This is a genomic window from Nocardia speluncae NBRC 108251, assembly GCF_001613245.1.
GTDB classification, from domain to species: domain Bacteria; phylum Actinomycetota; class Actinomycetes; order Mycobacteriales; family Mycobacteriaceae; genus Nocardia; species Nocardia speluncae.
In genome coordinates, this window is sequence record NZ_BDBZ01000037.1 from 57,672 (window position 1) to 114,112 (window position 56,441).

General features: G+C 66.4%; 59 protein-coding genes and 1 pseudogene (2 of these 60 cut by a window edge). 30 read left to right on the plus strand and 30 right to left on the minus strand.

The window, feature by feature from the left end:
* Both NS6_RS27985 and NS6_RS27990 read right to left on the minus strand, forming a co-directional pair.
* Positions 1-227 carry the 5' end (the start) of a hypothetical protein gene (locus tag NS6_RS27985; RefSeq protein ID WP_157112989.1) on the minus strand. The gene continues 1,828 nt to the left of window position 1, outside the view, so only the first 227 of its 2,055 coding nucleotides appear in the window; the start codon lies at positions 225-227; its stop codon lies beyond the left edge, outside the window.
* Positions 224-1,093 (minus strand): 5'-methylthioadenosine/S-adenosylhomocysteine nucleosidase family protein, encoded by an 870-nt coding sequence (locus NS6_RS27990; protein ID WP_068047942.1) that lies wholly within the window; start codon positions 1,091-1,093, stop codon positions 224-226. The genes NS6_RS27985 and NS6_RS27990 overlap by 4 nt, the downstream gene beginning before the upstream one ends.
* A 119-nt stretch (positions 1,094-1,212) precedes the next feature.
* Here NS6_RS27990 and NS6_RS27995 point away from each other — a divergent pair, with 119 nt between their 5' ends.
* The 3 genes from NS6_RS27995 to NS6_RS28000 all read left to right on the plus strand — a co-directional run bounded on the left by NS6_RS27995 (position 1,213) and on the right by NS6_RS28000 (position 3,839).
* Positions 1,213-1,947: an NUDIX hydrolase gene (locus NS6_RS27995; protein WP_068047945.1), complete on the plus strand. Its 735-nt coding sequence runs from the start codon at positions 1,213-1,215 to the stop codon at positions 1,945-1,947.
* Between the two features lie 273 nt (positions 1,948-2,220).
* Positions 2,221-2,382, plus strand: coding sequence for a hypothetical protein (locus NS6_RS34980; RefSeq protein ID WP_157112990.1), 162 nt, complete (start codon positions 2,221-2,223; stop codon positions 2,380-2,382).
* A 716-nt stretch (positions 2,383-3,098) separates the two neighbouring features.
* Complete coding sequence (locus NS6_RS28000) at positions 3,099-3,839, plus strand: AAC(3) family N-acetyltransferase (protein WP_210747138.1); 741 nt, start codon at positions 3,099-3,101, stop codon at positions 3,837-3,839.
* Positions 3,840-3,913: 74 nt separating this feature from the next.
* Here NS6_RS28000 and NS6_RS28005 read toward each other — a convergent pair whose 3' ends face one another.
* Positions 3,914-4,513 (minus strand): helix-turn-helix domain-containing protein, encoded by a 600-nt coding sequence (locus tag NS6_RS28005; protein ID WP_068047952.1) that lies wholly within the window; start codon positions 4,511-4,513, stop codon positions 3,914-3,916.
* A gap of 116 nt (positions 4,514-4,629) precedes the next feature.
* Between NS6_RS28005 and NS6_RS28010 the strand changes: the two genes are divergently transcribed.
* On the plus strand, positions 4,630-5,649 hold the full coding sequence (locus tag NS6_RS28010; RefSeq protein WP_068047954.1) for an alpha/beta fold hydrolase: 1,020 nt from the start codon (positions 4,630-4,632) through the stop codon (positions 5,647-5,649).
* A gap of 227 nt (positions 5,650-5,876) precedes the next feature.
* On the opposite strand, the gene NS6_RS28015 is transcribed toward NS6_RS28010, so the two are convergent.
* From NS6_RS28015 to NS6_RS28040, 6 genes are all read right to left on the minus strand, one after another.
* Positions 5,877-6,482 carry a dihydrofolate reductase family protein gene (locus tag NS6_RS28015; RefSeq protein ID WP_068048228.1) on the minus strand — a complete coding sequence of 202 codons (606 nt, stop codon included), beginning with the start codon at positions 6,480-6,482 and terminating at the stop codon, positions 5,877-5,879.
* A 147-nt stretch (positions 6,483-6,629) separates the two neighbouring features.
* Entirely contained in the window at positions 6,630-7,196 is a 567-nt protein-coding gene (locus tag NS6_RS28020) for a dihydrofolate reductase family protein (protein ID WP_068047956.1), read from the minus strand.
* Positions 7,189-8,217, minus strand: coding sequence for a linear amide C-N hydrolase (locus NS6_RS28025; RefSeq protein ID WP_068047959.1), 1,029 nt, complete (start codon positions 8,215-8,217; stop codon positions 7,189-7,191). The genes NS6_RS28020 and NS6_RS28025 overlap by 8 nt, the downstream gene beginning before the upstream one ends.
* 115 nt (positions 8,218-8,332) lie before the next feature.
* Entirely contained in the window at positions 8,333-9,493 is a 1,161-nt protein-coding gene (locus tag NS6_RS28030; RefSeq protein ID WP_245669534.1) for a protein kinase family protein, read from the minus strand.
* 355 nt (positions 9,494-9,848) lie between these two features.
* Positions 9,849-10,745, minus strand: a complete 897-nt coding sequence (locus NS6_RS28035) for an aminoglycoside phosphotransferase family protein (RefSeq protein ID WP_068047962.1) — start codon at positions 10,743-10,745, stop codon at positions 9,849-9,851.
* Between the two features lie 130 nt (positions 10,746-10,875).
* Positions 10,876-11,304, minus strand: coding sequence for a hypothetical protein (locus NS6_RS28040; RefSeq protein ID WP_068047965.1), 429 nt, complete (start codon positions 11,302-11,304; stop codon positions 10,876-10,878).
* A 161-nt stretch (positions 11,305-11,465) separates the two neighbouring features.
* On the opposite strand from NS6_RS28040, the gene NS6_RS28045 reads away from it, so the two are divergent.
* Genes NS6_RS28045 through NS6_RS28055 form a run of 3 tightly spaced genes read left to right on the plus strand, consistent with a single transcriptional unit; the run spans position 11,466 to position 13,815 of the window.
* Positions 11,466-12,128, plus strand: coding sequence for a DUF998 domain-containing protein (locus NS6_RS28045; RefSeq protein WP_068047968.1), 663 nt, complete (start codon positions 11,466-11,468; stop codon positions 12,126-12,128).
* Between the two features lie 59 nt (positions 12,129-12,187).
* The gene (locus NS6_RS28050; RefSeq protein WP_068047971.1) at positions 12,188-12,559 is read left to right on the plus strand and encodes a YciI family protein; all 372 of its coding nucleotides are present in this window, start codon (positions 12,188-12,190) and stop codon (positions 12,557-12,559) included.
* Positions 12,556-13,815: an RNA polymerase sigma factor gene (locus NS6_RS28055; RefSeq protein WP_068047974.1), complete on the plus strand. Its 1,260-nt coding sequence runs from the start codon at positions 12,556-12,558 to the stop codon at positions 13,813-13,815. The genes NS6_RS28050 and NS6_RS28055 overlap by 4 nt, the downstream gene beginning before the upstream one ends.
* 68 nt (positions 13,816-13,883) lie before the next feature.
* On the opposite strand, the gene NS6_RS28060 is transcribed toward NS6_RS28055, so the two are convergent.
* A complete protein-coding gene (locus tag NS6_RS28060) occupies positions 13,884-14,312 on the minus strand; it encodes a nitroreductase family deazaflavin-dependent oxidoreductase (RefSeq protein ID WP_068047976.1) in 429 nt (142 codons plus the stop codon).
* 86 nt (positions 14,313-14,398) lie between these two features.
* Here NS6_RS28060 and NS6_RS28065 point away from each other — a divergent pair, with 86 nt between their 5' ends.
* Together NS6_RS28065 and NS6_RS28070 are read left to right on the plus strand one after the other, a co-directional pair.
* The gene (locus NS6_RS28065) at positions 14,399-15,337 is read left to right on the plus strand and encodes an AraC family transcriptional regulator (protein WP_068047979.1); all 939 of its coding nucleotides are present in this window, start codon (positions 14,399-14,401) and stop codon (positions 15,335-15,337) included.
* 128 nt (positions 15,338-15,465) lie between these two features.
* On the plus strand, positions 15,466-15,954 hold the full coding sequence (locus tag NS6_RS28070; RefSeq protein WP_068047982.1) for an FBP domain-containing protein: 489 nt from the start codon (positions 15,466-15,468) through the stop codon (positions 15,952-15,954).
* 243 nt (positions 15,955-16,197) lie between these two features.
* On the opposite strand, the gene NS6_RS28075 is transcribed toward NS6_RS28070, so the two are convergent.
* Positions 16,198-16,770 (minus strand): TetR/AcrR family transcriptional regulator, encoded by a 573-nt coding sequence (locus NS6_RS28075; RefSeq protein ID WP_068048234.1) that lies wholly within the window; start codon positions 16,768-16,770, stop codon positions 16,198-16,200.
* Between the two features lie 82 nt (positions 16,771-16,852).
* Between NS6_RS28075 and NS6_RS28080 the strand changes: the two genes are divergently transcribed.
* From NS6_RS28080 to NS6_RS28090, 3 genes are all read left to right on the plus strand, one after another.
* On the plus strand, positions 16,853-17,626 hold the full coding sequence (locus tag NS6_RS28080) for an oxidoreductase (protein ID WP_068047984.1): 774 nt from the start codon (positions 16,853-16,855) through the stop codon (positions 17,624-17,626).
* Between the two features lie 30 nt (positions 17,627-17,656).
* Entirely contained in the window at positions 17,657-18,025 is a 369-nt protein-coding gene (locus NS6_RS28085; protein ID WP_068047987.1) for a VOC family protein, read from the plus strand.
* A gap of 231 nt (positions 18,026-18,256) precedes the next feature.
* Positions 18,257-19,270: a serine/threonine-protein kinase gene (locus tag NS6_RS28090; RefSeq protein WP_157112991.1), complete on the plus strand. Its 1,014-nt coding sequence runs from the start codon at positions 18,257-18,259 to the stop codon at positions 19,268-19,270.
* A 60-nt stretch (positions 19,271-19,330) separates the two neighbouring features.
* Here the strand turns inward: NS6_RS28090 and NS6_RS28095 are convergent, their stop codons facing one another.
* Positions 19,331-19,966 (minus strand): AAA family ATPase, encoded by a 636-nt coding sequence (locus NS6_RS28095; RefSeq protein WP_068047993.1) that lies wholly within the window; start codon positions 19,964-19,966, stop codon positions 19,331-19,333.
* 252 nt (positions 19,967-20,218) lie between these two features.
* Between NS6_RS28095 and NS6_RS28100 the strand changes: the two genes are divergently transcribed.
* The gene (locus NS6_RS28100; protein ID WP_068047996.1) at positions 20,219-20,755 is read left to right on the plus strand and encodes a pyridoxamine 5'-phosphate oxidase family protein; all 537 of its coding nucleotides are present in this window, start codon (positions 20,219-20,221) and stop codon (positions 20,753-20,755) included.
* 136 nt (positions 20,756-20,891) lie between these two features.
* On the opposite strand, the gene NS6_RS28105 is transcribed toward NS6_RS28100, so the two are convergent.
* From NS6_RS28105 to NS6_RS28130, 6 genes are all read right to left on the minus strand, one after another.
* Positions 20,892-21,656 (minus strand): MerR family transcriptional regulator, encoded by a 765-nt coding sequence (locus tag NS6_RS28105; RefSeq protein WP_084471486.1) that lies wholly within the window; start codon positions 21,654-21,656, stop codon positions 20,892-20,894.
* A 145-nt stretch (positions 21,657-21,801) separates the two neighbouring features.
* Positions 21,802-22,335 (minus strand): hypothetical protein, encoded by a 534-nt coding sequence (locus NS6_RS36065; RefSeq protein WP_245669535.1) that lies wholly within the window; start codon positions 22,333-22,335, stop codon positions 21,802-21,804.
* Between the two features lie 55 nt (positions 22,336-22,390).
* Entirely contained in the window at positions 22,391-22,960 is a 570-nt protein-coding gene (locus NS6_RS28115; protein WP_157112992.1) for a hypothetical protein, read from the minus strand.
* A 278-nt stretch (positions 22,961-23,238) separates the two neighbouring features.
* Positions 23,239-23,679 (minus strand): DUF6069 family protein, encoded by a 441-nt coding sequence (locus NS6_RS28120; protein ID WP_068048243.1) that lies wholly within the window; start codon positions 23,677-23,679, stop codon positions 23,239-23,241.
* A gap of 62 nt (positions 23,680-23,741) precedes the next feature.
* Positions 23,742-24,335, minus strand: coding sequence for a TetR/AcrR family transcriptional regulator (locus NS6_RS28125; protein WP_068048002.1), 594 nt, complete (start codon positions 24,333-24,335; stop codon positions 23,742-23,744).
* Positions 24,332-25,852 (minus strand): FAD-dependent monooxygenase, encoded by a 1,521-nt coding sequence (locus tag NS6_RS28130; protein WP_168443484.1) that lies wholly within the window; start codon positions 25,850-25,852, stop codon positions 24,332-24,334. Before NS6_RS28130 ends, NS6_RS28125 begins: the two co-directional genes overlap by 4 nt.
* Positions 25,853-26,163: 311 nt before the next feature.
* Here NS6_RS28130 and NS6_RS28135 point away from each other — a divergent pair, with 311 nt between their 5' ends.
* The gene (locus NS6_RS28135; protein ID WP_068048008.1) at positions 26,164-27,294 is read left to right on the plus strand and encodes an NADH:flavin oxidoreductase; all 1,131 of its coding nucleotides are present in this window, start codon (positions 26,164-26,166) and stop codon (positions 27,292-27,294) included.
* A gap of 115 nt (positions 27,295-27,409) precedes the next feature.
* Here the strand turns inward: NS6_RS28135 and NS6_RS34305 are convergent, their stop codons facing one another.
* Complete coding sequence (locus NS6_RS34305; protein ID WP_245669536.1) at positions 27,410-27,622, minus strand: hypothetical protein; 213 nt, start codon at positions 27,620-27,622, stop codon at positions 27,410-27,412.
* Between the two features lie 7 nt (positions 27,623-27,629).
* Here NS6_RS34305 and NS6_RS35280 point away from each other — a divergent pair, with 7 nt between their 5' ends.
* Together NS6_RS35280 and NS6_RS28145 are read left to right on the plus strand one after the other, a co-directional pair.
* A complete protein-coding gene (locus tag NS6_RS35280; RefSeq protein ID WP_084471489.1) occupies positions 27,630-27,836 on the plus strand; it encodes a hypothetical protein in 207 nt (68 codons plus the stop codon).
* A 198-nt stretch (positions 27,837-28,034) separates the two neighbouring features.
* Positions 28,035-28,493, plus strand: coding sequence for a DUF1707 and DUF4190 domain-containing protein (locus tag NS6_RS28145; RefSeq protein WP_068048014.1), 459 nt, complete (start codon positions 28,035-28,037; stop codon positions 28,491-28,493).
* Positions 28,494-28,549: 56 nt separating this feature from the next.
* On the opposite strand, the pseudogene NS6_RS28150 reads toward NS6_RS28145, so the two are convergent.
* From NS6_RS28150 to NS6_RS28160, 4 genes and pseudogenes are all read right to left on the minus strand, one after another.
* A pseudogene (locus NS6_RS28150) lies at positions 28,550-29,341 on the minus strand (alpha/beta hydrolase); the annotation flags it as partial.
* 248 nt (positions 29,342-29,589) lie between these two features.
* Complete coding sequence (locus NS6_RS28155) at positions 29,590-30,366, minus strand: hypothetical protein (RefSeq protein WP_068048017.1); 777 nt, start codon at positions 30,364-30,366, stop codon at positions 29,590-29,592.
* A gap of 308 nt (positions 30,367-30,674) precedes the next feature.
* Positions 30,675-30,797 (minus strand): hypothetical protein, encoded by a 123-nt coding sequence (locus NS6_RS36285; RefSeq protein ID WP_281211474.1) that lies wholly within the window; start codon positions 30,795-30,797, stop codon positions 30,675-30,677.
* A gap of 178 nt (positions 30,798-30,975) precedes the next feature.
* On the minus strand, positions 30,976-31,884 hold the full coding sequence (locus NS6_RS28160; protein ID WP_068048246.1) for a LysR family transcriptional regulator: 909 nt from the start codon (positions 31,882-31,884) through the stop codon (positions 30,976-30,978).
* 115 nt (positions 31,885-31,999) lie between these two features.
* Between NS6_RS28160 and kdgD the strand changes: the two genes are divergently transcribed.
* The 7 genes from kdgD (at position 32,000) to NS6_RS28195 (ending at position 39,770) form a co-directional block, all read left to right on the plus strand.
* Positions 32,000-32,926, plus strand: a complete 927-nt coding sequence (gene kdgD, locus NS6_RS28165) for a 5-dehydro-4-deoxyglucarate dehydratase (RefSeq protein ID WP_068048249.1) — start codon at positions 32,000-32,002, stop codon at positions 32,924-32,926.
* Positions 32,927-32,957: 31 nt separating this feature from the next.
* Positions 32,958-34,586 (plus strand): aldehyde dehydrogenase (NADP(+)), encoded by a 1,629-nt coding sequence (locus NS6_RS28170; RefSeq protein ID WP_068048020.1) that lies wholly within the window; start codon positions 32,958-32,960, stop codon positions 34,584-34,586.
* A 222-nt stretch (positions 34,587-34,808) separates the two neighbouring features.
* Complete coding sequence (locus NS6_RS28175) at positions 34,809-35,666, plus strand: ABC transporter permease (protein ID WP_068048023.1); 858 nt, start codon at positions 34,809-34,811, stop codon at positions 35,664-35,666.
* A gap of 20 nt (positions 35,667-35,686) precedes the next feature.
* A complete protein-coding gene (locus tag NS6_RS28180; RefSeq protein WP_068048026.1) occupies positions 35,687-36,712 on the plus strand; it encodes an ABC transporter substrate-binding protein in 1,026 nt (341 codons plus the stop codon).
* Between the two features lie 19 nt (positions 36,713-36,731).
* The gene (locus NS6_RS28185) at positions 36,732-37,511 is read left to right on the plus strand and encodes an ABC transporter ATP-binding protein (protein ID WP_068048029.1); all 780 of its coding nucleotides are present in this window, start codon (positions 36,732-36,734) and stop codon (positions 37,509-37,511) included.
* Between the two features lie 56 nt (positions 37,512-37,567).
* Positions 37,568-39,217 carry a M24 family metallopeptidase gene (locus NS6_RS28190; protein ID WP_068048032.1) on the plus strand — a complete coding sequence of 550 codons (1,650 nt, stop codon included), beginning with the start codon at positions 37,568-37,570 and terminating at the stop codon, positions 39,215-39,217.
* A gap of 88 nt (positions 39,218-39,305) precedes the next feature.
* A complete protein-coding gene (locus NS6_RS28195; protein ID WP_068048035.1) occupies positions 39,306-39,770 on the plus strand; it encodes a RidA family protein in 465 nt (154 codons plus the stop codon).
* 166 nt (positions 39,771-39,936) lie between these two features.
* Here the strand turns inward: NS6_RS28195 and NS6_RS28200 are convergent, their stop codons facing one another.
* Together NS6_RS28200 and NS6_RS28205 are read right to left on the minus strand one after the other, a co-directional pair.
* Positions 39,937-40,662 (minus strand): helix-turn-helix domain-containing protein, encoded by a 726-nt coding sequence (locus tag NS6_RS28200; protein ID WP_068048038.1) that lies wholly within the window; start codon positions 40,660-40,662, stop codon positions 39,937-39,939.
* Positions 40,663-40,724: 62 nt separating this feature from the next.
* Entirely contained in the window at positions 40,725-42,218 is a 1,494-nt protein-coding gene (locus tag NS6_RS28205; protein WP_210747140.1) for an alpha/beta hydrolase, read from the minus strand.
* 279 nt (positions 42,219-42,497) lie between these two features.
* Here NS6_RS28205 and NS6_RS28210 point away from each other — a divergent pair, with 279 nt between their 5' ends.
* Positions 42,498-44,042, plus strand: coding sequence for an acyl-CoA carboxylase subunit beta (locus tag NS6_RS28210; RefSeq protein ID WP_068048256.1), 1,545 nt, complete (start codon positions 42,498-42,500; stop codon positions 44,040-44,042).
* A 316-nt stretch (positions 44,043-44,358) separates the two neighbouring features.
* Here NS6_RS28210 and NS6_RS28215 read toward each other — a convergent pair whose 3' ends face one another.
* Complete coding sequence (locus NS6_RS28215) at positions 44,359-45,423, minus strand: fatty acid desaturase family protein (protein ID WP_068048041.1); 1,065 nt, start codon at positions 45,421-45,423, stop codon at positions 44,359-44,361.
* A 442-nt stretch (positions 45,424-45,865) separates the two neighbouring features.
* Here NS6_RS28215 and NS6_RS28220 point away from each other — a divergent pair, with 442 nt between their 5' ends.
* Positions 45,866-46,705 (plus strand): DUF8832 domain-containing protein, encoded by an 840-nt coding sequence (locus NS6_RS28220; protein WP_068048044.1) that lies wholly within the window; start codon positions 45,866-45,868, stop codon positions 46,703-46,705.
* Positions 46,706-46,747: 42 nt separating this feature from the next.
* Positions 46,748-48,112 carry an MFS transporter gene (locus NS6_RS28225; RefSeq protein WP_068048047.1) on the plus strand — a complete coding sequence of 455 codons (1,365 nt, stop codon included), beginning with the start codon at positions 46,748-46,750 and terminating at the stop codon, positions 48,110-48,112.
* 13 nt (positions 48,113-48,125) lie between these two features.
* Here NS6_RS28225 and NS6_RS28230 read toward each other — a convergent pair whose 3' ends face one another.
* Together NS6_RS28230 and NS6_RS28235 are read right to left on the minus strand one after the other, a co-directional pair.
* Positions 48,126-49,100, minus strand: a complete 975-nt coding sequence (locus tag NS6_RS28230) for a DUF2804 domain-containing protein (protein WP_068048050.1) — start codon at positions 49,098-49,100, stop codon at positions 48,126-48,128.
* A 113-nt stretch (positions 49,101-49,213) separates the two neighbouring features.
* Positions 49,214-50,659: a hypothetical protein gene (locus NS6_RS28235; RefSeq protein ID WP_068048053.1), complete on the minus strand. Its 1,446-nt coding sequence runs from the start codon at positions 50,657-50,659 to the stop codon at positions 49,214-49,216.
* Positions 50,660-50,804: 145 nt separating this feature from the next.
* Here NS6_RS28235 and NS6_RS28240 point away from each other — a divergent pair, with 145 nt between their 5' ends.
* On the plus strand, positions 50,805-52,031 hold the full coding sequence (locus tag NS6_RS28240) for a hypothetical protein (protein WP_157112994.1): 1,227 nt from the start codon (positions 50,805-50,807) through the stop codon (positions 52,029-52,031).
* Positions 52,032-52,092: 61 nt separating this feature from the next.
* Here the strand turns inward: NS6_RS28240 and NS6_RS28245 are convergent, their stop codons facing one another.
* Positions 52,093-52,848 (minus strand): class I SAM-dependent methyltransferase, encoded by a 756-nt coding sequence (locus NS6_RS28245; protein ID WP_068048058.1) that lies wholly within the window; start codon positions 52,846-52,848, stop codon positions 52,093-52,095.
* 162 nt (positions 52,849-53,010) lie between these two features.
* On the opposite strand from NS6_RS28245, the gene NS6_RS28250 reads away from it, so the two are divergent.
* The 3 genes from NS6_RS28250 to NS6_RS28260 all read left to right on the plus strand — a co-directional run bounded on the left by NS6_RS28250 (position 53,011) and on the right by NS6_RS28260 (position 55,433).
* Complete coding sequence (locus NS6_RS28250) at positions 53,011-53,757, plus strand: hypothetical protein (protein ID WP_068048259.1); 747 nt, start codon at positions 53,011-53,013, stop codon at positions 53,755-53,757.
* A 208-nt stretch (positions 53,758-53,965) separates the two neighbouring features.
* A complete protein-coding gene (locus tag NS6_RS28255) occupies positions 53,966-54,406 on the plus strand; it encodes a DUF2267 domain-containing protein (protein ID WP_068048061.1) in 441 nt (146 codons plus the stop codon).
* Between the two features lie 100 nt (positions 54,407-54,506).
* On the plus strand, positions 54,507-55,433 hold the full coding sequence (locus NS6_RS28260; protein WP_068048064.1) for a DUF5996 family protein: 927 nt from the start codon (positions 54,507-54,509) through the stop codon (positions 55,431-55,433).
* Positions 55,434-55,961: 528 nt separating this feature from the next.
* Here NS6_RS28260 and NS6_RS28270 read toward each other — a convergent pair.
* Positions 55,962-56,441 carry the 3' end of a serine/threonine-protein kinase gene (locus NS6_RS28270; protein ID WP_168443485.1) on the minus strand. 1,854 nt of this gene lie beyond the right edge of the window, so the window shows 480 of its 2,334 coding nt (coding positions 1,855-2,334); its start codon lies off the right edge, out of view — the gene reads right to left on this strand; the stop codon is at positions 55,962-55,964.

Consider the following 56,441-nt stretch of genomic DNA (forward strand, 5'->3'; position numbering starts at 1 on the left):
AGTATTTCCTCGGCTCGGCGCGGGTTACCACCGTCCAGGTGGGCCCTGGCAACCTCATGCAGACGAGCAGGGGGATCACCGAGCTGCGTGGTGTAGATCTTCGCATCGTGCAGGACAGAGTCGATGAACTGCACACCGACCTGCTGCTCAACCTGCGCTTCGCCGGACGCCGTAACCTGGCTGTCCACCGACATCCCGGTCGGTGCGCCACCGAAGCCCGCACTCATGCCTGCCCCCAGTTGAACTGCATCCCGATCTGCCTGTCAACCTTCGCGTGATCGCGTGCGACAACCTTGTTGTTGATCGGCGGCAAAGCCGGAGTCGGCGGTACCGGTTTCGCCGGCGACCGGTCGGAACCCGGCTCGAGGGAAACGGCCAGCGCAATGGCAAATGCAGCAGCGTTCCGCGCCGCGATAGCCTGGCCACCCGCACGGTCCGCGCGTGCCTTCATCCCGTCCGCGTGGTCACTGATGCCGCGAATAACCACGGCAGGCATTTGATCGCCGAGGGCCGCGGCATGAGCGAAGCCGGATCCCTCCATCTCCACGGCAACGGCGTCGTTGTACGAAGTGTGTATCCGTCGAGCGAGTTCCGACCTGGTGGAATTAAGCACTACATCCCCCACTGCGATCGGATCGAAATGCACCGCCGGCACGGATGTACCGTCGGTAAGAAATCGAGCCCAGCGGTTTTCCCTGCACTGTCGCCGGGCCAATTGATCCAACCGGTGCGAAATCTCCCACGACCGTGGCCGCACCAAGAACTCTTCATCCTCGCTTCGCCCACCCTGGTACGAATGGATTTTAGTGGCCACGACTACATCACCGATCGCAAGACTGTCTCGGCGTCCACCCGCTACTCCCACGAACATCATTACTTCGGGCGAGAACTCGGCGCGGGCACGTTCGGTGAGCGTAGCTGCGGTCGTGGTACCCGCGCCGGTTACACCGACAGCAACCCGGTGGCCGGGATGCCCGGCGATAGTGCCCACATCGAACAATGTGCCCTTGTCGTGCTCATGCAATCGGATATCGACCAGGTGTTCCAGTACAGCATCCTGCTCTACACCGAGAGCAGTGAGAATCACGAACATTGTTTCTCCCCAACGTGTTCGGAATGGAGCGCCAGTCAACGCATCCGTGCAGTGACCGTAACCCGCTTCGCATTTTACGTCAAGATGACGTAAACTCCTCCGGGAGAGGAGAGGACACTATGACCGAGCCCACCCGGCGGATCATCGAGGTCGCCATCGCTGTAGACCTCGCGGTACTGACCGTGCGGGACGACACCCTGCAGATCTTGTTAGTAGAGCGCGGGACCCCGCCGTGGCAGGGCTCCCTGGCCCTACCCGGCGGGTTTCTCGACGACAGCAGTGAGGACTTGGATGCCGCAGCAAAACGCGAATTGATCGAAGAGACCGGCCTGGACCTAGGCCGCGCACACCTCGAGCAGCTACGCACCTACGGTTCTCCGGACAGGGACCCTCGTAGGCGCGTAGTGAGCGTTTGCTACGTAGCGTTCGTGCCTGACCTGCCAGCACCGGAAGCGGGTGGTGATGCACAAGCAGCAGCATGGGCTCCCGTCGAACCTCTACTGGAAACTCGCACCGAGCTGGCTTTCGACCACGGACAGATCGTCGATGACGCGGTCGAGCGAGCCAGAAGCAAACTGGAATATACGACTCTCGCCACCCGCTTCTGCCCTACCGAATTCACCGTAGCGGAGTTACGCAGGGTATATGAGATCGTCTGGGACGAGACCCTTGACCAGAGAAATTTCCACCGCAAGATCACCGGAACGAAAGGAGCGCTGATCCCCACCGGAGAGCAGACAACCCGCCACGGTGGCCGTCCTGCTGCGCTTTTCCGAAGTGGCCCGGCAACCTTCCTGCATCCTCCGATCATGCGCAGCATGAACCCATCCGGCCCGAACAGGGACCGTTCGTGATCACACCCCCAGTCGAGCTCGCGCGACCTCTTCGGGCCACACCACATCCACCCCACGCTCTCGCGAAAGCTTCACCACGCTGCCGGCAGCGCCGACCGGGCTTCGACCACGAATCGGCTCGATTCGCACGACCCCACAGAGCGTGGACCGCAAGGAGGATATTCTGGTCGGCCTCGCCGATAGAATCTGGACACCAAAGGCGCGTTCCCGAACTCGACAACTGATTGTGCAGCACCTCGCCGTGCCGGCGGTCGGCAACCGTGGCAGGAGTTCGTGGCATTCGACGATGAGCTCGATCGGATCGCCGTGGACGCCGACCGGAGACTCGCCTTCCAGTCGTACTATCCGGTCGTCGCCTGCCCCTGGTCGATTCACGCCGCACGAATCGGCATCGCTGTCGCGCGCAATACCACTGCCGACCACGTTTCCACGTAGGACACGATCGCGTGAAACGAATTGCGCCCTTGGATACCTCGGCGACAACGGGGGGTGGCAGCCGACCCGTCGGCGCTTGGTCCCGCATACCTGGCGAGAAGGCAACGGTTTCCTATCACTGCCGCCCCTGGGACGACCTGCGTCGGTCGATAACGCTTGCTCCGGCCTACATTCCTCCGGCCTACCGGCAGCCACTCCACTCTGCCTACACGGCGCTCACCTTCGGTGTAATCGTCGCCGGGATCGTCTATCTGGCGAGTTTCAACAGCCCCTGGTGGGTCTCCGATACCTCGAGTTCGGACAGTACGACCGGAAACGGTGGTCAGCTCAGCTTCCTCGGGTTGTTCATCATGGTCGCCATGGGCATCGGACTCGCCACGTTGCTCAGTCGCAGGATGTACCTCGCACACACACGGCCTACCCCGGTTTCATCGGTACGATCGGGCCGTCGGACGCTTTGCGGGATGGTTCGGCCGAAACCACCGGATGGGTTTACCTGACCTGGTATTCGGGATGGATCATCGTTCTGCTCGCGCTACTCAGTATCGTGGTGCGACGCAGAACCCGGCCGTCTCGACGCTGCAGTGCGGAAGTCCGGGATCCCGGGTAATTTCCCGGCCATGGTCCACAGCGATTTCACCGTGTCCGCATCGCGGCCACCACAAGCACCGGCCGACCAGAACCACCCCCACACCCGGGACTCCCTCGCGAAGGACATGAGGACACTGGGGCTGCGCAGCGGCGACCTGGTGTTGGTACACGCAAGCCTGAAGTCACTGGGGTGGACGTCCGGTGGAGCCGTCGCCGTCATCCAGGCACTACAAGACGTACTCACGCCCTGGGGCACACTCGTCGTTCCGACTCATACATCAGGCTTGACCGATCCCACGAGATGGCAGAACCCTCCCGTCCCCCCGGAATGGGTACCGCAGGTGCAGGCCAGTTTGCCGGCCTTCGATCCCGAACGGACCCCCAGCGAGTGGATGGGAGCGGTTGCCGAGACTCTGCGCACCTGGCCCGATGTGCAGCGCAGCCACCACCCCCACGTCTCGTTCGCCGCGTGGGGCGCCGACGCGGCGGCCATCGTCGACGACCACGAGCTCAGCATGTCACTCGGGGAGGGCTCACCACTGGCACGCTTGTACGACCACCACGCACGAGTGCTGCTGATCGGCACCAACAACTGCACCAGCCTGCACCTCGCGGAGGTTCGCGCCGGCACGGCGACCGCGATAACCCAAGGCGCCCCGGTCCTCCGCGACGGACAACGGCAATGGGTGCAATTCTCGGACCTGGACTACGACGACACCCACTTCGCCGACATCCTCGACGAATTCGCCGCAGCACAACCGGCCCACACCAGCACCGGGCGGCTCGGATCGGCGGTCGCCCGGCTGCTGGAACAGCGGCCCTTGGTCGATTTCGCCACCGGTGCGCTGGGCAGAAAGGTCGAATAGTTCCCGCGGACACAGCCGGTCAGCTCGGTAATGACGCTCAACCATCATCACGGACATGTCGTCGATGGACGGTCCTATTGCGCATCGACCGGGGGCCGCTGCGTGCCGGGGCGCACATGTGCGCGTGTTCCGTGCGGGCCGAACAGGATCAGCAACTCGACCGCAGCCCCGTCTGCGCTGCCCAGCCAATGCGGCAGGGATGTATCGAATTCGGCGGCCTCACCGGCCGGTAACGTCAGGTCACGGTTGCCCAGGATCAGCCGCAGCCGGCCGTTGAGGACGTACAGCCATTCGAAGCCGTCGTGTGTCTGCGGTGTGGGTTCCGGCGGTTGCGACCGGGCCGGAATCATCATCTTGAACGCCTGCACCCCACCTGGACGCCGGGTGAGCGGGATGTACACCATTCCGGCTCGCTGGATCGGCTTCAGGTGGATCCGGGGATCACCGGTCCGCGGGGCGCCCACGAGATCGTCGAGTGGAACATCGTAGGTACGCGCCAGCGGTAGCAGCAATTCCAGACTGGCCCGGCGTTGCCCGCTCTCCAGCCGGGACAACGTGCTCTCGGAGACTCCGGTCTTTTCCGCCAGGTCGGCGAGGGTGATTCCGCGGTCACGGCGCAGCGCGCGTAACCGCGGGCCCACCACATCGAGCACTTCTTCCGTTTCTCGGTCCATCCGGGCATCTTGCCGGAACCGCAAGACTTCGTGCCAGGTGGCGGCACGGTCGGTGAGACTGAACCGGCCCTGTTACCAGGGACTTCGATGGCTTCACCTCCACAGAACGGATCGCGATGACCACCGCAACCAGGCCACCGGCGCGTCGAGCTCTGCGCACGGCGGCGGCCGCCACGCTCGCCTGCCTGCTCACGCTCTGTGCCGCGGCATGCGGCCCGCCGAACGCCGCCGAGATTCCCCCGTACGCCGCGGCCACCCACGAAGACCCCGACTTCGAAGGCGCCTTCCGCCACGAATTCGCCGATATCGACGGCGTCCGCATGCACTACGTGACCGGCGGCACCGGTACACCGGTGGTACTGATCCACGGTTGGCCGCAGACCTGGTACGGCTGGTGGCCGATCATGCCCGAACTCGCCGAACACCACACCGTCTACGCTGTCGACCTTCCCGGGCTGGGTGACAGCACCGGATCGCCGAGCGGCTATGACAAAGCCACTCTCGCCCGCTACATCCACACCTTGATCGCCGAGCGGCTCGGGGTGCGCAACGCGCGCGTCGTGGGACACGATTTCGGTGCCGCGGTGGCGTTCCAGTACGCCGCCCAGTTCCCGGACGACACTGCACGACTCGGCTACTTCGATCTCCCGCTACCCGGCCCCGCGATCGATGCCGGCACCTACCGGACAATGAGCTGGCATATCGCCTTCCATTCCCAGCGGTGGGTTCCCGAGGCAGTGGTGGGCGACGACGTCCGGGAATACCTTGCCCTGTTCTACCCCCAGGTCGCCTTCGGCGGAACAGCTTTCGGCGGTAGATCGGCCCGATCACCGTTCACCGATGCCGAGATCGACGAGTATGCCCGGACATACGCCCGCCCCGAAGCACTGACCGGCGGCTTCGAGCTGTACCGCAGCCTCGACGTGGATGTCCGCGCTACCGTCGAGGCGGCACCTGTCCGGGTCCCGACTCTGCTGCTGACCGCCCACGGGCAGCTCGAACCGGTTCGCGCCACCGTGGCCCCGCGGATAGCCGAAATCGTCCGGGCAGTGGACGTACCGAACGCCGGGCACTGGCTCATCGAGGAGAACCCCCGGTTCGTCACGACGGAACTACTGCGTTTCCTCGACGGCTGAACGCCCGGCGGTGCGGTCCGACGGACGCGCTCGGCCCCGGCAACCCGAACCGTTGCGGGGGCCGATAGTGCACCCAGAACAGTGGAAGTCCGAGCGGCCGCGAACTCGTGCCTGTTCCGCCTCACCGGCACGCACCCACCGGGCGATCTCTCAGCACAGCTGTTTCTATAGCTTGCTCCGTGCTCACAACCTCGGTGGCAGGGTCCGGACCGGCGGATGGGGCGATGTCACGCAGGGACGCCGAGCGGCGGGTGCTCGAGCACGCGAGGCTTGTACTCGACCAGCTGGATACGGCCGTCGAAGGTTCGGTGATCGACCATCTCGAGGGCGACGTCCGGATAGCCGTCGTAGATACGTTCTGCGCCCGTGGCCCCGGTGATCACCGGGAACATCACGACCCGGAAGCGGTCGACGAGTCCGGCTCGCAGCAGGGACCGGCACAGGCTGAGGCTGCCGATCGTGCTGAGGAGCCCCACCCCACTCGACTTCATGGCGCGAACCGCCTCGACGGCGTCTTCGCGGACCAGCGTGCAGTTGGCCCACGTCAGTGGCGCCTCGAGTGAGGAGGAGAACACCACCTTGGACGCCCGCGTGAGCTCATCGACGGACGCCTCTTCTTCGGGCCTGAACTCGTCCTGGCCGTCCGGGACCTCACCGGCGGCGAAGCCCGACATCAGGCGGTAGGTGTTCGCACCCATCAGCTGGGTGGACTCGGGCTGCTCGCCGAGCCACGCGAGGTACTCCGGGCCCTCGAGGCCCCAGAAACCGGACCACCCCTCTCCTGATGCGTAGCCGTCCAGAGAGGTGATGAAGTCGACGAGAAGCTCCGACATAACGGGTGTCCTTTCCAACGGTGTCTCGAGCTTTGACCGGCCGGGAGCCACAAAATCATCGGCCGCGCCGTCGGGTAACGAGATACTCATCGCCTCCCCGAGTACCACCACGAACTGCCATCGGTGCGCAATGCGCGGCCGGCCGTGTCAGTCGCGTTTCGCCTCGTAGCGCAGCAGGACCGTGCCACACGGGAAGGTGCGGTTCTCCAGCAGTCGCAGCGATATCCATGACGGCAGTGCCGGGAAGAACGGGGTGCCGCCACCCACAGCGGTGGGCGCGACCACGAGCCGGTACTCGTCCACCAGACCGGCCGCCACGATCGGCGCGGCCAGTGTCGCCCCGGCCACCTCCAGCCTGCCGTCGGTTTCGGCTTTCAGCTTCCGCACCACCTCGACCGGGTCGCCACGTTCCAGGCGGGAGTTCCAGTCGACCGACTCCAGGGTGCGCGAGAACACGACCTTGGGCATATCGCGCCAGACACGGGCGTAGTCGATGATCATCGGGGTGGCGTCCGGGGCCTTGTCAGCGGTCGGCCAGTACGCGGACATCAGTTCGTAGAGCCGACGCCCGTAGAACGACAGGGCGGTCTCCCGCTCGAAGTCGTTCCAGTACTGGTGCAGTTCTTCGCTCGGATCCGACCAGTCGATGTTGCCTTGCGCATCAGCGATATACCCGTCCACCGACACGTTGAAGCCATAAATGAGTCTACCCATGGAGATCAGACTGCCCCACTCCGAGCTGTTCCAGTGCCTGAAACGACAAGAACACCAGAGGACCGGCGTCCGCGAACTGGCTGCCGACATTTCCGGTGATACCGTCCTCGAGTGAAAGCTTCCCGATCAGGTCCAATTTGAGTTGCGGGGAGCCCTCGCCGAAATCGAGATCCGCCAGATCGGCCCACACGATATTGGGCCGCGTAGTGGATTCGAATACGTAACGTTTGTTCGTCAGGTCCAGAACCACCTGCCAAATCGTCTGTGACGCATCCGGTTTTCCGGGGTCCGGGATGCGGAACGGCTGCGCCACATTGCGGATGATGCTGAACATGCTCGCGATGGCTTCCAGTTGGCTGTCCGGCCTGGGCAATCGCGTCGCGTAATAGGCCGCCCGGGCGAAGCGGTGCTCGGCCATCGTATCGCCGGGTAGCGGATCTCCTCCCCCGAGACCTTCCCAGCGCGTGAGCAGTTCGATTTGCCGGTCATAGGTGGGAGAGTTCGTCATCACTCGATGGTCTCGACTGTGGTAAACGTTCGGATGACCATCGATGTACTCGATTATCGCCGAGTCACCGTTCGCGTCGTCGAGAGCGAGATGGATTGCGGGCGGTGTCCCGCCTGTCGGGTCCGGCATCTGGATTACCTGGACGTTTGTCTTCTCGATCCAGTCCACGGCCGCTGCGACGGTAGCGAAATTGTCCAGGAAATATTGCAACCAGATGGCCTGACTCAACGCAGGGCGTGATTTGTCGAGTTCACCATAGGTCGATTCGGCGAGCCACAGCACATGTCCGCCCAGCCCTGCCTCGTTGAGGCCGTCCACCGAGATCATATCGAATGCGGTGGCGATAATACTTCCGTAACGAGAAGTCCACGTCAGCTCACCTTCGACTCCGTCGTCACGGGTGATCCCACGGGGTTGCTTCCACAGGTTGGTCATCAGGTCCTTGTGGAAGTCCATATTCCGCCCTACCAGAACGGAACCGTTTGCGTCGGGCCAAATTACGCGAGTGCACATAAGCCGCCTGGACCTTTCACAATCGCAGATGATCAAGCCTACGAACCGGGAAATTCGGTCACCTTCTCAGCTACTCCGCAATGATCACTCTACCGCGAATAGAACCGTCGGATGATTATCTACCAGGCCCGCCACAGGGGTGAACGAATTCACCGTCCGGGCCGGGCAGCAGACGGCGGATCTCCTGGTCCGGATACGGGGTGCTCCGGCTCGTTTGCTGGAACGCACGTATGAACGCCGACATCGCCGCGGCGGTAGGCGCGTGCCGGGTGAGGACCGCGGCGACCTCCTCGGTAATGCCCTGCGGCGACCTGCCCTCGGCCAAGACCCGCACCATCGTGGCACGGTCCTCCTGTCGAAGCCCGAACAGGCCAGTGACCAGCCAGTTCACCAGGTAGGCAGCGATGTAGCCGCGGTCGTAGCTCTGGTTCCGGTCGAAGAACACCGCCTCCTCCGGCGAGAGGTCGAAACCGGAACAGAGCGCGAGACCGTAATCGCCGAAGTAGAGGCGGTTGCCGTCGGTCAGGATGTTCCCGAAGTGCGCGTCCAGGTGTAGCAGCCCACGGCTGTTCATGAACGCGACGCCGGCGGCCAATTCCTGCTCCACCATGCGGCAGGCCCGGTCGGTGGCCACGCCGCCCGCCTCGATCCGGTCGTTCAGCCACTCGTGCAGGTTCTGCGGGATGTACTCCAGGAACAGCGCGACGCTCGCCGACGAGTCCCGGAGGGCCTCGATCCGGTGGCGCACCTGCGGTCGGCCGTCCCAGTAGGCGACAGCGCTGTCGATATCGGCGAGCTCCTGCGGCAGCGGCGTCGTATCCGGCAACACTCGCCAGTGGTACATCAGTGGGAAACCGTCGTATTCGGCGGCGAGCACCCAGTTCGTGGTCATGGTGTGTACGGCGAGCTCGCGCCAGGCCCCGAAACCCGGCGCGCCGATGAGACCGACGCCGTACTGGCAGAAGAGCGGCAGGTCGAACAGGTTCGCCGTGGACCGGATGTGCTGCGGCTGCCGTTCCAGGTCGGTGAGAGGTGCCCGCTTCACGAAAACCGGGATTCCGGCGACTTCCAGCAGCGCCGACTTCCCGCCGATACCGGCGCCGATCGGCGTGGCCGAATCAACGAGCTCACGCAGCGCGTGATCGCTGTGCAGGGTCAGGGCTGTGGAGACGGCGCTGTGGGAGTGCAGGCGCGCCGGGCGCGACATGTCGCGGGTCGTCTTCGCTTCAGGTGAGCGGGACGCCATTGCGTCGGGGAAGTTCGCTGCGGCCTCCATGTGGGCGCCGACCTCGATTCAGACGTGGCCACGCGGTCGCACCGGCGACCTCCGGAGCAGGCGGAAGATCGGTCCGGAGGTCGCACCTGACGGCTTGTCCCCTGGAACCGCACTCCAGGTTACGACCGCACGGACTCGATCCGGACGTGCGCATGGCCGCCACCGGCCACAGCCCCCCGACGACACCGTCATCGGGGTCTACTCGGTGACCAACCCCGCCAAGCCGACCCGGGTGAACGATCCGAATCCGACACGCTGACCGCGGAACCGAGCAGCCCGGCCCGGCGCCGACCACAGGTACCGTTGCCGGGCCGGCTGTGCGAATCCATGCGCACGAGCTGATTCTCCCCGTGTGTCACGTGCCCTTCAGAACGCTCTCGAGTGCCGCCCGGCCTATCGGCCCCCAGTGCGGCTTACCGCCCGGGAGACCCCGATCTCCGTTCTGCCCCATCAGCATCAGAAACAGGCACTTCATAGCCGCCAGCCCCCGAGCCCGCCGGATAGCCGCCTCGTCCGCCTGCGCATACACCTCGAAGAACCGTGCGGCCATACCCGCAGGCAGCAGCACCCAGGCCGCAGCCAGGTCCCACGCCGGGTCGCCGGCGAACAGGTCACCGAAATCGACGATGCCCGAAAGGGTCCCGTCCGAGACCACGACGTTCGCGGGATGGAGATCGCCGTGCACCCACACCGGCGAGCCCTCCCACGCACCGGCCGCGACAGCGTCGTCCCAGACCGCCCGGACGTCGGCAGCGAGGTCGGCAGGAGCAACGGCTTGTAAGAAGGCCTCGAAACCGTCCGTGCAGTCCCTGGGATGGGCGCCACGGTCGGCAGCGATCGGTGCCTCGGCGGGTGCCACGACATGGAGCGCCCGGAGGAAGCCCGCAAGCGTATCGGCCGCATGCACGCCGCGGCTGATCGTGGCGTGATCGAGCGGCTCACCGGGAACCCACGTCATCACGGTCCAGTGCTTCGGAAAACGTTCGGACGGTTCACCGAATCGCACCGGGGTCGGCACCGGCAGCGGCAGTCGCGGGGCCAGCACCGGTAGCCACCGCCGCTCCTTCAACTGCAGATCCGGAGTGGGATCCATCCGCTGCACACGGACAGACAACTCGTCACCGAGACGCCACATCTGATTGCCCCAGCCACCCGCCACCTCGCGGACCGCCAGGCCCGCGAGGTCGGGATGTTGCTCCCGCAGCAGCTCGCAGACCAGGTCTGCGGTGATCTCCAGCTCGGTACCGGTCATGCGAACTCACTGTACCGATACAGCATCCGGAGCGGAGGGCCTACGACCTGGCCCCAGGATTCAGCGAAAGCGATCGGGGACCGGCCGGCCGGATCATCGCGTGCAGCACCTGATCAGGTCCGCAGCTGGGTCAGATCCGGGTCATGGTCGAGGCGTATCCGCCCCCACCGGGGTAGACCCATTCGCCGGTGACGGTGGTTCCGGCGGCGTCGAAGGTGCCGCGGTAGTAGGCAGGGCTGCCTTTGGCGCCGGCCCATATGGTGAGTGTGTCACCGGCCAGTTCGTACACGTAGTCGAAGGTGTTGCCGACCGAGTCGTAATACCGCGAGGCAACGTCTGGGCCGGTCGGCTCGCCGAACGGGCGGAGGTTGCCGATCACTTCCATGCCGGTGACGGGTTCACCGAACTGGGTGAGCTCGACGTGCTGGAGCAGGAAGAACCGGCCCGGCATCCATTCATAGCGCACCGTTCCTTCCGCGCCCCCGCCGACCTTCCAGGTGCCGACGAGGCGATTCAATGCCTGGAGTTCGGGGGTGGGCTGCTGCTGGGTCTCGGTCATTTTCGTCCTCCTTGTGTGGGGTGTTCGCTGCTACCTCGGCGCCGGCACGCGGTCTTCGACACCAATCGATTGTGATCTGCGCCACCTATTTGTGGTGTCGAGATCCGTCCAGCGGTTCCGAGGTATCAGCGACAACCCCATTCCTGAGGAAGGGAAATCCGATGACCTTCACCGCCACTACCTCGCCCGCCTCCGCGACTGTCCGTGCCCGGAGCCGGGCATCCGAGGGCTTGTTGCTCGCGGGTGCTGCCGCCGGCCCGCTGTTCTTCGTCTCGGCGATCACCCAGATGATCACCCGCGACGGTTTCGATATCACCCGGCATCCGATCAGTCAGCTCGCGACCGGCGACCTCGGCTGGATCCAGATCGTCACCTTCATCACCGCGGGGGCGGGCGCGCTGGCCCTGGCCGCCGGAGTGGGCCGCACGCTCACCGAAGGAACCGGGCGGCGGGCATTACCGATCCTGGTGGGCATTTTCGGAATCGGGATGGTCGCGGCCGGTGTGTTCACCATGGACCCGGAAAACGGCTTCCCCGGCGGCACCCCCGACGAACCGATCACGCAGATGTCCTGGCACAGCATCGCGCATTCGGCCGCGGCCGCGGGGGCCTTCACCGCACTCGCGATCGCGGCCCTGGTGCTGTGCGTGCGGTGCGCTCGCAAGCGCAGGGCGCTGCCCGCCGTGGCGAGCGCCGTGGCCGGACTGATCCTGCTGGTGCCGATGTCACCGGAATACATGAGCATCCAGATCGCGATCAACGGCGCGGTCGCCTTCACCTGGACGACCGTGCTGGCTCTGTCCCGGCGACACCACGTCGCCTGAGCGGAGAACACCAGCACACCGGCTACCGTGACGACAACCCCACCATCTCGGAGGATCCCGTGAAATACCTGCTTCTCGGCTACACCCCGACCACGGCATGGGACGCCGCGACCGCCGATTCCCCCTCGGAGGAGGCGCTGGCCGCGTTCGCCACCTACCAGCAGCTGGAAAAAGAACTGATCGACTCCGGTGAGCTGGTCAGCACCGAGGGGCTGGGCCACCCGGCCGTCAGCACCACCGTCCGTAAAACCGGCGACGGCGTCGTCGCCACCGACGGGCCGTTCGCCGAACTGAAAGAGGTCCTGGCCAGCTTCGCGGTGATCGACGTCGCCGGACACGAACGAGCCGTGCAGATCAGCGCCCGCATCGTCGAAGCGCTCGGCGAACCGATCGAGATCCGCCCGATCATGGGCGAGGACTTCACGGCGTGACCCGCGAGCTCGAGGACCTGCTGCGCGCCGAAACACCGCAGGTCCTCGGCGCGCTGGTCCGCCGGTTCGGCCGCTTCGACACCGCCGAGGACGCGGTGCAGGAGGCACTGCTGGCCGCCGCGCGCACGTGGCCCGCCGAGGGCATCCCGGACAACCCGCGCAGCTGGCTCATCCGCATCGCCTACCGGCGAATGGTCGACCTGCTGCGTTCCGAACAGGCCCGCCGCCGCCGCGAGCTGGAAACCGGTGCCGCCGAGCTGGCCATGACCGGACCCGCACGGGCAGCCCGGGCCGCCGGAACCGACGACAGTCTCACCGTGCTCCTGCTGTGCTGCCATCCCGCACTCGGCCACACCTCCCGGGTAGCGCTCACCCTGCGTGCGGTCGGTGGTCTCACCACCGCCGAGATCGCCCACGCCTACGGCACGACCGAGGCCACCACGGGCACCCGGATCAGCCGCGCCAAACAACAACTCGCCAAGGTGGGTGCCCGTTTCACTCTCCCCACGGGCGTCGACCGCGACAGCCGGATGACCGCGGTCCGCCAGGTGCTGTACCTCATTTTCAACGAGGGCTACACCGCCACCGCCGGAGCCGACCTCACTCGCGTCGACCTCACCGCCGAGGCCATTCGGCTGACCAGAATGCTGCACGCCACCGCCCCCGGCGACGCGGAGACAACAGGACTGCTCGCACTGATGCTGCTCACCGAATCCCGCCGCGGGGCACGCACCGACGCCGGCGAACTGATCCCGCTGGCCCAGCAGGACACCGCGCAGTGGAATCACGAGATGATCGACGAGGGAACCACACTCATCGACAGCGTCTGGAATCGCGCCCCGGCCGGCCCCTACCAGCTCCAGGCCGCGATCGCCGCCGTGCACGCCGCCGCCGAGCCGGACCGGACGGACTGGCCCCAGATCGCCGTGCTCTACCTGTGGCTCGAACGCCTCACTCCCACACCACCTGTCCAGCTCGCCCGCGTAGTGGCCGTCGCCCACGCCTACGGCCCTGCCCGCGGCCTGGCCCTGCTCGACGACCTCAACCGCAACCAGCACCTCGACCGCAACCCCCTCACCCGGCAACGCGAACATGCTGTCCGCGCCCACCTCCTCCAGCAAACCGGCGACGACACCGCCGCGGCCGAACTCTTCCGCCGAGCCGCCGAACTGACCGACAACCAGGTCGAACAGCGCTACCTCCGCAACAAGGCCGACAGTCCGGACGACTTGCCGACCGGGTCATCCCGGTCGTAGGTCCGGGCGACAAGAGCCGATCGGCCCCGCCCGGATCCGCCCGCCCGGTGAATCGACGCAGCTTCGCGTCAGTGTCCGGTCCGCTGCAACTCGACGACAGGGATGACCCGGTCGGTCTTGCGCTGGTACTCACCGAACTGAGGCTGCACGGCGACCTGCTTGGCGTAGATCTCGTCGCGCTCGGCCCGGGGCAGCACACGGGCGACGACCGAGAACGTCTCCGCGCCGTACTCGACGGTGGTATTCGGGCCGGCCACCAGATTGTGGTACCAAGCCGGGTGCTTCGGGCTACCCCCCAGGCTCGCGAAGACGAAGATCCGGTCTCCCTCGACGTAGGGGACCAGCGGCGCGATGCGTTCGATGCCGGATCGGGCACCCTTGTGATGCACAAGGATCAGCGGGAAGCCTTCGAAGGTGCCGCCGACAGTGCCGCCCTTCTCCCGGAACTCGGTGATGACCTGGCTGTTCATCTCGATGATATCGTTCGCGTCTGCCATATCTCGACCATATGCGGTACCCATTGAATTGATCGATAGCCGAATCAGCCAGAAACATATCCATTTGTCGCACTACCATCGATCGTATGGACATTCTTGCGGACATACTCACGGTCGGCGGTGTCCGTGGCAGCGCCGGCGCACGCATCGAGGCGGGCGGCACATGGGGAATCTCCTGGAGCGCGCGCTGCACCGCGGCGTTCTATGCCGTCACCTCGGGCACAGCGTGGCTGTGCCTGCCCGGCCGGGAGGCGCAGCAGCTCATGCCCGGCGATGTGGTGCTGCTACCGAGCGGGGTCGAGCACGGGTTGAGCAGTGCTCCCGGCGTGCCGCTGGCCCCGTGCGGCGAGTGCGGCGGCGATGCGGCCATGGCGGACGGCAGCGTGTTGCGGTTGGGCGCCGGCGAGGTGCAGACACATATCCTCGGGGCGGGTTACGAATACGACCCCACGGTATCGACTCAGGTGATGACCACGTTGCCGCATGTCCTGCACATCAGGGCCGACCACGGGGGCAACTGTCTCGACGACACCGTCCGGCTGCTGTCGCGGGAATTGGCCTACCCGCAGATTGCGACCGCATTCATACTCAACCGTTTGGTCGACATCCTGTTGGTGCAGTTGCTGCGGTTCTGGTTGGCGAAACATCCGGACGAAGCGCGCGGATCCTGGCTCGGCGTGCTGGCCGACCCGGTGGTCAGCGACGCGCTCACCAGGCTCCACGAGGAGCCGGCTCGGGGGTGGACCATCGAGTCACTCGCCGCGGAGCTGACGATCTCCCGCAGCACGCTGACGCGACGGTTCCGCGCCGTCACCGGTGCCGCGCCGGCCGACTACCTGACGCGCTGGCGGATGGATCTGGCCGCAATCCGGTTGCGGGACACCGATGACACTCTCGATACCATCGCCCGCTCGGTCGGCTACACCTCGGTCTACGCATTCAGTCGAGCGTTCCGCCGGGCACGCTCGCAGGCTCCGGGACAGTTCCGTAACGCGGCGCGGGTGACCGATAGCGTCCTGACCTGAGCGCGGCGCCGCGGTCGACGACCATACGCGCAGGGCATACCACATGCGGAAATGTCGTTGCCGGTGTCCCGGAATGGCCGATAGGGTGTCGCGGTTTGCCCATCCGATACGAAGGAGCCGGACTACCGATGGAACCTGTCACCGAACGAGAGATCAGAGCGTCGTTCATCAATTGTTCGAAAGGAGATGCCAAACGCCTGACGCTACCGCCCGACCTCGAGACCCGCCCCTGGGACGACCTGGACTTCCTGGGCTGGACCGATCCAGGACTACCGGGTCGCGGGTATCTGGTGCTGCCCGAGGCAGACGGTCTCGCCGGTATCGCGCTGCGTTATGAGACGGGCGGCCCGCGGCGTTCCCAGATGTGCACCGTCTGTTCGACCACCCATGACAACGGCGGAGTCGTCTTGATGACCGCCCGCAAGGCCGGTGAGTCCGGTCGGCGCGGCAACTCCACCGGCACCTATATGTGCGGCGACCTCTGCTGTTCGCTGTACGCCCGGCGGCTGATGACGCCGGCCCTGGGTCGCGCTTACCGCGACGACTACGACCCCGCCGACCGCATCCACCAGATCCGGCAGAACGTGACCGCGTTCCTCGGCCGGGTTCGCGCCTGATCGTCACCTGACGATCCGCTACGAGAGAAAGAGGTTGTGGCCCATGCGCCGACACTCGAGACCCAACTCGCGGGCGACTCCGGATTCCCACCCTGGCACGAGAATCCGGAGCTGCCCCCTCCTCCCCGGCCGGGGCATACCGGAACGGTTCCGGTGTGTGCCGGCCGGGGAGGAGGAGCGCGGCGGTCGCGTCGCGATCTCGGCACCCGGCGGCCGGTCACGCCCGCATGTGGGCGTGTAGCACTATCCGTGCCCCTCGGCCCCGTAACGCAATCCGTCATACAGGAGAGTGGCGATGCGCACCGCGTCGTCTTGCCAACCGGGGGTGCGTATTCCGCAGATGCCGCCCAGAGCACGCAGCACGATCCGACCGCTGACCCCGGTGCGCAACTGACCGGCGGCGACACCTGCGGCGAGCAACTCGTCGAGTGCGCGGGCCATCTCGTTGCGGGTGTCGGCGTAGATCGGCGAGTCGGTGGCCGCGATGCTCTCCAGCACTTCGCCCATCCCCCTGCCCACTGCCGCATGTTCCACAAGCAGCAACAGAAATCTGTGTAGGGCTTCGCCGGGGGCATATTGCGCGAGCAGGCGACCAGGAGCTGCGCAGAGTTCGGCCACCTCGTGCCGGTACACCTCCGCGACGAGTGCCTCACGCGTGTCGAAATGGCGGTACAGCGTGCCGACCGATACGCCGGCCCGGCGTGCGATCTCCTCCACATGGGCGTCGCCGGCGGTGAGCAGCACTTCGCGGGCCGCGGCCAGCAGCGCGGCACGGTTGCGGCGGGCATCGGCACGCAGTGGGCGTGATGACGGCAACAATTCCTCCATAAGGTGAGTCAGGCTCCGTTTGCGTGTACAGTTTCCGGAGTCGGGTTCACCTTACTGAAGGAGTACGCCCGTGACATTCGAAAACGAAGAACTCGCCGGTCTGCGAGTGCTGATAACCGGGGGTAGCCGAGGACTGGGCGAGGCGACAGCCCGGCGCTTCGCCGCGGCCGGTGCCACCGTGGTGACCGCCTCGCGAACACCACCACCGCACGACTTGCCCGCTACCTACATTCCCGCCGACCTGCGTTCGGCGGAGGAGGTCGCCGAACTGGGGCGGCGCGTCCTGGACAGCGTCGGAGGCATCGATGTACTGGTCGACAACGCCGGAGCCGCAACCGGGCCGACGCCGACTCTGGAACGGTCCGACGCTTCCTGGCTCGCCGATCTCGAGATGAACCTGCTCAGCGCGGTCCGTCTCGACCGCGCCCTGGTCCCCGGAATGGTCGAGCGAGGTTCCGGCGTCGTGGTGCACGTCTCCTCTATCGCCAGTCACCTCCCCCAACCCGCGGAAGCGTCGTACGCCGCGGCAAAAGCGGCCCTCAACGCCTACAGCCGCGAACTGGCAACGGCGGTGGGTGAACACGGGGTGCGCGTGGTGTGCGTGCTGCCGGGCTTCGTAGTCACCGAGGGCGCTGCCGAACATCTCCGGCAGCTGGCCGACCGTCAGGGAATCGGCATCGACGAGGTCGAGCAGCAGGTCGTGGACCACCTGAACGTGCCCATGGGGCGTTCCGGCAGACCCGAGGACGTCGCGGAGATGATCGCGTTCCTCGCCTCACGCCGCGCCGAATGGGTCACCGGCGCACAGTTCCGCGTCGATGGCGGAATCATTCCCACTGTCTGACATATCGAGCACGAACCGAGGAGACAGTCCTTGAAAATCAGCCTGACATCACTGATCGTCGACGCCGCGGATCTGGAGCAGGAAAGCGTGTTCTGGCACCGGCTACTCGGCGGCGCCCTCACCAAGACACCGACGCACCATTTCCTCCAGAACGACGAATTCCCCACACTGGTGATCCAGCACGCTCCCGGTCATCGGCCACCGGAGTGGCCTGACGGAAACTCCCAGCAGATGCACTTCGACCTCGCCACAGACGACCCGCGGGCCGCCGACGAACGGGTGCTCGACGCCGGAGGCCGGCGGCTGCGACCGACGGTCGATATCGCCGCCGCACCGTCGCAGGGCTCCAGGATTTATGCCAGCCCCGCCGGCCACCCCTTCTGCCTCCGCGCGGCCTGATCTCCTGATCGAGCGCTCGGGTTGTGCCCCGCGGGCGGCAGTGACGATCGTCGACCCCGGTCGGCGCCGGCGATAACACGGTCAGGATGTGCCGCGAAGTGGAGTGTCGTGGATGAATGCCGCCGCGCGGCAGACCCGCTAGGGTGTTGAGAAGCACTGCGGGTCAATGATGTACATGCAATACATACTCGGAGAGTCGGCAGCGAGCGGCCGGAACGAGAAGGAGCGGTATTGCTGGGGGCAGGCGCCACCTTCGCCGGATACCGGATCGAAGGAGTCCTGGGTCAGGGCGGCATGGGTACGGTGTACCGGGCTCGGCACCCCCGCCTCCCCCGCACCGTCGCGTTGAAGTTGCTGAATCGCGAAGTGTCCACCGACCTCGAAGTCGTGCGCCGGTTCGAACGAGAGGCCGACGTGGTGGCTCGGCTCGACCATGCAGGGATCGTCGGCGTCCTGGACCGTGGCGCGAACGACGGCCACCTGTGGATCGCGATGCAGTACCTTCGCGGCACCGACGCCGCACACTGGGACGCTGCCGCGCACTCGCCGACGACCGTGACCCGTCTCCTCGGCGGGACAGCATCGGCACTGGACTACGCGCACAGCCGCGGCATCCTGCATCGTGATGTGAAGCCGGCCAATATCGTGATCGTCCCCGGAGACGATTTTCGCGACACATATGCGGTGCTCACCGATTTCGGTATCGCCGGCCTCACCGACTCCATCAATACCAAGATCACGGCCACCGGAACGTTCACCGCGACATTGGCCTACGCATCCCCCGAGCAGTTGTCCGGCGAGGTGGTGGATCACCGCTCCGACCAGTATTCCCTGGCCTGCACCCTGTTTACGCTGCTGGCCGGGGAACAACCGTATCCTGGGACGAATCCGGGGCACGTGGTGATGGGCCATATCGCGCAGCCCGTCCCCCGGATCACCGCGGCACGAGCAGACCTGCCCGCGGCCCTCGACGAGGTCTTCGAGCAGGCCATGGCCAAACAACGCGACGGCCGATTCGCTACGTGCGCCGAGTTCATCACCGCGGCTCTCGACGTACTCGGTGGCCGGCACACCGGGAGCGCAGGCACACCCGCGACGGTACCCGCGCCGGAGTGCGGCACCCCGGTCGCGCGCGGCGTCTCGACCGTGGACCGTGATTTCGGGATCGGTTGGTACGCGGCACTGATCGTCTTCGTTCTACTGTTTCTGATCAGCGGCGCGGCGGCGCTGCTCCTGCCCTACTAGAACGATCAGATCGGCTCCGTGACACAGAGCCGGGGCGATCCTCGATACCTGGTCAACAGTTCACAACCGGACACTGCGGACGGTGACGGCCATCCGGCGCAGCCTGCCTCGCATCGGGCTGTCGGTGTCGGGCGTCGGTCTCAGGCCGGCGGTGTCGGCGATTCGATCGACGACCGCCGCCACCGGGGTCGCGTCGGTCCAGATATGTTCGGCGAACTCGGGTTTGCTCAAGTTGTCGAGGCAGAGATCCAGCCTGTCCACCGCGAACTTTTCGCGGCGCAGCAGCAGATCACCCTGTCCGACCGCGCGCAGGAGCGGAGCGAAGCCGAGCCCACGATCACCTAGCCGGTCCAGAACTGTCTCCCGGCGCGCCAGCAACGCGAAATGCCGCACATCGTGGCCGGATTCGCGTAGCCGGCCGACCGTTTCGCCGAAGTACCGCGGGTCGGCGACGGTCATCGGGGCGATCACCACGCCCTCGTGCTCGCGCAGCACATGGTCGAGTACCTCGAACACGCCTTGCCGCCAACTCGGAAAATGCTGGAAATCGGTCCGGAGCTTCGGCGGCATCATGCGATGCAGCCCGTATCCCACCATCTCCGGGTCGCACACCACACTGCCGGGAAGCCTGCGGTGCAGCTCGAATGCGGTCTGCGTCTTTCCCCCACCGAACGGACCGTTGATCCAGAGCAACATGACCACAACACTATCCGTGCGGTGCCGGCATTCTCGAAATTGATCGGGCCAGGAGGCAGACCTCGATCGCCGCGCGAAGATCTGATCGAGCACCTGGCTCGCCGGGCACCGACCGATGATTTTCCCGGCGCGCTCACGTCTTCGACAAGGAAGCCACGTAAAAGCCGATTGGAGGGCGTGCAGCTCGGTAGGCCGTACTGTTCGAACCTGTACGACCAGCCGAGCACGCCCCCTCGACCTTCAGGATGTGACATGACGGACAGTGAACCGAATGTTGTGCTGGGACCTTTCTCGTCGCCGGACGCGCAGGCGACGCCGTGGGCGTCGGCCTTCGCCGTCCTCGAAGCGGCGGAGGTGTTCTGGCTGTCCACGGTGCGCCCGAGCGGGCAGCCGCATGTGACGCCGTTGCTGGCGGCGTGGAGTCTGGGGGGCATGTGCTTCACCACAGGTGGTCAAGAGCGTAAAGCGCTCAATCTCGAGCACAACCCGTACTGCGTGCTGACGACCGGCACGAACACCTTGACCGGTATGGACGTCGTCATCGAGGGCACGGCATCCCTCATGGGTGAGCGCTCCGCGCGAACACAGGCCGCCACAGACCTCGAGCGCAAGTACGGCAGGCATCTGACCGATCCCGAGGGCACCTGGTATCGGCTGGGTGAGGCGGTCGTCTCCGGCGACGTCAGGCTGTACCGGGTCGCGCCGGCTGTCGGCTTCGCATTCGGCAAGCTACCGGTCTCCAGCCAGACTCGCTACACGTGGCCAGCCGGTGACGACGTACCCGTATGACAGCGCCGGATCCGCAGCGCCATAGACGGGTTCGCCGACACCGGCTTGCAGATTGCACAGCCCGCGGCCTCAAAGGCTGCCGCGGGCCCGTTTCCGTGGCGGTGCGGAGTCCTGCTCCTGAAGGATGCCCGAGCCGCTATCGGCGTGCGTCGTTCGCGGCCGTGATGAACTCGATCTGAGCGGGTGACGGTCCGCAGAACTCGCTTTCGATCCGGTCGGCTTCGCCGGCCTGCATCTGATACAGGCTGTCGCGCAGGCCCGCGTCACCACCGTGGAACCCTTCCACAAGCTCCATCCACTGCGCGGCCAACTGCTGCGCCCGGGTTGAGGCCGGGTCCATACCCGCGGCGATCGCCGCGTCGACCTGCGGGATGAGTTCGCCCCATTGCGCTTCGGTCTGCCGGATGCGCTGATCGCCGAGGTCCTCCCGGCGCTGCGCGAGCTGGGTCAGCTGTGCCTCGGTGAAATATTGTTTGAAGGTGTCGTCGACCATCACGGTCCTCCTGATCAATTCCAGGAAGCGTTCCGCGGATGCGTCCGGCCTACTCTCCGCCGTGGCGGCCAGGGCCTCGACCAGGGCATGCAGGTCCCGGGTCGCGGCCAGCTGCGCGGCCAGAAAGTCGCGATGAGCAGACAGTACCCGGCTCATCGCGACGGTGCCCTCGAGCAGATCGCCGATCTGGTCCAGTCCCAGGCCCAGTTGACGCAGGGCCAGCACCTGGTAGAGGCGTTCTACGTCGCCGGCGGTGTAGAGCCGGTGGCCGGTGCCGGTGCGCTCCGCCGGGCATACCAACCCGATGCGGTCGTAGTGGTGCAGCGTGCGCACCGTCAGCCCGGCCTCGGCTGCGAGTTCACCGACTTTCCACACACGCTCGGTTTCGTGCAGGCCCATCCGTTTCATCTCACTTCCACCAGCGCACCGTGCGCCGGTGTCGTCGACGGTAAAACCTGACCTTACGTCGGGTTCAAGCCGGAACACACGGATCCCTCGGGACCGGGTCCGACGTCCTCTGTCCCCACCGGAACGTGACGCCGCCCCGGCGCGATCAGGGAACGAATACCTCGGTCGTTGCCGGAACACTCGGACGGTCGGTGCGCAGGGTGAGCGCGACCCGTCCCGGGCCCGAGTCCACGTGCATGAAGAACGGGCGCGAACTCGTATTGCCCGCCGGGATGAAATGGCTCACCGAACCGCTGCGGCCGGTGTCGAGATTGCGCCAGTCGAGAATCGCCGTGACATCACAAGCCAGGAGGGTCGGGGCGAAATTACCCAGTGGGGAGAAACCCTGGGTGACCCGCAGTTCTATGGAATGCGCGGTCCCCGGGAAGACATGGTACTCAGACAACGGACCGTCGTAGGCGACTCCGGCGGCGCTCAGCATGCCGACGCAGACACCGTTGCCCAGTGTCCACGCCGGAGCCGTCCGGAACTCCGTCGTCGCGCAGGTCCTGGGTCCCACGTTCGACGCCCCGAGCTGGCAGGGATCGGCGGCAGCGGCGACACCCGGCGCGGCAACGGCCATCGCCGCACCGAAGAGTCCGGCGGCTGCTGTCGTGGCCAATTTCCGTGCGATGGTCATGCCCGGATGATCGTGAGCCACAGCGGAGTCATTACACCGGGGCAGGCGAGGACTGTCAGCCCACGGACGTGACGGTCCAGCCGGCCAGCTCGGCTTCACGAGACGGCGTCCCGTCCCACGGATGGTTCCGGAAATTCTGATCGCGGAGGTATTCCAGGTACGGCACGGGATATGAATTGACGACCCGCAACTCGTCCGTAAGCTGCCCGAGCTCGCTGTGCTTCCACAATTGTGCGATGCGGGTGGCGACAGGTCGCAGATCGTCCGGATGTGCCGCTGCGGGGGCGTCGACGCCGATGTAGAAGGCCCGCCAGCCCTCCGGCTGTCCGTGGCTCGTCACCGGACTCACCACCGTCACGCAGGCGCCGTCGGGAAGGACCGCGGTTGTCACGGCGGTCTTCAACTCCTCGAAACCCGGGGCACCGACATCCCAGACATCCGGCGCGGGACAGCCTTCGGGGACGGCCGTCGTCGAGGTCGCTGTTCCACTCGGTTCAACGGCTGCCGAGGTCGATGGTCCGGCGACGGCATCCACCTGGCCTTCCGAGCCACAGCCCGCGAGCACAACGATCCCCACGGCAGCGATCATCGAATGCGATGCGGCACGAACTATCGAAACGGTCATATCTCCCCCGATTCCGGCCGGTTCGTTTGCGGCAACAGGCCATTGCCCCGAACGAGCCGGCACCCCGGCACCGAACCTGTTCCGGCTCAGTGGCTCCGACCTTACCGACCGGAGCATTCGCGGACAGCCCCCAATCTCGGGGGAGAGAGATCGGGATTTGCCGATGTGGCCTCGGTCCCTTGGGCAGCCGGCAGGACCATCGCAGGCCCGCGAAGTGCAGGTTCGACGGCGAGCAGGGCCCGCATCTCGTGGATGCGGGCCCTGCTCATTCATTCATTTCACCCTTCGAGCAGCTTGCGGCGCACACCTTCGGTAGCGATGACGAGGGCGGGGACCAGTGTCAGGTGCGTGATCGAAAGCGCGATCGTGGATGCGGTGTCGAAGCCGGCGCTCACGGTCATGGCGATGGTGGCAACGGCGATCACCGAGCCGATCACCGCGGCGAGGCGCAACACGCCGACCCACTTGTAGGACAGCAGCACGGCCGCGCCGAGACCGATCAACATCGGAACCACGGTCATCATGACGATCCCGCCGGGGGCAACACTCTGCACCTGGCCCGCGTCGACCATTTCGAAGGTGCCACCGGCTGCCGCGCCGATCAGCCAGACGACGAGGTTGGCCAAGAGAGCAGCACCGATCGCACCGGCGAGAGCGACGGGCCGGTTCAGTGCGGGGATGCGGGCAGCGGTGCGGGCGGTGTTGGTCGCGGTGCTCATGATGACCTCCTGAAGCATGAAGTTCGAGTGAGACCATCGTGAAACCTCAATAATTGTTCAGGTCAATGCGATCGAATCGCAGTGTGGCGTAGATCACTCGACGAGGCAGAGACTTTGGTCGACTCGAGGAAGGCCCGGATAGCGGTATCGGCCGCCGCGCGGCCCTTCTCGCCGGTGATCGCGAGCTCGAACAACAATCCGCGGGCCATCGCCAGTGCCATCTGCGCCCGAAGGGCCGCTACATCCGGTTCGTGACCTGCCCGGATGAACAAGGTGGTCAACACCTCCCGCCACTGCCCGATCCACTGCCGCAGTGGCACCGCCCACGATTTTCCCTGCATGGCGGCCGCCGCCACCTCAAAGAACAACGGCGCCACCAATGTCGCCTCACCGGCGATCCGGTCCCAGAACGCGTACGCGGCACGGTAGGGATCGGCGCTGGATTCGAGCAGTTCGGCCAGCACAAGATTCTGCCGGCCCCACGTGGCGGTGACAACGGCTTCCAGCAGCCCGTCACGAGACCCGAAGTGGTAGTGCAACATTCGATGACTCGTACCCACCCCCTCGGCTACCGTGCGCATACTCGTATCCCCGACACCGTTGGCCGCGAACCAGACGACCACCCGTTCCAGCAGTGCCTCTCGCGCGGTTGTCATACCGGCTGTCCGGCACCGGTGAACGCAGCGGCCACACGGCGAGCCTCGGCGCCGTCACTGCCCCGATACGCCACGTATCCGTCGGGCCGGATCAGCACATATCCCCCGCGGCGCAGACCGTACCTCTCGCCGGCCGCGCCTGTCGGGTCCGTCTCGTCGTCGATCCGCACCTCGACCGCTCCGCTCACCGAATACGGCGCGCCCCCGCCTTCGTTCCCCGTTTCGGTCACGTCGGCCGCACCGAAGACGAGCAGGGTGAAATGGTCGACACCGAGCCGGTCGTACACCGTTCCACCGGCGAGGGGGGCATCGGGCGCTCGATCACCGATCCGCGGGCCCTGCGCGCGTGGCCACCCCCGGCCGCGGCCATAGCCGATGTCCAGCTGCGAATTCTGGCGGCTTGCTTGCCGAGCGGCGCCCGGCACGCGGGAGCCGTACCGGAGCAGCGCATCACGAAGAGCTCGGGCGACCGGATTGCGCAGCGCATACAACCGCCGGCGGCTCTCGACATCGCGGATGATTGCCGCCGCGACCGGACGCCGTTCGGTTTCGTAGGCGGCGAGCAGATCCACCGGCGCACCGTGTTCGACACGCGCCAGCCGCCACGCCAGGCCGACGGCGTCCTGGATACCGAGATTCATCCCTTGGCCTCCGAAGGGTGGGAATACATGGGCGGCATCGCCTGCCAGAAAGACCCTGCCCCGGCGGTATCGGGCAGCGAGACCCACCCGGGTGCGATAGATCGAGGTCCACTGCACCTCGGTGATCCGCGTCCGGCTCGGACCGCGTTCGCCGAGAAGTGCTTGCAGCTCGGCGGTGCCCGGTCCGGGCCGTTCGGCCAGGGGCCGGGTATCGGTCATATCGGCGAATATCCGCCAGAGCTCGTCAGCGCCTGGAAGACGCATGAGCATGAAGGGGCCGGCCGGTCCCAGCCACATGGCACTGTCCTGGAACGGCGGCCGCTGGTCGAGGACGATATCGGCCAGGTAATAGGTTTCGCCGGTTTCGCGGCCGGCCAGTTCGATGCCGAGTTCCTCGCGCACCCGGCTGCGCGACCCGTCCGCGCCGATCAGCCACTCGGCCGATATTTCGCGACCGTCGGCGAGCGTGACCTCCACGGTGTTTTCCCCCTGGGTCACCGTCTGCACCTGCGCCCCGGTCTCGATCTCGACACCCGCCGCACGCAGCCGGTCGCGCAGAATATCCTCCAGGCCCGACTGGGGAAGCACGTAGGTGTAGGGGTACGGGCTCTGCGGGGGAACCCAGGTGAACCGTGAGAGTTCGGTATCGCCGCGCATCATCGAGGCACCCGAGAGGCGGTAGGCGACGCGTTCGATATCCTCGGCCACCCCCATTCCCGCCAGCAACTCCATCGAACGCGCCTGCAATCCGAGCGCCCGTGAACTGCCGCTGGGCTGCGCGCGGCGCTCCAGTACGCGGCACTCGACCCCGTTCGCGGCGAGGACGAGCGCGGCGACCATCCCTGTCGGGCCGGCTCCGGCAATGAGAACACTCATTTGTGGCACTTCCTGTCTCGTAGCTCCTGCGATGACCACAGGCATGAGCCGGCGGCGCGGTTCGCCCCGGCGGCCCGGATCGGCGCCGGATTCGGGTCATGACCGCTCCGGGTGGGGGCTGCCGATCGCCCCTCGCACTCATGTACCAAATGGTACATCGCGAGCGCGTGGGTGGGTAGTGATCGAGGTAGCCCACACCGCTCCGATCGAAGGCGCGGCTACCAGCCTGACGACGCCCACTCCTGCCGCCGCCGAGGAGAATGCGTCACACCACGGAATAGCCGCCCGATCGGAGGGCGTTGAACCCACCCGTGACCGATACATCGCCAGCTGTGGACGCCCTGTTCGAACCCTTCGAGGTGAAATCGCTGCACCTGCGCAATCGCTTCGCGATGGCGCCGATGACCCGGATGTTCTCGCCGGACGGGATCCCCACCGCGGAGGTCGCCGAGTACTACCGGCGGCGCGCCGCGGGCGGTGTGGGGCTGATCATCACCGAGGGCACCTACATCCCCGATCCCGCCGCCGGGCCCGATACCGCGGTGCCGCGCCATTACGGGGACCAGAGCCTCGCCGGCTGGAAATCGGTGGTCGACGCGGTGCACAGCGAGGGCGGGCAGATCATCCCGCAGCTGTGGCATCTCGGTATCGGTCGCGGTGACGCACCCGAGCTGAATCCCGAGGTCGAGTCCGTCAGCCCGTCCGGGCTCGGACTCGACGGCACCCCGGCCGGTCGCGCATTGACCGCGGCCGACCTCGAGGCGTTGCGCGACGCCTGGGTCACCGCCGCCCTCAACGCGAAGGCCACCGGATTCGACGGTATCGAACTGCATGGCGCACACGGCTATCTGCTCGACCAATTCTTCTGGGAGCGCACGAATCTCCGGTCCGACACCTACGGTGGCTCGCTCGAGGCCCGGGTTCGTTTTCCCGCCGAGGTCGTCGCGGCGATCCGCGAGGCCGTCGGACCGGATCTGGCGATCGTGTACCGGTATTCGCAGTGGAAATCCAGCGACTACAACGCGCGGATCGCGGCGGATCCCGGCGAACTCGCCCGCGTACTGACCCCGCTCGTCGACGCAGGTGTCGATGTTCTGCACTCGTCCACACGCAGGTACTGGGAGCCGGCGTTCCCCGAATTGCCCGGCGCCGATGGCGAACTGGGCCTGGCCGGCTGGACCAAGAAGGTCACCGGACTGCCCACGATCACCGTCGGTTCCGTCGGTCTCGACAAGGTGTTCACCACAACCTTCTCCGGTAAGGGCGATTCGAACGTTGCCGGCATCGATCGGCTACTGGAACAGCACGCAAGCGGGGAATTCGATCTCGTCGCCGTCGGCCGTGCCCTGCTCGCCGACCCTGAATGGGTCCGGAAACTGCGCGAAGGGCGAAGCGACGAACATATCGCCTACCGGCAGGAACACCAGCAGACGCTGGTTTAGTACATCGCGTTCCGCCCCGGCCATGGGCCCTTCTACGCCCGGCATCCGGGCTGGCCGTTCCGACGGCCCGGAGTCCTCGAGTACCCGGTCGTTGCGACCGGGCGCACCGGCGCGGTCAGCCCCAATAGGCGAAGCTGCAGGTCGCATTGACGTCGGTCCCGAGATCCACCAATCTGTTGCCGTCCATGATGATCGCGCATACCGGTGTGCCCTCGACGATGACATAGGACGTCAGCCGGTCGTAGACCGGATAGTCCTTCGTCCACGGCAGCGTCTCCGCCGTTTCGACCTGCTCGGCCCCGCCGTTGATCGAATAGCGGATCGTCACCGGACCGGTGCCACCTCTCACCTCCATCGTCGCGGTACCGACGGGTGCGCCGGTCGGCTTCGGGGTTTCGGTAGATCTCGACGTCTCCACCGATTCGGTCGTGGTTGCCGGTGTGGACGGTTCCGCCGAGGTGCGGGCGGTACCGGAGTCCGCACATCCGGTCAGCACGGCCGCGGTGACGGCCGCGCCGGCGAAAAGGGCGGTGCATCTGTGAACTGAAGAGGTGAACATCTTTCCAGGCTGGCGCACGGGTCCGCTGACCACATGGGTAGCAATACCCGACTGCGTGAGTATGTTCGCCCGGTCCTGTTAACGCCGTCCGGGAAACAGCCGAAACCCGAGGTGCGCTTGCACAGGTGCGTAATCCACAGCGAACATCGACGGGACTTCGGTTCCACGGGGAGGCACGGGGATGGAACCACAGTGGGCCGGCGGTCATTTCCTGGTGGGTGATGCCGAGCGGGAACATGCGGTCGAGGCGCTGAAACAGAGTTTTCAGGCCGGGCGGATCACCGCCGACGAGCTGTCGGATCGCATCGGGCATGCGTTGAGTGCGCGGACCGCAGCCGATCTCGATCGCACGATGACCGGACTGCCGTGGGCCCGGACCGGGACACCGGTACATCCGAATATCCCCGGCTACGGGAGTTACCCCGCGCCGCCCGTCCGGCAACAACGCGAACTGGGGATCATCGCCTTGGTACTCGGTGTCTGCGGAGTCCTCTGCGGCTTGACGGCGATACCGGCGGTGGTCCTCGGCGTCGTCGCCTTGACCATGAACACCGAGCGAGAGGACAAGGGATTCGCCATCGCCGGTGCCGCACTGGGAATCATCTGGACGGTGGGCTTCGGCTGGTGGCTCCTCAGTTGACCCGCCGAACCCCGGTGTGCGGTGCGGCAAGAAGCCGCACCGCACACCGAGCCCGATCAGTCTGCCCGGGTCAGCAACCGCGCGACCTCCGCGCTGTGATGGATGAACCCGGCATGGCTGGTGTCCAGCGTATGCACCGAGAACTTGTTACCGGGGGTCAGGGCGTCAGCGTCGGCGATGATCCGGTCCTGCATCGCGATCGGCAGGGAGCGATCCTCGGTGAGCCGCACGAACATCCGCGGGATCCGGCCCCAGCTATCGGGGTTCGCGGTGGCGTGCGCAACCATTACTTGGATCGACTCGTCGGGTTGCAGGATATTCAGGAAGGCCATGAATTCCGCGTCCGACCGGTCGGCCATGGTGGCTTCCTTCAACGCCCGCAGCATTTCCGGGTCCGCGGTCCGGTAGTTCGCGCGACCGGCGCCGAGAACGGCGGGGTCGCCGATATTCAGCGGAGCCAGTCCGGGCAGCAGGCTGTCCGCGAACTCGGGTTCGGACATGTAGGCCACCGGGCTCGGCCGGGTGGTACATGCCCACGCCGAGATGTACACCAGCCCGTCCACGAGTTCCGGCAGGCGGTCGGCCGTGCCGGTGATCGTGACCCCGCCCAGGCTGGCGCCCACCAGGATCACCGGCCCGTGCTCACGCAACCGGGTCACCACCTCGGCAACACGGTCCACGTTGTCGTCGAGGGTCACCCCGGCCAGGGTCGATGCCGTATCGGCGAGTGCCACCAGGTCCTGCGGCGATTGATACGACACCGGGTATTGGGCTTCGAGACCGTGGCCCGGGAGGTCCACGGCGTAGGAGCGGTGCCCGAGCAACGCCAATTCGCGTTGCAGGGGCGCCCCATGAACGAACTACTGCCGGATCCGTGTACGAGCACGAAGGTCGGGCTCATAGCGGAGTTCACAGAGGGATACGCAGACATGGTGACGTCCTTCGCAGAGAAGTTCACTACCCGTCGGCGACACGTCTACCCGCAACTCTCGGCGGTTGGGAATAGAGTCCGGCCGCTCAGGCCGACGGAGCGCGCCGACTACTCGGGGCGCAGGCGCACGAAGAACAAAAGCATGTGCGGCAGTCTACATACCGCTCATCCGCTCGACGGTGGCGCATCGGCCGGTATCGACCTCGCCGACGGGGCGATACCGGCGCCGATCTCCCTGCCACCGCCTTCCTGGGCGCATCGCACCTCTCCGCTCCGATACCAATCGACGACCGACCGCGCGACGGCGCCGGCCTCGACATCGGCGGCCAGCACGAGGTAGGAGGTGCCGAGGTTGGGCAGACCGTTGATCGCACATTCATAGCCGATACGGTGTGCCAGTTCGCGAATCCAGCGAATCGCGCGCGCCCGCTCGGGCACGGAGGCATGCTCGGCGTCGCACACGATGAGGAGGCGGCGGGCCTCGGCAGCGGTCGCGGTCTCGGTCACCCGGTCACACAACCGGTTCTCGCACGCCCGCGCTCGCGCCGGACCGAGGAACCACCTGTTCGGCCGGCCATCCCCGGGCCGGCCGAACAGGAACTCCACAAGCGATCGGTCGATCACCACGACGATCGCTTCGGCGCCGGACCGCCGCCCGACAGTGATCGGATACGGCGCGACCGGCACCCCCAGCCAGGAACGCGAAATATGCGGGGGCACTGCATAACTTGCCGGGATGCCGAAACGGTTTATCTCGGTGACGATCGCCTCGGCCAGACCGGTGGACCGGCCGCAGACGACCGGCGAGCGGCCGGTTTCCGGCGCCACCGATGCATGGAACGTGCGGCGCCACGGCCGCGGGGCAGTCCGTACCTCAGGGTTCTTTTTCGTCGCGATCACGACTGTCGCGCCTGCCTGCCGGTAGGGGGTAGACCCGGTCATCGAACATCGCCTCGATTCGAGACTTGATCTCGGCCGTAGTGAATCCGGATTCCCGGACGTTTCTTCTGTCTGCAATTCCTGATGCGTTCATGCACTACTCCTGAAAAAAATTGCACGGGCCATCCCTGCCGACTGTGAACCGTCACGTATCAGCAGACGTGACCTGCAAAGAAATTCCGCTACCTGGAATAAGCGGCAAAGAATATTCGGTCCGGCCGTTCACCGCACGAGGGACGCTTCACCGTTCCGTCCCGAAACCGCCCGGTACCGGCGTCGCACTCGGGCATTCCGACCACCCGGGATACCGATCAGCTCTTCCTCTTTCGCGCGATGACCGTCGAGTTGTCCTGCCGCTCGCGCTTCTCGGCCCGCCGTTCCTTCATGGTCGACGAAGGTTTCTTCAGCGATTTTCCACGCGATTTGTCAGCCACTGTCGCTCCTGTTTCCGAAGTTCCATCCGACTGACTCCGACCATACGTCAGAAAAAATAAAAAGCCAGTCCGGCGATAACCGCCCCGGACCGATGGGCGGGGCGGTCCTGGGCCACACCCGATCTCCGAACAGTTCACCGAGACCACATTCGCCACCACATCAACGATCGCGGCGGATTCAACTGCGCGAGAATCCGTGCTCGGCCACCTCCAGCAGCAGTTCCCGGATCGCACGCAACGCCGGGTTGTGGTCGTCGGCTCGCCAGGCGGTGACGAGTTCGACCGGTTCGCCGTCGATCCCTTCCACCGGTCGCAGGACGACACCGTCCAGCCCGAATGCTTCGGCGGCGCGGGGAACGAGCGCCAGCCCCAGCCCGGCGCGCACCAGGGCCAGGATGGTGTGCACCTGACTGAGGTGCTGGACATACCGTGGCGCGATTCCGGTGCTGCGGAAAACACCGACGAGGACCTCGTAAAAGTAGCGGGCCTCCGCCGGGGAGTACATGACGAAGGGCTCGCCGTCGAGGTCGTGCACATGCAATGTCCGGTCGGGCACGGCGAGTGGGTGCTCGGCCGGTATCGCGGCCAGCAGGGGTTCCCGGTAGAGCGGGCGGTGCACCAGTTCGCCACCACGGACCGGAGGCCGCACCAGTACCAGGTCGAGTTCGCCCGAGCGCAACTCCTCCAACTGGGTTCCGGAGACCCGTTCTCGAAGTACCAGGTCGACGCCGGGCAACCGGGTGCGGGCAGCCGCCACGAAGGCGTCCAGCACCGAATGCGCCGAGGAGGCGGTGAACCCCATCGCCACTGTTCCGGTCTCGCCGGTGGGGACCCGCCGCACCGTCAGGGTCGCCTGTTCCGAGAGTCCGAGGATGCGCCGGGCGTCGCCGAGAAAGGACCGGCCCGCGGTGGTGAGCTGGATGGCGCGGCCGGCCCGGTCGAACAACTCGACCCCGAGCTCACGCTCGAGCAGCTGGATCCGGCGCGATAACGGTGGCTGGCTGATCGAGAGTCGTTCCGCCGCACGTCCGTAGTGCAGGGTTTCGGCCACCGCGACAAAGCTTTCCAGCTGGTTCAGCGTAAACACCGATCCATAATAGGTATTGATGCATGCCAAAAGAGTGTTGGACATGCATCACTCCGGTTTCTTACTGTGGTCGCATTCACTAGCGAACAGCCGTTATGCGCAGGAGGAACCCCTGATGTCCGCCTTCACACCGACCGAACTGGCCGAACAGCTCGGCTCCGGTCTGTTGTCGTTCCCGGTCACCCATTTCACCGGGGACCTGGCGTTCGACGAGCCCGCCTACCGGGAGAACATCGTTCGCCTCGGCAAGTACGAGGTGGCCGGCCTATTCGCCGCGGGCGGCACCGGGGAATTCTTCTCCCTGACGCCGAAGGAGGTCGCGCAGGTAGTACGAGCGGCCACCGAGAGCGCTCCGGAATCCACCCCGATACTCGCTCCGGCCGGATACGGCACCGCCCAGGCCATCGAAATGGCCCGGGACGCGGAAGCCGCCGGCGCCGACGGACTGCTGTTGTTCCCGCCCTATCTCACCGAATCCTCCGCGCACGGCCTGCGTGACCATGTGCGCGCGGTCTGCGAAGCCACCTCGCTCAGCGTGGTGGTCTACGGCCGGGCGAATGCGGTCTACACACCCGAAACACTCGCCGAACTCGCCGACGCCCATTCGAACCTGATCGGATACAAGGACGGCATCGGTGACCTGGAGGCGATCACCCGCATCCACTCCCGCCTCGGCGACCGGCTGGTCTATATCGGGGGCCTGCCCACAGCGGAGACGTTCGCGCTGCCCTACCTGGAACTGGGGGTGACCACCTACAGTTCGGCCATCTTCAACTTCCTGCCCGAATTCGCGCTGAGCTTCTACGGTGCGGTACGCGCAGGAGATCGGGGTATCGTGCGCCGCCTGCTCGACGAGGTCGTGCTCCCCTACACCGCGATCCGGGACCGGAAGGCGGGATACGCGGTCAGCGTTGTCAAAGCCGGAATGAAACTCACCGGGCACGACGCGGGTCCGGTGCGTCCGCCGCTGACCGATCTGGACGATACCGAGATGGCGCTGTTGAACGAGGTCGTCGAGGCTTCGCGCTCCCGCACCGCCTGAGCACCGTCCGATATCCCGCCAGCGATAAGTGATGAAGCCGAAGGAGGCACCCGTGCCCGACCGCCCCCAACCCCACCCGACCGGCGCCATGGTCATCGGCACCGAGCCCGCCCTGGGCGCCGGAGCCCGGGTGCACGTCAGCGATCCGCGCAGTGGCGCGGTTCTCGAGCCGGTCTTCCGTGCGGCCTCGGACGAGCAGATCGACCGGGCCTGCGCCCTAGCGGACCGGGCGTTCCCGCAGTTCCGGGCGCTGTCCGCCGAACGGCGGGCCCGGTTCCTGGAACGCATCGCCGACCTGCTCGACGAGCGCCGCGACGCGCTGGTCGAGCGTGCGCATACCGAGACCGCGCTGCCCCTGCCACGGCTCACCGGCGAGGTCGGTCGCACCAGCGGTCAGTTGCGGTTGTTCGCGTCCGAACTGCGAGCGGGCACCTGGCAGGGTGCACGGATCGATCCCGGGCGGACCGGCGACAATCCCCGTGCCGATATCCGCCAACGCCGGATCGCGCTGGGCCCCGTCGTGGTGTTCGGCGCGAGCAACTTTCCCCTGGCCTTCTCCACCGCCGGCGGTGATACGGCATCCGCCCTGGCGGCAGGCTGCCCTGTCGTGGTCAAAGCGCATCCCGCTCATCTGGGAACCGCGGAACTGGTGGCCCGCGCGATTGCCGACGCGGCCGCCGCCACGGAAATGCCGGAGGGGGTCTTCTCCCAGCTCGTCGGCAGCGGAAACGAGATCGGCGCCCGGCTGGTGAGCGATCCACGGATCCGGGCCGTCGGGTTCACCGGGTCCCGCGCCGGCGGGCTCGCGATCGCGGCCACGGCAGCGGCTCGCCCCGTACCGATCCCGGTGTATGCCGAGATGAGCAGTGTCAATCCGGTTCTTTTGCTGCCCGCGGCCCTCGCCGCGCGTGGTGCCGCCCTGGGCGCCGCGTTCGTCGAATCGCTGACACTCGGCGCCGGCCAGTTCTGCACCAACCCCGGGTTGGTCTTCGCCGTCGACGGCCCGGGCCTGGGCGCGTTCACCGCGGCGGCGGCCGATGCCGTCGCCGCGAACGCCGGAGCTGTCATGCTCAGCGACGGCATCGCGAGTCACTACGCCGACGCAGGGACCGCACTCGCCGCCCGTGACGGTGTCGCGGAGCTGGCGCGTGGTGCACGACCCGACTACGCCGCGGCCGCGGGCGCCCGGTTACTGCTGGTCGACGGGGCCCGATTCATCGCGGATCCACAGCTGCAAACCGAGGTCTTCGGCGCGACATCGCTGGTGGTCCGCTGCACCGACACCAGCGAGCTGATCACGGCTGTGCGGGCGCTGGAAGGTCAGCTCACCGCCACCGTGCACGCCGATACCGCCGACCATCCCCTGGCCGCGACCTTGCTGCCGCTCCTGGAGCAGCGGGCGGGCCGTATCCTGTTCGACGGCTGGCCCACCGGAGTCCAGGTCGGGCACGCGATGGTGCACGGCGGCCCCTTCCCCGCCACGACCGATGCGCGCAGCACATCGGTCGGGACGCTGGCGATCGAACGTTTCCTGCGTCCGGTCGCGTATCAGGACGTGCCGGCGGCGCTGTTGCCGGCCGAGGTGTGTGACGACAATCCGCTGGGCGTATGGCGCCGCGTCGACGGCGAAGTCGACCGGGACACGCTGTCTCCCGGCTGACCGCTACCGATCGGCCGGAACAGTGGCCACCCTTCCAATGCTGTGAGGACCCGATGAAAGCTCGATTGTTGTCACCGGCACCACGCCGCCCCCGGTTGCCGGCCGGTTCGTCCCGCCCCACCTCGGCATCATGGCCGCGGTCGCTGCCCCTGCTCAGACCGGCCGGTACCCGGCCCACGGCAATCTCCACACTCTGCACATCTCCCGAGGGGAATTACCGCGATGACCGTTCCTGAGATCGGTACGGATGCCGCGCGCCGGCCGGCCGCCGAGCCGGCGATCCGCACGGTGCCGATGTCCCGGCCGAAAACAAGAATATTCGGACGCGATTCGCTGGTGACTGCGGCGAAGGCGGTCGCGGGTATCGCCGGGTTGTTCGTCGTGTGGGAGCTACTGGTGGTCATTTTCGATCCGCCGGAGTTCCTCCTGGTCGGGCCGGTCTCGGCGTTCGCCGAACTGATCGAACGTCCCGAGTACTTCGCGACGAATACCTTTGTCACCTTGCAGGAGGCACTGGCCGGTTTCGCGCTCGGGACGGCGCTGGGTGTGCTGTGCGGTGCGGCGCTGCACTACTCCGCGACAATCCGCAGCTTCCTCTATCCAGCGCTCGTCGCGATCGACACGATCCCCAAGGTGGCGCTCGCACCGCTGTTCATCGTGTGGTTCGGATTCGGTTTCGAATCGAAGGCCTTCGTCGCGATGGCGATCGCGTTCTTTCCCCTGGTGATCAATACCTACGACGGCCTCGGTTCGGTACCCAACGAGCTGCAGGAACTGGCACGGATCAACAAGGCGTCGTCGTGGAAGAAAATGACGAAGATCGAATTGATCTATGCGCTGCCCTCGATTTTCTCCGGGGCCAAGATCTCCATCTCGCTCGCGGTCGGCGGCGCGGTGGTCGGCGAGTTCATCGCCGGATCGAAAGGTCTGGGCTATGTGATTCTGCTGGCCAACAGCCAGGTCGATCTGCCCTCGATGTTCGCGGCGTTCATCGTTCTGGCCGCCATCGCACTGGCACTGTTCTTCATCGTCGATTTCGCGGGACGAAAGCTCGTCCCGTGGAAGAACCACGCTAAGTGACCAGGGGATCGGAGATTCGGATGCGGAACTCGAGGCGAATACTTGCCGCGATCGCCGGGGCGATCATGGTCGCCACTCTGCCCGCCTGCACGAGCGGCGGTGGGGAGAACTCGATGACCCTCATGATGGACGTCGGCTACCTGCCGAAGCACGCGCCGTTCTTCGCGGCGGTCGAACGTGGGTTCTTCGCGGCGGAAGGGCTCGACATCACCATCATGCCGGGGTCGGGTTCGACGAATACGGTTACCTCCGTCGAGACCGGGAAGGTGGATGCGGGCTTCGCCGATTTCGGCAGCACCATCATCAGTCAGGGCCGGGGAGCATCGGTGAAGCACGTCAACCTGCTGCAGGCCAGATCGGCCTACGCGGTCGTCGCCCTGGGTGATACCGGAATCGAGGGGTGGGACGACCTGCGGGGCAAAACCCTCGCCACCGAAGGCGCGGGCGCGATGACCGCGATGTGGCCGTACGCGATGAGCAAGCTGGGATTCACCGAAGGCGATGTGAACGTAGTGCACGCCTCCAGTGGGTCGAAGATCCCCGGACTGCTGGCCGGGCAATGGGACGCCAACCTCGCCCTGTACGTCTCCGACGAACCGGCTATCGATGCGCTCGGCCGCGAGGCGGTCGTGCTGAAATGGGCCGACCTCGGCATCGACCTCTACGGCAACGGGATCGTCGTATCCGACGAGAAACTCGCCCACAAACCCGATCAGGTGCGCAAATTCAACCGGGCCATGCAGAAGGGCTTTCTGTGGTCGTGTGAGCACCCGGACGAGGCCGCACAGGATTTCCGGAACGAGGTCAGCGGGTTCGAATCCGAGACCGTCACCCTCGCGATCCGCGAACAATGCTCACTGAACTGGGGTAGCGGCGAGGCCGCGAACAACTTCGGGGTCATGGACGACGCGGGCGTCGGGAAAATGATCGATATATCCCGGGAGTTCCTCGGCCTGCCGGCCGATAGCGACCTCACCCCAGCCGATATCTACACCAACGACTTTCTCGCGCCGCTACACCGCGACGAGACCGTCCAAGCGCCGTAACAGCCGGACAGAGGGCCTTATGAACAACGAATACGCCATCTCGGTCAACAACATCGGTATGACCTACCGGTCCCGGGACGGACACGACAACACCGTCCTCGAAGGACTGGATTTCCATGTCGAGCCGGGACAATTCGTCTCGATCGTCGGACAGTCGGGCAGCGGCAAGACCACACTGCTGAAAACGATCTCCGGGCTACAGCGGCCCACCGCCGGCGAAATCCTGGTCAAGGGACGGTCGATCAGCGACGGCCTCGAGGATATCGCGATGGTGTTCCAGAGCCCGGTTCTGCTGCCGTGGCGCAACAACATCGACAATGTGCTGCTGCCCTTGGAGTTCCGCGGCACTCGCACCGACGAATCGCGCCGATACGCCCAGGAACTCCTCGAGATGGTCGGGCTCGGCGACCGCGCCACCCGGTACTCCTACGAACTCAGCGGCGGAATGCAGCAAAGGGTCGCCATCTGCCGCGCGCTGGTCTCCCGCCCCGAACTGCTGCTGATGGACGAGCCGTTCGGCGCGCTCGACGCCATGACCCGCGATTCGATGAACTTCGAGATCCAGCGCATCTGGCAGGCGGCCGGATGCAGTGTCCTCTTCGTGACGCACAGCATCTCCGAGGCGGTCTGGCTCGGTGACCGGGTGGTCGTCGTCGGCGGACGACCCGGCCGGATCGTCGCCGATATCACGATCGACCTGCCGCGGCCGCGGGGCAAAGAGCACCGGTTCTCCACGGTTTTCTCCGATTACGTCACGGAGATCGAGGCCCATATCGGGGTCACCACCGGAATCAGCTGACCGCCCCGGTACCGAAACCCGTTCCCACACCGAAGCCCGAGAGAATGAGGGAAGCAATGCTGAGTATCACCGCCGACGCCGCACAGGTCGCGCAAACCTACGGGCTCGATGCGCGCAAGAGCCTGCTCTTCTCCGCGATCCGCCTCGATTCCTATCCGCTTGTGGCCCCATTGATCGCGCGAACGGACGAGGAGGAATTTCTGCTCGTCCGGCAGCAGGAGCAGGGCAATGCCTTGTCGGCCGGGGTCCCGAAAGACCGGATCAAGTTCTACGCCCCCTGGGTGACCATCGATCCCCGGATCGTCGCCGATACACCCGCCGCAGCTTCACTCACCGACCTGGTTCGCGAACTCGCCGGGAATTCGGGTGTACGCCTGGCAGCGGATGTCGCCTACAGCCATTACCTCGCACTGTCCGGGTCGGTGGACCTGACCGTTTCCGACCGGGCCCCCACCCCGGTCACCGCCTACGAGATCGATACCGACGAAGTACTCGGCCGGTTCGCGGCGTGGCGCGCGACCGGGGTAGAGACCGCTCGGCGGCTCATCGACGGTGTCGAACATCTCGCGGGCCTGGACAAGGAGTTCACCACCACCGAGGACAGCAGGTACTCGGGGCTACGCTCCCTGGCCGACGACCGCTCGCTGGACGCACTACTGCTCGCCGCGCCCCCGAACTTCACCGAGGCGACCGGTTTCGCCCAACCGGACGGCGCTGTTGCCGTGTGGCTGGCGGGCTCCGAGAAGCTGCTGGTGCTGATCCCCGAAGGCGGTGCCGCCGTGCCCGGTGCACCGGTCGGGCGATTCCCGTCCGCCGGTGCGGCGGTGCGGGAACTCGCCCGCGGCCCGCGCACCGGTGTGGAAGACGAGTGGATCGGTATCGGTCTGGCACGCGAACTGGAGCGCGCGCATGCGGAACTCGTACCGGTATCGCGTGACCTCGGGCATTGGCGCGATATCCGCGATCACGAAGACCTCGCGTTCCAGGTCATCGCCGCGCGGGTGAGCGTCTTCGCGATCGAGGAGGCACTGGCCTGGGCGGAAGCGGGCCTGGACGCCGGGCGTTCGTTCTCCGAACTCGATATCTACTCCGTCTACCTGGACAAGATCGCCGAATTCCGCACGGTGAACGGGGTCGCAGTCGGTGTGGAACCGTATTTCACCAATCTGCACTCGTCCAACCGGATGCTCTTCCCCGGGCCGCCGGTCGATTACCCGATCAACGCGGAGACGACCTGCATCCAGCTCGATGCCGGGGTGCGCATCGTCTGCGACGGGGTCACGGTGGCCACCTCGGATATGGCCCGTTCGCTACCGCGTACGCCCGCCGCCAGGGAGGCATACGCCTTTTTCTTCGATGTGGTCCGGGAAGGCATCATCGGGCAACTGGCGCCGGGCGTGATCTGCGAGGACGTCCACGAGGGAACCCTGCGTTATCTGGCCCCCCACCTCGACCGGATGGTGGAGATCGGCATGCTGGGAACGGATATCGACTTCGATACCGAATACCGCAAACGCAATGTCGGACATCTCATGGGCAAGCAGGAGTCGTTCGCGAACGAACTGCGGCCCGGTTATAAGCATGTGCTCGATATCGGCTCCTACGGCGCTGCCGAAATCCCTTGGCGCTACGAGGATGCGGCCATCGGTACCGAGGATCTGTGGTATATCGGGCACGATCGCACCTACATCGTGAGCAAGCGATGACAGTGCCGGATCCGCTCATACACAACGGGTTCCACCTCTCCCCGCTCTCGCGTGGCATCACGCGCGCGCACGTCGAATCGGAAACACCATGACCGATATGAAAGAACGGCTCGATGCGCTCTCGCTCGAGCTTCCCGTCCTGGGCCCGCCGCGTTACGCATACGAGGCGACCACGCGCTGGGGCGAAATGTTGTGGATCTCGGGACAGATCTCACGAACCGCCACGGGAGAAATCCTGCGCGGCCGCGTCGGTGATACCGCAACCGTCGAGGACGGTATCGCCGCGGCAGAAACCGCCGCCCTGAACCTGCTGGCACGGATGAACGACGCCGTCGGGTCGGCGAATATCCGGCAGATCCTGAAACTCGATATTTATATCGCGAGCTCGCCGGAGTTCGTGGACCAACCGACGGTGGCCGACGGGGCCTCCCGGCTTCTGCGAAACGTTCTGGGCGACGCCGGCCGGCATGCACGCACGGCGCTGCCGACCCAGGTGCTGCCCCAGGGCGCGCTCGTGGAACTCGATGCCACAGTGGCTGTCCGGGCGGACTGACCGCACACTCGGCACCTCCTGCACATCACCACCGTCCGGTACCCCCGCGGCACTCGGACGGGCCCCGGCCGGATGAGGGCGGCCGGGGCCTTGCGGGTTCCTCGTGCCGGTGCCGGATCCGCCTGCGCAGCGGGTCCGGCAAGCGCGCCGAGGCATGCTCGGTAGGTCAGCCGGATCGCAACCGCACCAGCCGGATATTCAACTCGTGCAGAACCCGCAGCTGCGCCATGTTGTACAGCGAGAACATCGCTTGCGCGATCGTGTCCTCGGCGTTTTTCGCACCACCCGGCGCGTCCGCCGCCAAGTCCTTCCACTCCGGGTACTTCTCCCTGCTCCGCAGGACCGCGGACACCATCCGCTCGGCGAGGGATTCGATCACGGCGGCCTCGGCGCCGGCGGGCAGGTTCTCGAATTCGACGTCGACCGAATCCCGGTCGGCGAGCATCTCCTGGAGCACCTCGAGGGCGCGGTCACTGAGGACGGTCGAATAGACCATGAGCATCGATTGGTGCGCCTCGGGGACGCCCTGCGCGATCGTCGGCGCGAAAGCCGGCGGCATATGGGCAGGCGTGCGATGACGCATGAGCACGGCCAGTTCCGCTCGGATGCGGTTCAGCCGATCGACCGTTGCTTCCAGTTCCCCGTCCAGCACCCGAAGCGCCTGGTCCGACTCGTCCTCTGCCTGCCCCGGCGCCGGTACCTGCGATAACGGCACACCTAGCTCGGTCAATCGTTTGATCTGCAACAGCCGGATCAGGTGCGGGATTTCGTACTGTTTGTATCCGTTCGACCGGCGCTCCGGCTCGTCGAGCAACCCGATCTCGTGGTAATAGCGGATGGCTTTCACGGTCGAACCCGCCAGTTCGGCGAGTCGCCGGGTACTCCACGCCACTGCTACCTCCTCGTCTGCCGCGGTCCTACGTTCTCCCCCGGCCCGAACCCTTCCCGCAGTGCTCAGTCCGCCTTATCGCAGGTTACGTCCTGCTCGGGGAGGGTGCCGTCCACCAGGTAACCGGTGGCCACCTCCGCCGCGCAAGGGTTGGTACCGAGGACGTAGACCCCGTGCCCACTCCCGTCGACGGTCACCAGCCGGGACCGTTCACCGAACTTCTCGTCGAGCAACTCGCCCCCGCGCAGCGGTGTGACCGGGTCGCGCCGGTTCTGCAGGATGAGGACATCGGCCGGGCCCTCGGCATCGAGCCGCACCGGCGGTTCCGACGGTCCGAGCTGCCAGTAGGCGCAGGGCGTGATGTTCGCCGCGGCCGCCCCGTAGAGGGGATACCGCTCGCGGTCCTCGGCGACGGCGCGGCGGTAGGTCTGGACGTCCTCCGGCCATTCGACGTCGTTGCAGGTCACCGCGAGAAAGACCGACCAGGCGTTATCGCTCGGTGAAGGTGCGCCCGTACCCGGCGGCCGACCGGCCGCGGGCCCCGCACTCCCGGTGTCGAGCAGCGTGCGCCAGCTCTCCGCCGCAGGCTCGTACAGCGCCTCTCGATAGAGCGTGAAGAAGGTGCCGAACCGGAAGAGGCCGCCGTCCATTCCATCCACCGGATTCCTGTCGAGGCGCTCGGCAAGAGTGAAGTAGGTCTCGCGCACCTCCTCGGGTGTGCGGCCCAGACCGTAGGTATCGTGCCGCGCGGCAGCCCATTTCGCGAAATCGGGGAAAGTCTCCTCCATTCCCCGGCCGTACCGGCGCATCCCGTCGTGGTCGAGGAAGGTGTCGCCGATATTGCTGTCGAGCACGATCCGATCGGCACGCTCGGGAAACATGGACGCGTATGCGGCCCCCAGTGCGGTGCCGTAGGAGTAGCCGAGGAAGCTCGCCTTCTCCTCACTCAGTGCGGCGCGGATCCGGTCCAGGTCACGGGCCATATTCGCCGTCGACAGCTGCCGCAGCAGGCCCTCGTGGCCGTTGGCCGCGCACTGTTCGGCAACCCCCTGGGCTGTCGCGGCCCGCTCGGTGACCGCCGCATCGTCCACCGCATACGGCGGGATATTGCCGAAGTACGCCTGGTCATCGGTGAAACCACAGCTCACCGGAGCCGAATGCCCTACCCCGCGAGTGTCCATTCCGATCAGGTCGTAGCTGTCCAGGACGCCGGCCGGCAGCCCCTGAGCAGCCAGAAAACCGGGCTGGTCCAGGCCGGTCCCGCCCGGACCACCCGGGTTCAGCAGCAGCACACCGCGGCGCTTCTCCGGTTTCGTACTCGCCAGCCGGGAGATCATTATCTCGATCTGCGCGCCCTCGGGGTCGCCGTAGTTCAGGGGCACCGGCACGGTGGCGCACTGCAACTGTGGTGGGGCGGCCGCCACGTCCGCGGGGCAGGCACCCCACTGCATCGGCGCCGCGGGTTCGGCGGCGACCGGGGGCACACCTACCAGTGCCCCGGTGAGGCCGAGCACAACCATCAGGGTCGCCCCGCGGCCGACCTTCCGTTTCCGAACCATTTCCGAACCTCCCCGGCGTGTGTGACAAGAACTGCCTTGCCGACCACCACTGCACACCGTGCCCCCGGGGCAGGGTCAAGGTCCTGCGTCCGGCCCCGCAAATCGCGACCGCACCGTCATCGTCGCTGCCGCCGCCCACCATGCGCATTCGCAGCAACCCACTGTGCGAACGGCAGTCGGTGAAAGCTCACAACCCCGCATCCCCGCGAGGCCGGGTACGGTGGCTATCGCCCCCGATCACGGTGTGGTTCTCCTGCTGAGAAAATCTGGATGTCATCGATGAATTCAACCGCCGAAAAACTTGCCGACCTGCGTAAAAGGCTCGAGATCGCGCAGGAGCCGGCCGGCGAGGCGGGGGCCGCCAAACGAGCACGTAAGGGCTTACCGTCCGCCCGCGACCGCATCGAGATGCTGCTGGATCCGGGTACCTTCGTCGAAATCGGCGCTCTCGTACGCAATCCCGCCGATCCCGACGCGCTCTACGGTGACGGTGTGGTCACCGGCCGCGGCCTGGTGGACGGCCGGCCCGTCGCCGTGTTCTCCCATGATCAGACCGTGTACGGCGGCACCATCGGTGAAATGTTCGGCCGCAAGGTCGCCGCGATCATGGATCTGGCGGGCAAGATGGGCTGCCCGCTGATCGGTATCAACGATTCCGGTGGCGCGCGCGTGCAAGAGGCCGTGACCTCGCTGCGCTGGTACGGCGAATTGGCGACCATGATGGAACCGCTGTCCGGTGCGGTGCCGATGGTTTCGCTGATTCTGGGCAACTGCGCGGCAGGTGCGGTGTATCAGCCGATATGCACCGATGTCGTGGTCGCCACGAAGAGCGCGCATATGTTCGTCACCGGCCCCAAGATCCTCGAGGACGCCATCGGCGAAAAGGTGGATATGGAGGAGCTGGGCGGCGCCTACAACCAGGCCGCCTACGGCAATATCCACCACGTCGCCGAGGACGAGGCCGCAGCGTTCGCCTGGGTCCGCAACTATCTGAGCTATCTGCCGTCGAGCTTCTCCGAGCTACCGCCGGTCGTGAATCCCGGGCTGGAGCCGGCTGTCACCGAGTCGGATCTGGCGCTGAACGCCCTGGTCCCCGACTCGGACAATGCTGTCTACGATATGCACGACGTGCTGTTGCGGATCTTCGACGACGGTGAATTCCACGAGATCGGTTCGGCCGCCACGACGAATCTGATCACCGGTTTCGCTCGTGTCGACGGCCGGCCGGTGGGTGTGGTCGCCAATCAGCCGACGGTGCTGGCGGGTGCGCTCGATGCCAAAGCAAGCGATAAGGCCGCGCATTTCATCCACATCTGCAATGCCTTCGAGATCCCGCTGGTGCTGGTCGTCGACACCCCCGGATTCCTGCCCGGGGTGGAACAGGAAAAGCAGGGCGTCATCAAACGCGGCGGCCGATTCCTGTTCGCCTACGTCGAGGCCACGGTGCCCAAGGTGACGGTGGTGGTGCGGAAGGCCTACGGCGGCGGGTGGGCCGTGATGGGGGCCAAGGCACTCGGTTGCGATGTGTATCTGGCGTGGCCCACCGCACGGATCGCGGTCATGGGCGCGGAAAGCGCCGTCGGCCTGACTCAGCGCAAAGTCCTCGACGCCACCCCGGAGGATCAGCGTGCCACGCTCCGGCAGCAGATGATCGACTTCTACAACGCCACCGTCGCGACCCCGTGGATCGCGGCCGAGCGTGGCTATATCGACGCCGTGATCGAGCCGTCGGCCACCCGGCTGGAGCTGCGGCGGGCGCTGCACCTACTCCGTGACAAGAAGGTCATCCGCTACCCGCGTAAGCATCATCTGCTTCCTCTGTGATCCCGGTAGCTGCAGCGTCCGGGTGATCCTCGCGGACTACCTCCGGATGCCGGAATTTCGGCGCGGGACTCCTCGACGCGATCGCGGGGGCTTCGCCGGGAATTCGCGTATGGCATAGGCCCGGCGCTGGTCGATATCCGCGCACTTCGGCGGGGGCCGGGCCCGCCCGGCAGGCGCCGATACCGGCCTCCGGGCCGCCGCCCGGGTGCTGGGCTGTCGCCGGGCATCGACGGCCGGTGCCCGGCTGTTCGGCTGCGGCGCCGAGTATTTCGGCGCCGCAGCACTGGTGCCTACCGCTGTCGAAACGCCGCTACTGCTATGCGGCCGGCGAGCTGTCGGCGCCCCGCAGCGGCGCACCGACGCGATGCAGGTGCGTGAGCGCCTCCCGATACGAGGAGATCAGCCCCGTCTCGTGGTACGGCACACCGATTTCGGCGCAGTAGTCGCGGACGATCAACCGCGCGTGCCGCAGGTTCGGTGTCGGCATGCTCGGGAACAGGTGGTGCTCGATCTGATAGTTGAGCCCGCCCAGAGCGATATCGGTCAGCACTCCGCCTCGGACATTGCGGGAGGTCAGCACCTGGCGGCGCAGGTAGTCGGGGCGTTCGTCACCGGTCAGGGTCGGCATGCCCTTGTGGTTCGGGGCGAATATGCAACCCATGTACACCCCGAACAGCGCCTGGTGGACGGCGAAGAATACGAGGGCCTTATCCACGGGCAGGACCGCGAACAACGCGGCCAGGTAGACAGCGAAATGGGCGAACAGCAGCGCACCCTCGAGCACGCGGTTCTTGATCGACCGATTCCTGAGCGCACGCACGCCCGCCAGATGGAGGTTCAATCCTTCCAGCATGAGCAGCGGGAAGAACAGGAACGCCTGCGCCCGTCCGATGAGCCGGGCCGGCCCGCGGCTGCTTCGGGCCTGCTGCTGCGACCACACGAGAATGTCGGGCGCGACATCGGGATCGAGTTCCTCGTGGTTGGGATTCGCGTGATGGCGGGTGTGCTTGTCCTGCCACCAGCCGTAGCCCAAACCGATACCGGCGTTGCCGACGACCCGGCCCATGATCTCCGTCGGCCGCCGCAACCGGAAGACCTGACGGTGCGCGACATCGTGCATGACGAGCGCGACCTGGGCGAAGGTCACGGCCATGAATGCCGCGATGAGCAGCGTCCACCACGAATCGCCGACGAGGACGAACGCCACCCAACCGGCCACGAAGGTGAGCCCGACCGCGCCGAGCCGGACGACGTAGTAGCCGGGTCGCCGCTCCATCAGTCCGGCGGCGGAGATCCGGCGTAGCAAACGGCCGTAATCATTGTCGGCGCCGCGCCGCGTCGACCGGGGAGGGGGCTTTTGAACCAGGGCAGGTGTCGTCATAGATCTTCCTGAGAGTCGGGACACCGAACCCACCTCCGCCCGGTTCGGCGACGAACGGCCGCATTCGAGCGGGGTTCGCAACCATGGGTACTGCTCGGTGCAGCGGGACGGGTGACGAATTCGATACCCCGAACTTATCGGCCGGATTCTCGTTGCGGGTAATCCTGCGGTATCGGAACGGAGTAGCACTCCGGTGTGAGATGGCCGGCCCGCCGCGGAACCCGGAACGGCCGCGGTGTCGGGCCGCTGTCCCGGCCTTCCACCACCGCGCCCATGCCGGCGGCCGGTCCGGCACATAGTCGGGGTGGTGTTCGCGCCACCCCGTTCCCGGCGGAGGACGGCCCTTCGGCGCTCGCATCGAACAAGGAAAAATCAGCACTTGCACATACCCCCTGGGGGTATTAATGTTTCCCATGTCGAACCAAGGACCCAGGAGGCCCACATGAACACCAACGCCCACGCACACCACTCACCAGAAACTCACGGCGAGCACGCGCACCACGCCCCGGCCCCCCACGCACACCACTCACCGCACGCTCCCGGCGGACACACCGGCACAGCCGCGGGCGGATTGCAGATCACCGAGGCGGGCTACACCCTGGCGCTCGAGACCCCGATCACGGCCGCCGGTGAGATCGACTTCCGGTTCCGGATCCTCGGCCCGGACGGCGCGGTGGTCACCGACTTCGCCCCTGTCCACGAGCGCGAGCTACACCTGATCGTGGCGCGCCGGGAGCTGACCGGCTTCCAGCACGTGCACCCGGTCCGCGACGACCACGGCACCTGGTCGATCCGCCTCGACGTGACCGAGCCCGGCGCCTACCGCGTCTTCACCGATATCGCACCCCGGGCGCTCGGGCGCACCCTCACCCTCGGCGCCGATCTCGCCGTCGCGGGCGACTACGTCCCTCGCCCGGTCCCCGCCCCGGACCGCACCGCAGCGGTCGACGATTACCACGTCACCGTCGAGGGCGACCCGGTGCCCGGTGTGGGCCGTACCCTCACCTTCACGGTCCACAAGGACGGTGAACCTGTCACCGACCTCGACCCCTACCTCGGCGCGTACGGGCATCTGGTCGTCTTGCGCGCCGGTGACCTCGCCTACGTTCACGTCCATCCCAGCGGCGAGCCCGGGGACGGCGTCACCCCGGCCGGGCCCGGAATCGACTTCCACACCGTGGTGCCCGGCCCCGGAACATACCGGCTGTTCCTCGATTTCCAGCACCTCGGGGTCGTGCGGACCGCCGCCTTCACCCTGACCGCAACACCCGCCGGCCACTGACCCGAAACACCACATTCAGCGCGCCCGGCGCCGGAGGATTCGATGATCACCTCACTGTTCGCCCACCGCGATTACCTACGACTCTTCATCGCCCAGATCTCGGCGTTGTTCGGCACCGGATTGACCACCGTGGCCCTGGGACTACTCGCCTACGAACTCGCCGGCGCCGACGCGGCGGTCGTTCTGAGTATCGCGCTCACCATCAAAATGGTCACCTACGTCACGGTGGCGCCCGTCGTGGGCGCCTTCGCGGATCGTATTCCGCGCCGGACTTTTCTGGTCGCCCTCAATATCGCTCGGGCGGGGGTGGTTTCGGCGCTACCTTTTGTCGACCAGGTCTGGCATATCTACGTGCTGATCGCGGTGCTGCAAACTGCCTCGGCCGCCTTCACCCCCACCTACCAGGCAGTTATCCCCGATATCCTCCCCGACGAACGCGACTACACCAGGGCACTGTCGGCCGCGCAACTGGCCGCGACCATGGAGACCCTGCTCAGTCCGATGCTGGCCGCGGCCGCGCTGGCCGTAATCAGTTTCCACTGGCTGTTCGTGGGCACCGCGATCGGTTTCGTCGTCTCGGCCACGCTCGTGGTGAGTACCCGTATCCCCGATGCCGATGCCACCGCGGACGGCTCCTTCATTCAACGCATCGCGGTAGGAATGCGGATCTTCACGGCCACCCCCCGGCTACGAGGGCTCCTCGCCCTGAATCTCGTCATCGCGGCCGCGGGTTCGATCGTTATGGTCAACACCGTCAACTACGCCCGCGATACGCTCGGTGGTGATCAGGCCGATGTGGCGAAACTGCTGGCGGCCAACGGTTTCGGAACAATGGTAATCGCACTGCTACTGCCCCGGGTCCTCGACCGAGTCGGCGCCCGCCCGGTGATGCTCACCGGCGCGGCAACCCTGGTCACCGGCCTCACCGCCGCCGGCGCCCTCTCCGCGGCCGATACCGGCGACTGGCGCCGGATGGCGGCGGCCGCCGTCTGGGCGACCATCGGGGCGGGCACCGCGGCCGTCCTCACCCCGACAGGACAGGTTCTGCGGCGCTCGTCGCATCCTGCGGATCGTCCCGCTCTCTTCGCCGCCCAGTTCTCGCTGTCCCACGTTGCCTGGCTGGCCACCTATCCGCTCACCGGTTGGCTCACCACCACCGCCGGACTCACCCCGGCCTGGATAGTTCTCGCCGTCCTCGCGACCGGCGCGGCCGCCGCCGCGACCCGCCTGTGGCCCCGCCACGATCCCGCGGAACTGACCCACCTCCACGAAGCCGGGACCATCGACCCCGCCCGCCTGACCGATGCCGTTCGCCTGACCGACCGCCTATACCAGCACACACACGCTTACGTCATCGACGCCGAACATCCGCGCTGGCCGGCCCGGCAGCACGCCCCGGCCGTATGACCCGAGCCGGAAGTCACCAGCGGTTACGTGTCTCCTCCGCCCAGCCGACCGCACCATCGAGGTCCAGCCAGCGGTCCTCGTCGGTGCGGACGCGGCCGTGGAAATGCCCGAAACACTGGTGGACGTCATTGGCCAGCACCAGCAGATCGGTTTTCGCCGTGCGCGTATGGAAAGGCCGGAATTCGGCGTCGACCCGTTTGCCGGTGATATGCCAGGGCCGCAACCAATTCTCGCGGTCGTAGTCCCACCGCAATTCGTCACTGATCTTGTGAACCCGGCCGTCCACCATGAGCGCGTTCTCGGTACTGCCGGTGCCTTCTGTCCATGTGCCACCGAACTGGACCCCGAGCCCGGGTTTGTAGCCCGCGGCCCAGTTCCAGTTGATGGCGTACGGCCACTTTCCGCGGCCGTGGTCCAGCACCGCGAAAGCGTCGTCGAATATGTACTCCCGCGACCCCAGCGTCAGCGACCCGGAGGCCGGCCGGCCCACATCCTTGACCGTGTACTGGAAGCGCCGGGAACTCCACGGCACGACCACGCCCAGGGATTCGTGGCCGGGCGGCAGTTCCGCCCGGGCCGACAGCCGCACACCGTTCGCACGGGCCTCGATCACCGTTGCGGACGCATCGTCGGCCAGTTCGATATCGACGCCGCCGCCGCGCACCGAGTTCACTCCTTCTCCGCTACGCTCCCCCATCACCGCTCCCCGCCCGAACGGCACCACCGCGTCCCGTGTGGTCTCTTCACCCGTTACCCGGTCGAGCACATAGATCCCGTGTACGCCGGCGTAATCGAGCGTGGACGCCACAATCCCCACGATATGTTCCGGGGTGACGATGCCCCAGTACTCCCAGCGTTTCCGGCGACCCCACCCGCGGAGATTCGCCCGGTGCAGGGGACGGCGCGTCCACCCGACAGCGGCGGGGTCGAGCCGGCCGTCCGGGCGGCACAGGTCGACAGGTTCGGTGATCTCACGTTCTGTTGCCATACCCGCCCGCGGCTCCTCGTGACTCGGCATCTACTAAGCAGCCGGGGACACTACTCGCCACGGCCGGCTGTACCGACAGCCAACGGCACCCGGTTTCCGGGTCCGCGGCCGGATCAGCCGGACAGATACTGCCCGTCCAGCGTGTAGTAGGCCGTGCCACCGTGTGCCTGGGTGTAGTCGACCTCGATCACGAATTCTTCTCCGCGATCCGAATCGAATCCGTTCCAGGAACCGATGGATGTCGTCGCCATCACCCGATCCACAGGATCGATACGGTAGCGGGTCATGGCGTCGTCACGAACGCGGGTGAGCATGCCCGGGTCGATATCGGCGAACCGGAAACCGGGAAGCGTGGCATCGCTGCCGGCATCGTCGGGAGCGGTGAACTCGCCGGCACCGGCACCCGTGCGGTAGATGATGCCGTCCCGGGCGAACTCGACCTCGAAGGAACCGGAGCGGCGGTCCCCGGTCCCGTCGCGTCCGAGAGTGATCGAGTCCAGCCGTGGGGCTTCGGCCGGAACCCCACGAGCCGTCAAAGCGGCATCCACCTGCTCCAGCGCCACGGCAAAATCGTCGGCCGGCCACCACGGCGCGACCGTCCCGTCCGGTAGTGCGTCCATCCAATATTCGGAGCCGTCGCCGAACCAGGTCTCCACCCGGAGCGGATAGGTGATACCGAAGATGTCCTCGGTATCACGCGATATCTCCATCCGGTTCGGTTCCCGTTTGTCCGGCGGCAGCATGGCCGCCGTCCGGGACAGCACATCCCGCGCCGAGAAGTCCTGCAATTCGGCCAGTGTGAAGGTATCCCGGGCCCGTTGCGGAGTCTGGGCGTCGCTTGCCTCCCAGCCATCGGCGCGGCCTTCGAAAACCCGTGCCCTGTCCCCGCCGAGATATACCCACACCTCGACGTAGGACTCGTTGACAGTGATATCCAGTATCGAATCCAGCAGCTCGGGTGCTTCGGCGCTCACGTGAGCCACCGCGTCGTCGTACCACTGCCACAGTGGGCGTTCATCGGGTCCGGCCACGGACAGCACGGCCGGCGGCGTCACCGACACCTCACTCAGATCCCAGAAGTCGCCGGGCGGCAGCAGCATCGTCGCCCACATCGCGGCAGCCGCCGCCAGTGCCGCCGGGACATGTCTGCGGACACCGCCGTGTTCGGTCACCGGCTCGGCGCCCGGCGTACCGACGGCTTCCGCCGGAAGTACACCGCGCCCGGTCCTGACAACCTCGGCCAACTGGTTGGCGGACAGGTTCGCACTGGCCTGGAAGCGGAAGGGCGTATCGCCCGGCGGCCGGGCCTCACCGGCAACGAGGGTCGGCGAGTTTCCGACGAGCGTGGTGGTCCGGTCGATCAGATCCACTTGCACCGGTACGGGGTCGCCCTCCGAAACGGCGATGGCCGACCGGACGAAATCGCTGACGACCAGTCCGATCCCGACGGCGGAGACAATCACCGCCACCAGCAGGAACCAGCCACCGGAGTAGGCGCCGATCGCGATCCCGCCGCCCACACAGGCGCCGCCCACCGCGCCGCGAACCAAGGAATTCACCGGCGCCCCTACAGATAAGCCGAGAATACGGCCCGCCGGAACTGCGGCAGAGCATCGAACATGGACCAACCATACTCGCTGCGCACCGCCACCGGCCGCGGTGTCGCGGTAACGTTTGCCGCATGCGCTCGACGATTCCGCGACCATGAGCACCTCCGCGAAGGGCTCGGCCGCGGCGCTGATCACCCGGACAGAATTCGGCACCGCCCCCGCCCGGGTCCGTACGAAGCTCGGCACAACGTTGCTCCTCGGCGCGGCACCGCTGCTTATCGTGCTCTCCCTGGCAGGCCTGGCGCCGGGAATCATCGCCGCTGTCGTCGGCGCCGCGGTAACCGGCTCACTCGCGCTGGCCGTCACCGGCCCGCCCGCCACGCGCCGCGCGGCCGTCCGTCTCGGACTCGTCGACGAACAGATCCTCATCGGCACCGATAACGCCGGGACAGCGGATTCCGCCGATACCGTCCGCCCGCTTTCCGAGCTCACCGGCCTCGAGCTGCCCCGCACGCCCGCCTCGGAAACCCATATCGATCCCGCGCGCAAAGACCTGCGCATAGAAGGCAGCCGATACCTCCGGTTGGCGTTCAGCGACAAGACGGTGTACCTGGTTGCGGTGCCCGAATCCGATCCCGTGGCCGCGGAGATCATCCGCCGGCTCCGGAAGGCATTGCCGGGCACCCCAGCCGAGGAAGGCGCAGCAGCGAAACCGGCGACGAAACCTTCCGCGGTGACCGTGGATTCCGGCGCACCTCACACCGAGCCGGCGAAACAACAACCGGCAAGCGTTGCGGGCACCGGCCGCCCCGATACCGGAAAACCTGCCGACGACCAATGGCATACCGAGCCCAGCTCATCACCCGCCGCCGATATCCGGCTGTGGGAGGCCGCGCGCGCCACCCACCGCCGGGTGCTGTCCGAGTACGGCGCCTATGAACTCGACCCCACTCTGTTCCTCCGCTACCCCGGCGTCACCGATATCACCCGGGATCCGGTGATGGACTTCCACACCGCCCTGGCGGAGGCGCAGGCGCTCGCCACCGACGACTATCCCGACGATGCCGGTTACGCGGGCCGATACCGTACCGCGGCCGATACGCTGCGGCGCACCTGGATTCGTTGCGAACGCGACGGAAAGGCCGCCGGAACAGGCTATCTGCACGAGAACGACCGCTCCGATCTCGACACCGCCGCCAAGCTCTACAACCACGCGCAGGCCACCGATCACACCGGCGAGAAGGCGTCCTATCTACGTAAAGCGCAGCAGATCATCGTCGATCTCGAGGCCCGCGGCCGGGTTCACCTCCCGCGCCCGGTCGTCGCGGCCATAGAGGCGCAGGTCCGGCTCGCCCTCGAACCCGGAACCGCGTCGAGCTGAGCCGCACGCCTCCGCAATCGGGCCGCTCCATGGGTAACGACTTCCGAGCCGGTCGGCGCGGTCAGGGTTTGATGGCCTCGACGAGGGTGCGGGCCGAATACGCGACGAAAGGCCCCTGCCGCTGGATCCGGTCGTGTAGCCCACGCAGCCTGTCGCGATAGGTGTCGACGGTGAACCCGGGAACCATCCAGACCACCTTCCGCAGGAAATACACCACGGCGCCGATATCGTGGAATTCCATCCGCAACCGCTCGGTGCGCAGGTCGGTGATTTCCAGACCGGCCGCCCCGGCAGCGGCGGCCTCGTCGCCCGGTTCCCGAGCCCGCCGAGCTTCCGGCTGTGGGCCGAGGAAATATTCGACCAGTTCGAACACGCTCGCCGGCCCGACATGCTGAGCGAAGTAGGTCCCGCCGGATTGCAGCACCCGGGCGATCTCGTCCCACCGGATGGCCGCCGGATGCCGGCAGGTGACCAGATCGAACGCCGCGTCGGCGAACGGCAGCGCAGCCTCGTCGGGGGTAGCGACGACGACCGCGCCCCGCGGGTGCAAGCGGGCGGTGGCCTTCGCGATGTTCGGCGGCCACGATTCGGTGGCCGCCATGGCCGGCGGGAAGTTTTCCGCCTCGGCGAGGACTTCACCGCCACCGGTCTGGATGTCCAACGCCGCGGTGGCGGTCTTCAGCCGGGCACTCATCAGCCGCTGGTAGCCCCACGACGGGCGCACCTCGGTGGCCCGCCCGTCGAGCCATGAGAAATCCCAGCCCGTGACGGATACCGACGCAGCCTCCCCCACGAGGTCCTGAAAAGTCCGGTTCATATGGCACGAGCCTGCCATCGGCGCCCTCCGAGGTCGACCGATTTCCGGCCTTCTGGCAGACACCGAGACGGCGCCGCCATGGGATTCCGGGGCCAACGGGCCGCCGCGGGCACGAGTACGCTGGTCGGCACTGTGCTCCGTCGACCGAAGGAGTGCGAAACGATGGAGTGGTTCCTGATCGCCGCGGTGGTCGCCGCGGTAGCACTGACCCTGGTGTGGCGGTCCCGGCAGCGCGAACAACGCGCGACCGAGCTGACAGACGCACTCGCCGACGCCCGCCGCACCAACGAACGGCTGGGTGGGCAGATCTACAACCTGACCGGCACGAACACCGCCGCGAAACAGGCGCTCGCCGATGCCGCGGAACGCCATACCGCCGCCGGCGGCCAGCTCGACCAGGCCGCATCCGCTGTCCAGGCGCACCTGGCGAAACAAACCGCCGTCGAGGGCCTGTACTACATCCGCGCCGCCCGTATCGCCATGGATATGGACCCCGGCCCTTCGGTGCCCGAACTCGAAGGCCGGGTAAGCGCGGGCGAGGTCAGCGAAGACCGGGAAATCGACTTCGAGAACCGCCGGATCGCCGCCTCACCCCGCCCCTCGTCCGCGACACCGAACTACTACCCCGGCGGACGCGTAGCCGGCCGCCCGGTACCGGCCGGCTGGTACTCCGAACCGTGGTGGCGACCCGCCATGATCGCCGGCGCCTGGGGTATCGGCTCGACGCTGCTGTTCACATCTTTGTTCACCGGTATGGCGGGCGTCGGCTACGGCGCCCAAGGCTTCGAGAACGGCTACGGCGAGGGATTCCAGGACGGGCTCTCGGCCGGTGACCAGGGCGCGGACCCCGCCGGCGGCGACTGGGGCGGCGACGCCGGCGGCGGCGACTGGGGCGGATTCGACTTCTGAGCGGCCATGGAGGCAGGAATCGAATCCGCGAGCGATTTCAGGGTTCATCCGGCGCGATTCCCGCGGCGCGCGAAGGAGATACCGGTTGCGGCCTGGGCCCGAGCGCCCGGCTCGAGTGTTCGCGCCATGGTGGCGGCCCCGGCTCACGCCGTAGAATTACCGCATAGACCAGCGCATCGGACCGGCCACCTGGAAGGCAGGCAAACCAATGACGCATCATCATGACCCCCTCGCCGCCGGCACGCACACCGCCCATATCTGGCTGCGTGCCGTCGCCGACGATATGGGCACCGAAGATCTCACGTTCGCGCTGCGTGCACTGCGCGCCTGGATGCACACTGTCCGTGATCGGATCAGCGTGGCCAATTCCGCACATCTCACTGCTCAGCTACCGGATTTCCTGCGCGGGATCTGGTACGAGGGGTGGGTACCGAGCCGGGTGCCGGGAGCTCACGGTACTGCGGACTTCGTGGACGATTTCGCGGAGCGGGCCGGTATCTCCGTGGGCGATGTTCCGTTCACGGCAGGCTGTGTGACCTCCGCACTGGACCGGATGATGTCGCCGGGCCAGATGAACCATATATTCGCCGTGTTCCCGGACCGCTTGTCCAATGTGCTCCGCGGCGCGGAGTCGTTCGCCGGAGCCTGATATGCGGCGGCGACCGATACAGGCATAGTTCGAGCCCACCAACTCTGGGTGCTGTCCGGGCAGTCGTCCCCGGCCGGTTACCACAGTCGAAGGGAGCGGTATGCGCAGCACATCGCCGAACCAGCTCTGGCCGGTCCTGCGGGTGGACGAGTGGACCGATACCCGCGACACATTGCATATGTGGACCCAGATCATCGGCAAGCTCCGTCTGGCGCGTGCCCCGATGGTCAATCACTGGTGGAACGTTCCCCTGTATGTCTCTGCACGCGGTCTGACCACTTCGGCCGTCCCTTACGAGCACGGGGTGTTCGATATCGAATTCGACTTCATCGACCACGAGCTGCACATCCGCATCAGCACCGGCGCCCGGCACCGGATCAATCTGGAACCCAAGTCCGTGGCCGCGTTCTACGCCGAAGTCATGGCCGCCCTGAATGCACTGGGTATCACGATCCCGATTCTGGGCCGGCCGGTCGAGGTCGAACCCGCGATCCCGTTCGCCGAGGACACCACGCACGCCACCTACGACCGGGACCACGCATACGCCTTCTGGCGTCAACTCCTGGCTGCCGACCGCGTCCTGAACCGGTTCCGCGAGTCGTTCATCGGCAAAGCCAGCCCCGTACATTTCTTCTGGGGTGCGATGGACCTGGCCTATACCCGCTTCTCCGGGCGGCCCGCCCCGGTCCACCCCGGCGGTGCCCCGAACTGCGCAGACTGGGTCATGGTCGAGGGCTACTCCCACGAACTGGCCAGTACCGGATTCTGGCCCGGCGGCTCGGCCGAAGGCAGTTTCTATGCCTATGCCTACCCTGAGCCCGCCGATTACGCGCAGACACCGATCCGGCCGGAGGCGGGCTACTACGATTCCGCGATCCACGAGTTCCTGCTTCCCTACGAAGTCGTGCGCACCGCCGACGATCCCGAAGCCACCGTGCTGGAGTTCCTCCGATCCACCTATACCGCCGCGGCCGATGGCGGCGGTTGGGACCGGGAACGCCTGGAAGTCCACCCGGCCGCCACCTGAGCGCACCGGTAGGCAACGAACGGCTGCCTGCGTATCACAGGCAGGGGCAGCCGGCGGCGGATCCGGCCGTACTCGATCCGATGAACGACACAACGCAGTGCAAGTCGCTGCCCGGGGCAGCGGGTTACCGCCCGGAACCCCGGCGGATGGAGCCTTGTGCCTGTGCGCGGCCCGCCGACGGCTGCGCACAGCTTGTCGACCGGAAGGGCGTACTCGGCCCGCTCCACACATCTAGGATGAAGCCCTCATATCGAACTCCAGCTCAGCTGAAAGGTATTCGATGACGAAACCCGGCTCGAAATTCTTGATCTCCGCTCTCGGATTCGTTGCGCTACCACTGATAATGTCCGCACCGGCCGCCGCGCAGGGTTTGCCACTGACTCCCGCCGTGACCGATTCGGCAACCGCAGTCGATGCACCCCCACCTTGCGTCAACTATCCCGGCAACATCCCGTGCAACCTGTCGACATTCTCGAGCTCGATCGGCGTGGGCCACTGAACGGACGCCGGTGCCGCAGGCGTGGACGGTCAGAAGATTCGCAGGTTCCCGACATAGACCTTCCCGCCTACCGAAACCGGCATGTATTCGCTGGTGATCTCCCATGCCTGACCGGAAGCGTTCCACACCTCCAGTGAGTGGCCCGCACCGGAGGTTTCGGTGGCGACGGCGATGTTGTTGCCGTCGGTGCCGAGTGGCGTTGCTTCCGGTACGTAGCCGGGAATCACGTGTTCGCCGGTGTAGGCGTCTATCACCCGCCCCGAATCAGAGGTGATGATCAACGTGCCGATACCGCGCAACAGCAGCTCGGAACTGTCCTCGGCGCCGTAGGATTCGTTCTCCCACAGCACCGTCCCGGTACGCGGGGCGATTCCCGCATAGGTCGTCTTGTTCCCATCCATTTTCATGACGGTCGGTACCGATGTCTCGGCTGCGGTTTTCTCGAACGCGGTCGGCAGATGCCGGCTCGGCAGCCACCCGCCGGCGATCTCGCCGGTCTCGGCGCCGTT

Coding starts and splice junctions, on each gene's coding strand:
- NS6_RS27990 (WP_068047942.1), bottom strand. CDS start 1,093: ATGTTCGTGATTCTCACTGCTCTCGGTGTAGAGCAGGATGCTGTACTG.
- NS6_RS27995 (WP_068047945.1), top strand. CDS start 1,213: ATGACCGAGCCCACCCGGCGGATCATCGAGGTCGCCATCGCTGTAGAC.
- NS6_RS28000 (WP_210747138.1), top strand. CDS start 3,099: ATGAGGACACTGGGGCTGCGCAGCGGCGACCTGGTGTTGGTACACGCA.
- NS6_RS28005 (WP_068047952.1), bottom strand. CDS start 4,513: ATGGACCGAGAAACGGAAGAAGTGCTCGATGTGGTGGGCCCGCGGTTA.
- NS6_RS28010 (WP_068047954.1), top strand. CDS start 4,630: ATGACCACCGCAACCAGGCCACCGGCGCGTCGAGCTCTGCGCACGGCG.
- NS6_RS28015 (WP_068048228.1), bottom strand. CDS start 6,482: ATGTCGGAGCTTCTCGTCGACTTCATCACCTCTCTGGACGGCTACGCA.
- NS6_RS28020 (WP_068047956.1), bottom strand. CDS start 7,196: ATGGGTAGACTCATTTATGGCTTCAACGTGTCGGTGGACGGGTATATC.
- NS6_RS28025 (WP_068047959.1), bottom strand. CDS start 8,217: ATGTGCACTCGCGTAATTTGGCCCGACGCAAACGGTTCCGTTCTGGTA.
- NS6_RS28030 (WP_245669534.1), bottom strand. CDS start 9,493: ATGGAGGCCGCAGCGAACTTCCCCGACGCAATGGCGTCCCGCTCACCT.
- NS6_RS28035 (WP_068047962.1), bottom strand. CDS start 10,745: ATGACCGGTACCGAGCTGGAGATCACCGCAGACCTGGTCTGCGAGCTG.
- NS6_RS28040 (WP_068047965.1), bottom strand. CDS start 11,304: ATGACCGAGACCCAGCAGCAGCCCACCCCCGAACTCCAGGCATTGAAT.
- NS6_RS28045 (WP_068047968.1), top strand. CDS start 11,466: ATGACCTTCACCGCCACTACCTCGCCCGCCTCCGCGACTGTCCGTGCC.
- NS6_RS28060 (WP_068047976.1), bottom strand. CDS start 14,312: ATGGCAGACGCGAACGATATCATCGAGATGAACAGCCAGGTCATCACC.
- NS6_RS28065 (WP_068047979.1), top strand. CDS start 14,399: ATGGACATTCTTGCGGACATACTCACGGTCGGCGGTGTCCGTGGCAGC.
- NS6_RS28070 (WP_068047982.1), top strand. CDS start 15,466: ATGGAACCTGTCACCGAACGAGAGATCAGAGCGTCGTTCATCAATTGT.
- NS6_RS28095 (WP_068047993.1), bottom strand. CDS start 19,966: ATGTTGCTCTGGATCAACGGTCCGTTCGGTGGGGGAAAGACGCAGACC.
- NS6_RS28100 (WP_068047996.1), top strand. CDS start 20,219: ATGACGGACAGTGAACCGAATGTTGTGCTGGGACCTTTCTCGTCGCCG.
- NS6_RS28105 (WP_084471486.1), bottom strand. CDS start 21,656: ATGAAACGGATGGGCCTGCACGAAACCGAGCGTGTGTGGAAAGTCGGT.
- NS6_RS36065 (WP_245669535.1), bottom strand. CDS start 22,335: ATGACCATCGCACGGAAATTGGCCACGACAGCAGCCGCCGGACTCTTC.
- NS6_RS28115 (WP_157112992.1), bottom strand. CDS start 22,960: ATGACCGTTTCGATAGTTCGTGCCGCATCGCATTCGATGATCGCTGCC.
- NS6_RS28120 (WP_068048243.1), bottom strand. CDS start 23,679: ATGAGCACCGCGACCAACACCGCCCGCACCGCTGCCCGCATCCCCGCA.
- NS6_RS28125 (WP_068048002.1), bottom strand. CDS start 24,335: ATGACAACCGCGCGAGAGGCACTGCTGGAACGGGTGGTCGTCTGGTTC.
- NS6_RS28130 (WP_168443484.1), bottom strand. CDS start 25,852: ATGAGTGTTCTCATTGCCGGAGCCGGCCCGACAGGGATGGTCGCCGCG.
- NS6_RS28145 (WP_068048014.1), top strand. CDS start 28,035: ATGGAACCACAGTGGGCCGGCGGTCATTTCCTGGTGGGTGATGCCGAG.
- NS6_RS28155 (WP_068048017.1), bottom strand. CDS start 30,366: ATGACCGGGTCTACCCCCTACCGGCAGGCAGGCGCGACAGTCGTGATC.
- kdgD (WP_068048249.1), top strand. CDS start 32,000: ATGTCCGCCTTCACACCGACCGAACTGGCCGAACAGCTCGGCTCCGGT.
- NS6_RS28170 (WP_068048020.1), top strand. CDS start 32,958: ATGAAGCCGAAGGAGGCACCCGTGCCCGACCGCCCCCAACCCCACCCG.
- NS6_RS28175 (WP_068048023.1), top strand. CDS start 34,809: ATGACCGTTCCTGAGATCGGTACGGATGCCGCGCGCCGGCCGGCCGCC.
- NS6_RS28180 (WP_068048026.1), top strand. CDS start 35,687: ATGCGGAACTCGAGGCGAATACTTGCCGCGATCGCCGGGGCGATCATG.
- NS6_RS28185 (WP_068048029.1), top strand. CDS start 36,732: ATGAACAACGAATACGCCATCTCGGTCAACAACATCGGTATGACCTAC.
- NS6_RS28190 (WP_068048032.1), top strand. CDS start 37,568: ATGCTGAGTATCACCGCCGACGCCGCACAGGTCGCGCAAACCTACGGG.
- NS6_RS28195 (WP_068048035.1), top strand. CDS start 39,306: ATGACCGATATGAAAGAACGGCTCGATGCGCTCTCGCTCGAGCTTCCC.
- NS6_RS28205 (WP_210747140.1), bottom strand. CDS start 42,218: ATGGTTCGGAAACGGAAGGTCGGCCGCGGGGCGACCCTGATGGTTGTG.
- NS6_RS28210 (WP_068048256.1), top strand. CDS start 42,498: ATGAATTCAACCGCCGAAAAACTTGCCGACCTGCGTAAAAGGCTCGAG.
- NS6_RS28215 (WP_068048041.1), bottom strand. CDS start 45,423: ATGACGACACCTGCCCTGGTTCAAAAGCCCCCTCCCCGGTCGACGCGG.
- NS6_RS28220 (WP_068048044.1), top strand. CDS start 45,866: ATGAACACCAACGCCCACGCACACCACTCACCAGAAACTCACGGCGAG.
- NS6_RS28225 (WP_068048047.1), top strand. CDS start 46,748: ATGATCACCTCACTGTTCGCCCACCGCGATTACCTACGACTCTTCATC.
- NS6_RS28230 (WP_068048050.1), bottom strand. CDS start 49,100: ATGGCAACAGAACGTGAGATCACCGAACCTGTCGACCTGTGCCGCCCG.
- NS6_RS28240 (WP_157112994.1), top strand. CDS start 50,805: ATGAGCACCTCCGCGAAGGGCTCGGCCGCGGCGCTGATCACCCGGACA.
- NS6_RS28245 (WP_068048058.1), bottom strand. CDS start 52,848: ATGAACCGGACTTTTCAGGACCTCGTGGGGGAGGCTGCGTCGGTATCC.
- NS6_RS28250 (WP_068048259.1), top strand. CDS start 53,011: ATGGAGTGGTTCCTGATCGCCGCGGTGGTCGCCGCGGTAGCACTGACC.
- NS6_RS28255 (WP_068048061.1), top strand. CDS start 53,966: ATGACGCATCATCATGACCCCCTCGCCGCCGGCACGCACACCGCCCAT.
- NS6_RS28260 (WP_068048064.1), top strand. CDS start 54,507: ATGCGCAGCACATCGCCGAACCAGCTCTGGCCGGTCCTGCGGGTGGAC.